Below are 57,671 nucleotides of genomic sequence, written 5' to 3'. Positions count from 1 at the left end.
CTCACGGTTAAACACCACCGAAAAGTAGTTACTGTCCTCAAAGCCGCAGCGCATCGCCACTTCACTCACCATCAGCTCCGTATGCTGTAACAGGTACTGGGCGTGGCAGATGCGCAGCTGGCGCAGATAGTGGTTGACCGTCATCCCCGTCTGGGTGCGGAACTGCTGGCGCAGCGCGCGCTCGCTGCACTGCTCCTGCTCGCAGAATTTTTCCAGCACGAAACTCTTGTTCAGACTGCCCGCAAGCCGGGTGATGAGCTTATCCAGCAGCGCTTCCTGCATGGTGGCAGAGGGATTATCCGTAGCGTAACGATGGCGCTTCAGGGTCATCACCAGCTGGGCGAAAAGCAGCTCCGACATCTGGTTAGCCGCCGGATCGCTCTTCTGGCTCTCCTGCTCCAGCTGGGAAATCGTCTGGCGCACCTGAGCCATGCCGTTGCTGCTTAAGCGCCAGTGCGGTTCGCCTCTGGCATTATGAAAACCGGGGATATTGCCCGCCCAGTCGACATTCAGTTTAAGTCTGTCGGGGCAATAGATGACGTTCTGCAACACCAGATCGTTAACCGAGGCGTAGGAGTGTTTGTCTTCAGCGCGGATGTAGAACAGGTCTCCGCGCGTGATGCGGTAGGGACGGTCGTTGAGGACGTGCAGGCCATTGCCCCGCCACACCAGCACCAGCTCGCAAAACTCGTGGGTGTGCTCGGCAAAGACGTTTTGCGGGTAGCGGTCGGCCACCGCGACGGCCTGACTCGCGGAGGCAAAAAAATCATCTTTGCGAAGAATGAGCTGAGCAGCCACACCACAACCTCTACGGCGAATAACCGGACATTATTAGCCTTTTTGCAGCAAAAAAACGGTGACTGCCCTCGCGTTACTGAAGCAACGCGTCTTTCCCCTGACGAATATCGCGCGGCGACCAGCTAAACTCCCGGCGAAACAGCGTCGAAAAGTGGTTACTGTCGCCGAAACCGCAGCGATAGGCGATATCGGTGACGCTTTCGTCGGTATGACGTAAAAGGTGACGCGCTTTGATCAGGCGCAGACGGTTAAGGTAACGCTGCGGCGTCAGGCCGGTATGCTGCTTGAGCTGACGATGCAGCGTGCGCAGCGAGAGCGAAAAGTCATCCGCCAGCGTTTCCCAGCAGACATCTTCGGCGAAATGATCTTCCAGCCATGCCATCAGCTGATTCAGGCGCGCGTCGTTATTTTCCAGCCCTTCCACCAGGCTGCTGCGCCGCAGCAGCACCAGCAGCTGCATAAACAGCAGCTCGCGGGTAGCAATGGCGTGCGTCTCCTGTCCATCCTCGCTCTGCTCCATCTGGCTCACCAGCTGACGCACCTGCTGCAACGTGGACTGATTCACCCGCCAGTGCGACGGATAATGGCCGTCCTTCTCCTGCGGCAACAGCTGATTCAGCCCGGAAAGAAACTGGAACGCATCCGGAGAACGATAAAGCACATTGGTCAGGCACAGGTTGTCGGTATGTTCATACAGGTGCCTGTCGTGATCGCGCACGAAGCACACCGTACCGCCGCTGATGGTATACGGCTGACCGTTAAACACGTGGATGCCCGTTCCGTGCTCAACAATCACAATTTCATGAAAATCATGATGATGCTCCGGGAACGCAGCCTGAGGCAGCCGTGGCTCAATCGCGACCGGCGAAGCCCCCGTAGGAAAAAAATCGACGCTGTGCAGTACGGTCATAACGGCCCCCACCAATGAGAAAAGTTCTCAAAATAGTAATTAAGGCCTTTCACGCTCACCTTAAATTTTTGACAGCAAACCGCGCAAAAGCTGTCGGTTTTTCAAGAAACAGGCGGAAAGATCGGGAAATGCGGTCAGCGTCACACTGCCTGCAAACCCCGCCATTACTGGAAACTGTGAACTCCCTCACGTTCATCTTTGCTTTCTTGCCAGCGCGAGATTTGGGCTGTCAGTGGCGAGAAGGTGGCTATTTCTTCCCTTTCTTACACTCCTCGCTAATGACTTAAGAAAGGACCCGACCATGACTTTTCGCCATTGTGTGGCTGTCGATTTAGGCGCATCCAGCGGCCGTGTAATGCTCGCCACCTGGGACTGCGACCTGCACACCCTTACGCTTCGCGAAATGCACCGTTTCGCCAATTGTCTGCAAAAACAGGACGGTTTTGTTACCTGGGATATCGACGCCCTGGAAGCAGAGATCCGCACCGGACTTCACAACGTCTGCGAAGACGGTATTCGCATCGACAGTATCGGCATTGATACCTGGGGTGTGGATTACGTACTGCTGGACCGTCACGGCGAACGCGTCGGCCTGCCCGTCTCCTACCGCGACAGCCGCACCGATGGGCTAATGGCGCACGCCATCGCCCAGCTTGGCAAGGAGAACATCTATGGTCGCAGCGGCATTCAGTTTCTGCCGTTTAACACGCTGTATCAGCTGCGCGCGCTGGTTGAGCAACAGCCAGAGCTGGTCGAAAAGGTGGCGCATGCGCTGCTGATCCCGGACTACTTAAGCTACCGTCTGACCGGCAACATGAACTGGGAATACACCAACGCCACCACCACGCAGCTGGTCAACATCAACACCGATAACTGGGATGAACATCTGCTGGCCTGGACGGGCGCCTCGCCGTCCTGGTTTGGCGCGCCAACCCATCCGGGCAATGTGATCGGCCACTGGCTTTGCCCGCAGGGGAATAAAATCCCCGTTGTCGCCGTCGCCAGCCACGACACCGCGAGCGCGGTCATTGCCTCGCCGCTCGCCGGCAAAGATGCGGCCTACCTCTCATCCGGCACCTGGTCGCTGATGGGCTTTGAGAGCAAAACGCCCTACACCAGCGATGCCGCGCTGGCCGCGAACATCACCAACGAAGGCGGTGCCGAAGGGCGCTACCGGGTGCTGAAGAACATCATGGGCCTGTGGCTGCTCCAGCGGGTGCTGAAAGAGCAGAACATCACCGACCTGCCCGAGCTTATCGCCGAAACCGAAACGCTGAAGGCCTGTACCTTCCTGATTAACCCGAACGATGACCGCTTTATCAACCCGGCGCACATGAGCGCCGAAATCCAGGCCGCCTGTTATGAAGCGGGGCAGCCGGTACCTTCCCGCCCCGCCGAGCTGGCGCGCTGCATTTTTGACAGTCTCGCCCTGCTCTATGCCGACATCCTGAGCGAGCTGGCTGACCTTCGCGGCAAACCGTTCACGCAGCTGCATATCGTGGGCGGCGGCTGCCAGAACCAGCTGCTGAACCAGCTCTGCGCGGATGCCTGCGGCATTACCGTGGTGGCAGGTCCGATTGAAGCCTCCACGCTCGGCAATATCGGCATTCAGCTGATGACCCTGGACGAACTGTCCAACGTCGACGATTTCCGTTCGGTGGTGACGGCGAATAACAGCCTGACCACCTTCACCCCCCATCCCTGCCATGAAATTGCCCGCTACCGGGCGCAGTTTCAGCAAAAACGACTGACTAAGGAGCTTTGCGCATGACCACTCAACTTGAACAAGCCTGGGATCTGGCTAAACAGCGTTTCGCCGCCGTCGGCGTGGATGTCGAAGAGGCGCTGCGCCAGCTCGATCGTCTGCCCGTCTCCATGCACTGCTGGCAGGGTGATGATGTCGCCGGTTTCGAGAACCCGGGCGGTTCCCTGACGGGGGGTATTCAGGCCACGGGTAACTATCCTGGCAAAGCGCGCAACGCCACCGAACTGCGTGCGGATCTGGAGCTGGCGCTGAGCCTGATCCCCGGGCCAAAGCGCCTGAACCTGCACGCCATTTATCTCGAATCCGATGAGCCGGTCGCGCGTAACGAAATCAAACCGGAACACTTTACGAACTGGGTGGCGTGGGCGAAAGCCAACCGGCTGGGTCTGGATTTTAACCCGTCCTGCTTCTCGCACCCGCTGAGCGCGGACGGGTTTACCCTTGCGCATGCCAACGATGAAATCCGCCAGTTCTGGATCGACCATGTCAAAGCCAGCCGCCGCGTCTCGGCTTATTTTGGCGAGCAGCTTGGCACGCCATCGGTAATGAATATCTGGATCCCGGACGGCATGAAGGACATCACCGTAGACCGACTGGCCCCGCGTCAGCGCCTGCTGGCCGCGCTGGATGAAGCCATCAGCGAGAAGCTGGACCCGGCGCACCACATCGACGCCGTCGAGAGCAAGCTGTTCGGCATTGGCGCAGAGAGCTACACCGTGGGCTCAAACGAGTTCTACATGGGTTATGCCACCAGCCGCCAGACCGCGCTGTGCCTGGATGCTGGCCACTTCCACCCAACGGAAGTCATCTCCGACAAGATCTCCGCCGCCATGCTCTACGTGCCGCGCCTGCTGCTGCACGTCAGCCGCCCGGTGCGCTGGGACAGCGACCATGTGGTGCTGCTGGATGACGAAACCCAGGCCATTGCCAGCGAAATCATCCGCCACAACCTCTTTGACCGCGTACATATCGGCCTCGACTTCTTCGACGCCTCCATCAACCGCATCGCGGCTTGGGTTATCGGCACCCGTAACATGAAGAAAGCCCTGCTGCGCGCGCTGCTGGAGCCTGTCGCCGCCCTGAAACAGCTGGAAGAAAACGGCGACTACACCGCGCGCCTGGCGCTGCTGGAAGAGCAGAAATCCCTGCCGTGGCAGGCGGTGTGGGAGATGTACTGCCAGCGTCACGATGCACCTGCGGGCAGCCAGTGGCTGGATAACGTGCGGGCGTATGAGAAAGAGGTTCTTGCCGCTCGTCAGTAAAAAACATCGCCCGGCGGCGCGTTGCTTGCCGGGCCTACAGGTAAAAGTAGGCCGGGTAAGCAACGCGCCACCCGGCATTTTCAAAGGAAACACAGTATGCAGACCATCACCACCTCCTGGTTCGTCCAGGGCATGATCAAAGCCACCTCCGACGCCTGGCTGAAGGGCTGGGACGAGCGCAACGGCGGCAACCTGACGCTACGCCTGGACGACGCGGATATCGAGCCATTTGCCTCCGATTTCCACCAGAAGCCGCGCTATATCGCCCTGAGCCAGCCGATGCCGCTGCTCGCCAACACGCCGTTTATCGTCACCGGTTCCGGGAAGTTTTTCCGCAACGTACAGCTGGACCCGGAAGCCAACCTCGGCGTGGTGAAGGTGGACAGCGACGGCGCGGGTTACCACATTCTCTGGGGACTGACGGACGACGCGGTACCCACATCCGAACTGCCGGCGCACTTCCTCTCCCACTGCGAGCGCATCAAGGCGACCAATGGCAAGGACCGCGTAATCATGCACTGCCACGCCACCAACCTGATCGCCCTGACCTACGTGCTGGAAAATAATTCTGATTTCTTCACCCGCAAACTGTGGGAAGGCAGCACCGAGTGTCTGGTGGTGTTCCCGGACGGCGTCGGCATTCTGCCGTGGATGGTGCCGGGTACCGACGAAATCGGCCAGGCGACCGCGACGGACATGCAGAAGCACTCACTGGTGCTGTGGCCGTTCCACGGCGTCTTCGGCAGCGGCCCGACACTGGATGAAACCTTCGGCCTGATCGACACCGCCGAGAAATCCGCGGAGGTGCTGGTGAAGGTCTATTCCATGGGCGGCATGAAGCAGACCATCACCCGGGAAGAGCTGATTGCCCTGGGCAAACGCTTTGGCGTCACCCCGATGCAGTCGGCGTTAGATTTGTACCAATAACAACATCGCGCCCCGCTCACCGAGACGGGGCGAAAACCACCTGCAATCCCTACAACTAACTCAAGTCAGTGGAGTAAAAGCAATGAAAATAAAAGCAAGCTTGATCCTCACCGTTGCCGCTCTGGCGTTGTCCGGTTCCGCTTTAGCAGAAGTGAAAATCGCCCTGGTGGCGAAGTCCTTAGGGAATGGATTCTTCGAGGCAGCGAACGTCGGCGCGCAGGAGGCGGCCAAAGAGTTAGGCGATGTAAAAGTGATTTATACCGGCCCGACCACCACCACGGCGGAAGCGCAGATCGAGGTGCTGAACGGGCTGATCGCCCAGGGCGTGGATGCGATCGCAATTTCCGCGAACGATCCGGACGCCGTCGTGCCGGTGCTGAAAAAAGCGATGCAGCGCGGCATTAAGGTTGTGTCGTGGGATTCCGGGGTGGCGAAAGCCGGGCGTCAGATCCATCTCAACCCGTCCAATAACGCCCTGATTGGCGAAACCAACGTCAAGCTCGCCGCCGATGCCCTGAAAGCGCTGAACGTGGAGAAGGGCCAAGTAGCGGTGCTGAGCGCCACGCCAACCTCCACCAACCAGAACACCTGGATTGCGGAGATGAAAAAGGTGCTGCCGAAGTACCCGTCCGTCAATCTGGTGACCGTGGCCTACGGAGACGATCTCTCTGACAAAAGCTACCGCGAAGCGGTCGGCCTGCTGAAAACCTACCCGGAGCTGAAAGTCATCGTCTCGCCGTCGTCCGTGGGCATTGTGGCTGCCGCGCAGGCGGTGAAGGACCAGGGCAAGATTGGCAAAGTGTACGTCACCGGTTTAGGCCTGCCGTCTGAGATGGCGGGCGCGGTGAAATCCGGCGCGAGCAAGAGCTTTGCCATCTGGAACCCGATTGACCTGGGCTATGCCGCGACTTACTTAGCGGACGATCTGGTGAAAGGCACGGCCACGAAAGGTGAGGCCAGCATGGGCAAACTGGGCAAAGTGAAGCTGGATGCGGACGGCAACGGCGCGATGGCCGAGCCGTTCGTCTACGATGCCAGCAATATTGATAAGTTCTCGAAAATCTTTTGATCCTTTCCCCCCTCACCCTAGCCCTTTCCCAAAGGGAGAGGGTCGGGGTGAGGGTGAACCAAACGGAGAACTATCATGACCCCATTGCTACAGCTTTCTGGCATCACCAAGGTGTTCCCCGGCGTACGTGCTCTTGAGAACGTGCAGCTTGCGCTGTGGCCCGGCAAAGTGACGGCGCTTATCGGCGAAAACGGCGCGGGCAAGTCGACGCTGGTCAAAGTGATGACCGGCATATACCAGCCCGACGAGGGCGAAATTCTCTACAAGGCGATCCCCGTTCACCTTCCGACGCCGGAGTCGGCGCATAAAATGGGTATCACCGCCATACACCAGGAAACCGTCCTGTTTGATGAACTCTCGGTCACCGAAAATATCTTTGTTGGTCAGTACCTTCACAAAGGCTTCCTGAAAAAGCTCGACTGGCCGGAAATGCACCGCCGGGCGCAGGCTATTCTCGCCCGCCTTGAGGTGCAAATCGACCCGCGCGCAACGCTGAAAACCCTGAGCATCGCCCAGCGTCACATGGTGGCGATTGCCCGCGCGCTGTCGTTTGAGGCGCAGGTGGTGATCCTCGACGAACCCACGGCGGCGCTGTCGCAGCATGAAATCCTCGAGTTTTACCAGATTGTGGAGCGCTTAAAGCAGGAGGGAAAAGCCATCCTGTTTATCTCCCACAAGTTCGACGAGATTTTTGAGCTGGCCGATCACTACACCATTTTGCGCGACGGCGTGTTCGTCGGTGCAGGGGCAATAAATGAGATCACCGAGGAGCGGATGGTGTCGATGATGGTCGGGCGCGCCATTACCCAAACCTTCCCGAAAATCGACTGCGAAAAAGGCGAGACGGTGCTGGAGGTGAAAAACCTCTGCCATCCGACCGAGTTTGCGCATATCTCGTTCTCCCTGCGTAAAGGGGAAATCCTCGGCTTTTACGGGCTGGTGGGTGCCGGGCGTACCGAATTGATGCAGGCGCTTTCCGGCGTCACGCGGCCATCGTCCGGGGAAATTATCCTCAACGGACAGCCCCGGCGCTTCCGCCAGCCTGCGGATGCGATCAAAGCCGGTATTGTCTGCGTGCCGGAAGAAAGGCAGAAACAGGGGGCGATTATCGCCCTGCCGATTGCCCAGAACATCAGCCTGCCTCAGCTTAGCACGCTCAATCCGAACGGCGTGCTGCATGACGACCGTGAATGGAAACTGGCGAACGAGTACGCCAAACGCCTGCAAGTGAAAGCCTTCAGCTGGAAGCAGGCGGTGGAGACCCTCTCTGGCGGCAACCAGCAAAAGGTGGTGATCGGCAAATGGCTGGCGACGCACCCTGACGTGATCATCCTCGATGAGCCAACAAAAGGCATCGATATCGGCTCAAAGGCAGCCGTTCATCAGTTTATGTCCGAGCTGGTCAGTCAGGGGCTGGCGGTGATTATGGTCTCGTCCGAACTACCGGAAGTGATGGGCATGGCGGATCGCATTATCGTCATGCACGAGGGGCTGATGGTGGCCGAATACCAGGCGGGAGACGCGACGGCGGAAACCATCGTCAGCGCCGCCAGCGGTGCAAAACAGGAGGCGGCATAAATGCTTAGCTCACTCTTAAAACACCGCGAAGCCCTGCTGGGCGCGGTGATTATCCTGATGATCGTCGCCATTGGCAGCCGCGTGCCATCGTTTATCGCGCCGGGCAACCTGGTGGAGATGTTTAACGACACCGCCATTCTGATCGTCCTCGCGCTCGGGCAGATGCTGGTGCTGCTCACTAAAGGCATCGACCTGTCGATGGCGGCCAATCTGGCCCTGACCGGGATGATTGTCGCCCTGATTAACTTCCATTACCCGGACGTGCCCGTCTGGGCGCTGCTGATCCTCGCCAGCGCGCTTGGGCTGCTGATGGGCGCGATAAACGGCCTGCTTGTGTGGAAGCTGGGCATTCCGGCGATTGTGGTAACACTCGGCACCATGAGCATCTACCGCGGAATGATCTTTTTGCTCTCCGGCGGCGGCTGGGTGAACTCCAACCAGATGGGTGCAGACTTCCTCGGCCTGCCGCGTGCGTCAGTGCTGGGCCTGCCGGTGCTGAGCTGGTGCGCCATCGCCGTACTGCTGCTGGTGGGCTACTTCCTGCGCTACAGCCGCACCGGACGGGCGCTCTACACCGCAGGCGGTAACGCCACGGCAGCGTACTACACCGGGATCAACGCCGGGAAAATGCAGTTCATCAGCTTCTGCCTTTCCGGTCTGCTGGCCGGGTTCTGCGGCTACCTGTGGATATCGCGCTTTGCCGTTGCGTATGTTGACGTCGCTAACGGTTTTGAATTGCAGGTGGTGGCAGCCTGCGTGATTGGCGGGATCAGCACCATGGGCGGCACCGGTCGCGTGCTCGGCTGTCTGTTCGGGGCGCTGTTCCTTGGCGTCATCAACAACGCCCTGCCGGTGATCGGCGTCTCCCCGTTCTGGCAGATGGCGATTTCCGGCTCGGTCATTGTCATCGCTGTGCTGCTGAACGAGCGCGGCAACAAGCGCAAAGGCAGGCTGATCCTGCGCGACGCGGCGCTGGCACGTCAGAAACTGGCGGTGAAACCATGAGCAAAATGATGACATCTGAAGAGTTCAAACCCACTTCTGCGCCGGGCATCTTCCAGCGTCTGCTGTGCTGGGAGGGCTTCCTGCTGGCGGTGACGCTGGCGGTGTTTGTGGTGAACGCGCTTGCCTCGCCCTACTTCCTCAATATCTGGAACCTCTCCGACGCGACGTTCAACTTCACGGAAAAAGCGATCATTGTGTTGCCGATGGCGATGCTGATTATCGCCCGGGAAATTGACCTGTCGGTGGCCTCCACCATCGCGCTCAGCTCCACGGTGATGGGCTTTTACGCGGCGGCGGGCGTCGATACGCCACTGCTGGTGTGCGTGGGATTAGGCGTCGGGCTACTGTGCGGGTTGTTCAACGGCATTCTGGTGACGCGCTTTAACCTGTCGTCCATCGTCATCACCATCGGCACAATGAGCCTGTACCGCGGGATCACCTACATCCTGCTCGGGGATCAGGCGCTGAACAGCTACCCGGAGAGCTTTGCCTGGTTCGGCCAGGGCTACGTCTGGGGCGCATTGTCGTTTGAGTTCGCGCTGTTTATCGTGCTGGCCGCTCTGTTTGCCTTTGTGCTGCACCGTACCAACTTTGGCCGCCGCACCTACGCCATCGGCAACAACCCGACCGGCGCGTGGTACTCCGGCATCAACGTGAAGCGCCACAACCTGATCCTCTTCGCGCTGGTGGGGCTGATGTCCGGCCTGGCGTCGGTGCTGCTCACCTCGCGTCTGGGCAGCACCCGTCCGACCATCGCGATGGGCTGGGAGCTGGCGGTGGTGACGATGGCGGTGCTCGGCGGCGTCAACATTCTCGGCGGGTCCGGCAGCATGGTGGGCGTGATTATCGCCGCCTTCCTGATGGGGCTGGTGACCTTCGGCCTGAGCCTGCTCAACGTGCCCGGCATTGTGATGTCGGTGATTATCGGCGCGATGCTGATCGTGGTGATTTCGCTGCCGATTATTACCCGCCGGATTATGCAGCGAAGACGGATCTCATAGCCGGGTGGCACTGCGTTTACCCGGCCTGCTTAACCGTAGGCCCGCGCAAGCGCAGCGCCGCCGGGCATAAAATTCACAGTAATTAAGGAGAATTATCATGAGCTTTATGTTGGCACTCCCCAAAATCAGCCTGCACGGCGCGGGCGCGATCGGCGATATGGTCAATCTGGTGGCAAACAAACAGTGGGGAAAAGCGCTGATTGTCACCGACGGTCAGCTGGTGAAGCTGGGCCTGCTCGACAGTTTGTTTTCCGCGCTCGACGCCCATCAGATGTCGTATCACCTGTTCGATGAGGTATTCCCGAATCCGACGGAAGCGCTGGTGCAAAAAGGCTATGCGGCATATCAGGATGCGGAGTGTGATTACCTGATTGCCTTTGGCGGCGGCAGCCCGATTGATACCGCCAAGGCAATCAAAATCCTCACCGCCAACCCCGGTCCGTCAACCGATTACTCTGGCGTCGGCAAGGTGAAAAACGCGGGCGTGCCGCTGGTGGCGATCAACACCACCGCAGGCACGGCAGCGGAGATGACCAGCAACGCGGTGATCATTGACGCCGCACGACAGGTGAAAGAGGTGATTATCGACCCGAACATCATCCCGGATATCGCCGTGGACGATGCCAGCGTGATGCTTGATATTCCGGCCTCCGTGACCGCCGCAACCGGCATGGATGCCTTGACTCACGCCATTGAAGCTTACGTGTCCGTCGGCGCGCACCCGCTGACCGATGCCAACGCGCTGGAGGCGATTCGCCTGATCAACCTCTGGCTGCCGAAAGCGGTCGACGACGGTCACAACCTGGAAGCGCGCGAGCAGATGGCTTTTGGTCAGTATCTGGCGGGCATGGCGTTTAACAGCGCCGGTCTGGGGCTGGTGCATGCCCTGGCGCACCAGCCGGGCGCGACGCACAACCTGCCGCACGGCGTGTGCAACGCCATTCTGCTGCCGATCATCGAAAACTTTAACCGCCCGAACGCGGTTGTCCGATTTGCCCGCGTGGCGCAGGCGATGGGCGTTGACACGCGCGGCATGAGCGATGAAGCGGCCAGCATGTCAGCCATTCAGGCGATTCGCGACCTGAGCGCCCGGGTCGGCATTCCGTCCGGATTTAGCCAGCTCGGCGTGACCAAAGCCGATATTGAAGGCTGGCTGGATAAAGCTCTCGCCGACCCGTGCGCGCCGTGTAACCCGCGCACCGCCAGCCGCGATGAGGTCCGCGAGCTGTACCTGGAGGCTTTATGATCCGCAAAGCGTTTGTGATGCAGGTAAACCCGGACGCGCACGAGGAGTACGCGCGTCGCCACAACCCGATCTGGCCTGAGCTGGAGGCGGTACTGAAAGCCCACGGCGCGCACCACTACGCCATTTACCTCGACAAAGCCCGCAACCTGCTGTTTGCGACGGTGGAGATTGAATCGGAGGAGCGCTGGAATGCGGTGGCAAACACCGATGTCTGCCAGCGCTGGTGGAAACATATGGCTGACGTTATGCCGTCTAACCCTGACAACAGCCCGGTGAGTGCGGCGCTGAACGAGGTGTTTTACCTGGACTGATGTGTTAACGCTGCTGCCCCAGCGGTAGCAGCAATCTCCCGCCTGCCACTCAGCGTAAACGCCGACACCACCGTGATCGCCAGCACGAAACAGCCCAGTATCAGATACGTCTCCTGGAAGCCGACCCGGTCATACATATTTCCGGCAAAGGCGGAGAGGAAGATCGCCGCCGACTGTTTGGCAAACTGGAAGCCAATCAGGTAGATGGTGGCCGACAGGCGCGTATCAAACACCCCGGTGATGTACTTGAATGCCCCCACCAGCAGGAACGGGACTTCCAGCGCGTGCAGCATCTTCAGGGCAATCACCTCCACGGCGGTGGTGGCAAACGACGATCCGATAATGCGCGTCGCCATGATCACCCCGGCAATCAGCAGCGTGTTTTTCGCACCGATGCGGTTAATGATCCACGGCGAGCAGAACATGATGATCGCGTTACAGATTTCCCCCGCTGTGGTGGCGAAACCAAAGGCGCGGGTCCCCTCCTGCGGCGTGGCGAAGAAGGTTTTGAAGAAGGTAGCAAACTGCTGGTCGAAGACGTCATATACGCAGGCCACGCCAATCACGTACAGGATGAACATCCACATTCTGCGCTGGCGGAACAGGTTGAACACGGTTTTAGCAGTGATCTGCCGCTGGTTCGCGCCCAGGGCGTTCATGACCTGCGCCGTCTGGTTGGGCTTCGGTTTCGCGACCACCAGCAGCAGCATCAGCAACAGCGCCGCCGCCGATCCCATCCAGAAAACATACGACGGATCGATGCCGAACAGGATGCCGCCCGTTGAGGCGCACAGCCCCCAGCCGAGACAGCCGAACATGCGCGCCTTGCCGTACTCAAAAAAGCTGTTGCGGCTCACGCGTTCAATGTAGGCCTCAATCGCCCCCGAACCCGCTGAGAAGACAAAGCCGATATACAACCCACCGCTCAGCGCCCCCAGCCAGATATTGGTTTTCAGCAGCGGGGCGAAGACGTACAGGAAGAACGGCGCGAACAGGAACAGCAGCACCGAAATGATCCAAAGCAAATGTTTTTTCAGCCCCAGCTTGTCCGAAATGACCCCCAGCACCGGCTGGAAGGCAATGGCCGACAGCGAGATGCAGGAGAAAACAATCCCCGTATGGGTTTTGTTCAGGCCGATGATGTCCGACAGCCAGATCGGCAGGAACGGAAAACAGGTGGCCATGATGAAGAAGTAGAGAAAGAAGAACAGCCCGAAGATCCAGAAGTTAGGGTTGTCTTTGTGGGTACAGGTTGTTGTGTTCATTATTTTTATCCTCAACGGAGGGCCGGTTGCCCGGCCCGTCACCCTTACACGCGTTCCACACCAATCAGAATGGTGGTTTCCGGATCCAGAATCGGCAGCGCAATACCCGCCTGCATCAGCCATTCACCGCTTACCGTTTGCGGCGCGTCCATCCACGCCGGCAGCTTGCGCATGGTGTGCCCGCCCTCGCCCGTAATCTGAATGTTCGGGTGATCGAGCAGGGTGATGCGGTACTGCGCGCTGGCGTCTAACCCCGGCATGCGCAGCGGCATCATCAGGGTGTAATCCGGCATCGCGAGCTGGCTGACCAAAAACAGCCCCTGCGTCTTGTCTTCGCTCACTATACCCTGCGCCAGGGTGGTGGCGTCCGGCATATCCACGCGCCACTGGGTGCCGTGATGAATGACCCCGCGCCACCGCTTATACAGCGCGGCGTAATGTCGATAGCCTTCACGCTCCTGCGCGTCGACGGTGAGCGGATCCAGCTCCAGCCCCATGTGACCAAACAGCGCCGTCAGCCCGCGGAACTGAATGCTGTGCTGGCGGAAGGTAGCGTGACATTTATGATGACCGATATGCGCCCCCATCACCTCCGGCGGGAAGAAGTAGCTCATGCCGCGCTGGATAGTGTTGCGCTCCAGCGCGTCGTTATTGTCGGACGCCCAGAAGCGGTGGCAGCGGGTCAGCACTTCATAATCGATTCGCCCGCCGCCGGAGGAGCAGGATTCAAACTCAATGTGCGGGAAACGCTCGCCCAGCACGTCCAGCAGGCGATAAAACTGGCGCGTCTGGGCGTCGGCGGCGGCTTTGCCCTTGTGCCCTGGCTGCACCAGCTCGCGGTTCATGTCCCATTTCACGTAGTCGACCGCGTGTTCGCCCAGCAGCCAACTCATGCGCTCGACCAGATAATCAAAGGCCTGAGGAATATTAAGATTGAGCACCAGCTGGTGTCGCCCGGTCGCCTGGGCGTAGCCCGGTAGCGCCAGCACCCAGTCAGGGTGCGCGCGGTACAGATCGGAATTCGGGTTAATCATCTCCGGCTCAACCCAGATACCAAACTCCATGCCGAGCTGTTTAACGTGATCGATCACCGGCTTAAGGCCGTTCGGGTATTTTTTCTCGTCCAGATACCAGTCGCCCAGCGCGGCGTGGTCGTCGTTGCGGCCTTTGAACCAGCCGTCGTCAATGATAAAGCGCTCCACGCCCAGCGCTGCGGCCTCGTCGGCCATGCGCATGATGTAGTCCGGATCGTGGTCGAAGTAGATCCCCTCCCAGGTGTTGAGATGCACCGGGCGCGGTTTATCTTCCGGGAAGCGGATAACGTTATCGCGCAGGTAGCGGTGGAACTGCTGGCTCATGCCGTTCAGCCCGTGCGGGGAGTGGCTGGCATACAGGCGCGGCGTCCAGAGCGTTTCCCCCTCTTCAATCGCCATTTCACCCGGCAGGTAGAGCGCTTCGGCCTGCATATAACGGCGGCCATCGGTTTTCGCCTCTGCGCGCAGGCGATGGTTGCCGCTCCAGCCCAGATGCACACCCCAGACGTGGCCGTGCATTTCACTGAATGACGGCGTACCTGAAATCAGTGCCGGGAAATGTTCGTGGGAGGTTTTACCCCGGCGGTTTTCAATCACGAAGCTGTCGTGCTCAAGCGTAACGCGGTGCGGCTGAAACTCCCTGATCCAGCGTCCGTGGAAGGCCATCACCTCCTGCGCGCGTTCGGCCACCGGCAGCGTCACGGCAAAGCGATCCACCTGCCACGCCAGCGTTTTCAGGTTGGTTAACCCATGGCGCACCACCAGTACGCCGCTGGCATCCAGCGTTATTTCACTGGTCAGGCGCAAGCCTGCATGCTCGTCTTCAGCAGTGATTGTCAGGGCGTTTAACGCCTGCTGCACCTGCGTGGTTTTAAATACCGGCGATCCGTCCAGCCCCTGGCGATGCCCCTCGATGCCCGGCGAGCCAAACAGCCCATGCCCCAGCTCTGCCATCAGCGTGACGGGGGAGTCGACGTCCAGCCTGCCGTTAGCAACCGGGCGCGCAATACTCAGGACATCCTGCGGCGAGAAGTGCTGAAGGTGCGGCCCCCAGTAGAGAATTTCGGCGAACGGGTGAGTTTTTAGCACCACGTCAACCGTATTGCTTTCAAGTCGAAAAATGGCATCTTGCATCGGACATCTCCTGTCATCGGGATGTCCTGAGTTTTGATCCGAAACGTTTCGGATACAAACCAAAACGTTTCGGATCTGTGATCGGGTTTGGAATTTTTCGTGTGATTAGGCCGTCTGGCCTAGGGAGAATTCTGGCTGCCAGAGCACCTGAAGGGTGTCAATGTCGTCGCCGTTAATCAACTGGCGCACCATATCGGCAATCTGTTTCCCGACGCCCTGACGGGTAGACTGGATCACCGCCGCGACGTCGATATCGACAATGCTGTCCTGCGGTAAGCCGTCATAGACCACCAGCGAGACGGCATTTTCACCGGTTAAGCGTCCCATCTGCGCCAGGGCCATCGCTGCGCCGTCGCCGTGGGTGTTGCAGTCGGTAATGATGGCCGTGGGCGGCTGCGGCAGGGAGAGAAGTTCTTGCGTGGTGGCATAACCCACGCGGCGCGAAGGAGGCATGGCGCGCAGCCATTCGCTGGAAAGTCCGGCTTCCCGCAGCGCGTCCAGGTAGCCCTGGCGGCGCTGGGTGATGAATGCCTGGTTGTTGCTTTCGCCCAGCAGCGCAATGCGCTGATGGCCTTTCTCGATCAGCCAGCGGGTGGCCTGATACGTACCGGCATAGTTGTCGAAATCGAACCACGCGTACGGCTGCGGGAGCTGGCTGCGGCCGAGCGCCAGGAACGGAAACCCGGCGGCCTGAAGCTGCTCAAGACGCGGATCGTGATCCAGCGTATGCGCCACTATCAGCGCATCCACGCGTCGGCTCTGCACCATGCGCATATAGCTGTGTTTGTCCGCCAGATCGTCGTCAGCGATGAGCAGCAGGTCAATCTCATGTCGCGCCAGTTCGTGGCTAATTTCGCCGACCATGTCCATAAAAACGCTGTTATTGAGCGGAACAGGATGCACCGGAAATACCAGCCCGACGGCGTCGATTTTGCCCATCTTCAGGCGACGGGCAAAGGTATTTGGTCGGTAGCCACGGCGCTGGGCCTCCGCTTCCACGCGGGCGCGCGTCTCAGCAGAAACGTCGTCATATCCGTTGAGGGCGCGGCTGACGGTGGTAACAGACAGCCCCAGTTCTTTGGCAATGGCTTTAAGCGACATGATTTTCCGTATCTTCTTTAGTTTTGTTCCGCCACCAGCAGCGCGTGCGTATCGGGCTCCAGCGCCTTAAAGATATGCGGCTGGTCAGCAGGGTAGCAAATGTAATCTCCCGGGCCGAGTTCTTCCGCCGCGTCGATCAGACCGACCATCGCCCGCCCCTGGGTCACGATAATATGCTCAACCGAACCAGGCGGATGGGGCTGGGAAATACGGTCTGCCCCCGGCTGAGTCAGCAGCAGATAGATATCACGACGCGCGCCCGGCGGACACGCCGCGAGCAAAATCGCCTCGTAGTTCGCCTGCCCGGCGACGACTTTTGTGCCCTCGCCGCGGCGGATCACCTGCGTGACGGGTTGCTGCGGCTCCAGTAACCGGGCAAACGGAATATCCAGCGCCACGCAAAGCGACCACAGCGTTTCCAGGCTAGGATTGCCGTTGCCAGACTCCAGTTGTGAAAGCGTGGATTTGGCGATCCCGGCACGGCGGGCAATTTCCGCCAGTGAGAGCCCGGTTCGCAGGCGTTCTCGTACCAGGCTTTTGGCGATCACGCTGATTGGCTGCGTCATAATAACGGCCTCTTTCTCTCTATAACGAACGAATCGTTCGTCTTGTAAAACGTTTCTGATGCGTTCATTATAATGGAAATACGTTCGATATGGCTAAAATGGTATGAAGAATCACCTCTCTTGCCTGAAAGGCGACACGATAAAAGCGATCGTCCTGGTCTGCCTCGCGGTGGGCGTGGTCGGCATGTCTTATGGCTCACTGGCGATGGCCTACGGTTTCCCGCTGTGGGTGCCGTTTGTCCTCTCCCTCACGGTGCTGGCAGGCGCATCCGAGTTTATGTTTATTGGCATCGTGGCAAGCGGCGGCAATCCGCTGGCAGCGGCCGCGGCCGGTTTACTGGTAAACGCACGCCATGTGCCGTTCGGCGTAACGGTGCGTGACCTGGTGGGCAAGCGCGGCCTGAGCTTTCTGGGCTGTCATATTATGAACGATGAAAGCGTGGTGTTCGGCCTTTCGCAAAAAACCGCCGAGCAGCGTAAAGCGGCCTACTGGCTGTGCGGCCTGGGCGTGGCAATTATCTGGCCGCTGGGGGCGGTACTGGGGGCGATGGTCGGCAAGCTGCTGCCAGACCCGGAAACCATCGGGCTGGACGCGGTGTTCCCGGCGATCCTGCTGGCGTTAGTGGTGCCGGCATTTAAAAACCGTACCACGCTGATCCGCGCCTGTAGCGGCGCAGTGTTGTCGCTGGCCGCCGTACCGTTTGCGCCGGTGGGTCTGCCGGTACTGCTCTCTTTGCTCGGCCTTGCCGCGAGGAAAAAATAATGGAAAACATGACGGTCTTTATTCTCGGCATCGCCATTCTTTCTGCCGGAACCTATCTGATGCGTCTTGGCGGAGCGAAGCTTGGCAACCGGCTGGCGCTTTCAGAACGGTCGCAGGCGCTGCTTTCAGACGCGGCTACCGTTTTGCTGTTCTCCGTCGCGCTGGCGACAACGTTTTATGAAGGGGACCATTTTGCCGGGATGGCACGTGTGCTGGGCGTGGGGTTCGCGGTGTTTCTGGCCTGGCGCAAAATGCCGTTAATTGTGGTGATCGTCGCGGCGGCGGTGGTGACCGCACTGCTGCGTCTGGCAGGCATAAACTAAAAAGCGCCCCAGGGGCGCTCTTTCGACGGTATAGCGGAATTATTTGTTCAGTTCAGCGGTCATGTGTACGCGGTTACCGGTGAATGCCTGGGTAATTTTGTACGATGACGCGCCCGCTTCCTGAGCCTGTGCAGCGATTTTAGCTTCTGCACCATCCAGGGTAGAGGCGGATGCGGTCACTGTCTGCGCAGCGAAAGAACCAAAAGAGGTAGCCAGAGCGATTACTGCGACAAAAGTTTTGATGCTTTTCATGAGATAAACCCTTTCGTTAAGTTGTTTAGATAAGGCGCCGTGCCTTGATGAGATAAATATTAGACCTCATCATGAACAACTAAAAGCGGAAGGATTTGCTATACTCATTCAAAATTACTGATCAACTATCAATCGCTGCGGATGGGTGTAAATAGTTGCTCTACCCGGCTTGCAGAACCCCACCAGCGTCAGGTTGCAGCGCTCCGCCACTTCCACCGCCAGCGTGGTTGCCGCTGACACCGCAAACAGAATTTCCACGCCGCACATGGCGGACTTTTGCACCATCTCATAGCTGGCGCGGCTGGAGACTAACGCCGCGCCCTGCTGCCAGACGTTGCTTTCCCGAGCGCGGCGACCTAACAGCTTATCCAGCGCGACGTGGCGGCCCACATCTTCATGACCGCCGGCAATGTTGCCTGACGGCAATATCCATGCCGCCGCGTGGGTACAGCCGCTGAGCTGACCGATGGGTTGCACGTCGTTCAGGTGCTCAAGCGCCCGATCAAGGTGCGCCAGATTGAACGTCTGGGTGAACGGCAGCGGGATAATGGGTTTGCCGATATCGTTAAGCTGTTCAACGCCGCACACGCCGCAGCCGGTACGTCCGGCCAGCGCCCGGCGGCGCTCTTTCAGCCCCATAAAGCGGCGGCTGGAGAGTTCGATTTGCACTTCAAGACCATTACAGGCATGAACCACATCCATGCCGTAGATCTCCTGCGGATGCGCAATGATGCCTTCCGAGAGGGAAAAACCTATGGCGAACAGCTCCAGATCTTTCGGCGAGGCCATCATCACCACATGCGAAATACCGTTGTAAACCAGGGCAACGGGGACCTCTTCCGCCAGAAAATCCGGCGTGGCATGTGAAATGTGAGGCGGTCTGTGTACCGACAGTTCCACAATACCCGCAGGCAGTGGCGACGCGTGGGCAACACGGTTTTGTTTAGACACAACGGTATTCCTGAACAACCACGGAAGTGAGCCTGCTATTGCAACACAAACGGCAGGCCTTACGCATAGTATGGATCAACTTTTCAGCAACCATTCTCCTACTCAATACGGAGGGGTGCAACCGATCACCTGCTACACCTCTTTAACATGCACAGGTTAAAATGTGATTGATATCACATTTTATAATCAATGCCGTGATAATACGTTCACTTTGTTTTAACCCCGTTGGAACAGGCGTACCGACATTGTGGTATTCTGGGCTTATCCCTCGGAGAAATGAGGGATTAACGCAAATTTTTCTCCTTTGCGGTTAATTCTCAACCGCAAAGTAAAACTACATAGCAATGTCGTAATGAACCAAGGAGTGACCCATGCAGGTCAGCAGAAGGCAGTTCTTTAAGATCTGCGCTGGCGGTATGGCAGGCACCACGGCGGCGGCACTGGGCTTTGCGCCCGGTGTAGCGCTGGCGGAAACACGGCAGTATAAACTGCTGCGCACCCGCGAAACCCGTAACACCTGTACGTACTGCTCCGTCGGCTGTGGGCTGTTAATGTATAGCCTCGGCGACGGTGCGAAAAACGCCAAAGCATCTATTTTCCACATCGAAGGCGATCCGGATCACCCGGTAAACCGTGGTGCACTCTGTCCGAAAGGGGCCGGTCTGGTAGATTTTATCCACTCCGAAAGCCGCCTGAAGTTTCCTGAGTATCGCGCTCCCGGCTCTGACAAATGGCAGCAAATCAGCTGGGAAGAAGCGTTCGATCGCATCGCTAAGCTGATGAAAGAAGACCGCGATGCCAACTTTATCGCGAAGAATGCCGAAGGCACCACCGTTAACCGTTGGCTCTCCACCGGCATGCTGTGTGCTTCAGCGTCCAGTAACGAAACCGGCTATTTAACCCAGAAATTTACGCGCGCACTCGGTATGCTCGCGGTCGACAACCAGGCGCGTGTCTGACACGGACCAACGGTAGCAAGTCTTGCTCCAACATTTGGTCGCGGTGCGATGACCAACCACTGGGTCGACATCAAGAACGCCAACCTTATTGTGGTGATGGGCGGTAACGCCGCTGAAGCGCACCCTGTCGGGTTCCGCTGGGCGATGGAAGCCAAAATCCACAACGGCGCGAAGCTGATTGTGATCGATCCCCGCTTTACGCGTACAGCGTCAGTGGCGGATTTCTACACCCCTATTCGTTCAGGTACTGACATCACTTTCCTGTCAGGCGTATTGCTGTACCTGATGACCAACGAAAAATATAACCGCGAGTACACCGAAGCCTATACCAACGCCAGCCTGATCGTGCGTGAGGATTACCACTTCGAAGATGGCCTGTTCAGCGGTTACGACGCCGAAAAACGCAAGTACGACAAAACCAGCTGGAACTACGAGCTGGACGAAAACGGCTTTGCGAAGCGCGACACCACCCTGCAACACCCCCGCTGCGTGTGGAACCTGCTGAAAGAGCACGTTTCCCGCTACACGCCGGAGGTTGTCGAAAACATCTGTGGGACGCCGAAAGCGGATTTCCTGAAGGTGTGCGAGTTGATTGCGGAAACCAGCGCGAAAGATAAAACCGCGTCGTTCCTGTATGCGCTCGGCTGGACGCAGCACTCCATCGGCGCGCAGAACATCCGCACCATGGCGATGGTTCAGCTGCTCCTCGGCAACATGGGGATGGCAGGCGGCGGCGTGAACGCCCTGCGCGGTCACTCCAACATTCAGGGTCTGACCGACCTCGGCCTGCTGTCTCAGAGCCTGACGGGTTACATGAACCTGCCGAGCGAGAAACAGACTGACCTGCAAACCTACCTGACGGCCAGCACGCCAAAACCGCTGCTCGAAGGCCAGGTGAACTACTGGGGCAACTATCCGAAGTTCTTCGTCTCGCTGATGAAAGCCTTCTACGGCGACAAGGCGACGGCGGAAAACAGCTGGGGCTTTGACTGGCTGCCGAAGTGGGACAAAGGTTACGACGTACTTCAGTACTTCGAAATGATGCACCAGGGCCAGGTCAACGGCTATATCTGCCAGGGCTTTAACCCGGTGGCGTCGTTCCCGAACAAGAACAAGGTTGTCGAGTCTCTGTCGAAGCTGAAGTTCCTGGTGACGATTGACCCGCTCAATACCGAAACGTCGACGTTCTGGCAGAACCACGGTGAGTCGAACGACGTCGATCCGTCGAAGATTCAGACCGAAGTGTTCCGTCTGCCGTCCACCTGCTTCGCGGAAGAGAACGGGTCTATCGTCAACTCCGGCCGCTGGTTGCAGTGGCACTGGAAAGGCGCAGACGCCCCGGGCATCGCCCTGAATGACGGCGAGATCCTGGCCGGCATCTTCTTACGCCTGCGTAAGATGTACGCCTCTGAGGGCGGCGCAACGCCTGAGCCGGTACTGAACATGACCTGGAACTACTCGACGCCGGAAAACCCAGCGCCGGAAGAAGTGGCCATGGAGAGCAACGGTAAAGCGCTGGCGGACGTTATCGACCCGGCGACCGGTGCGGTGCTGGCGAAGAAAGGCGATCAGCTCAGCACCTTCGCGCACCTGCGCGATGACGGTACGACGTCAAGCGGCTGCTGGATCTTTGCCGGGAGCTGGACGCCGAAAGGCAACCAGATGGCCAACCGCGATAACGCCGACCCGTCGGGCCTCGGTAATACGCTGGGCTGGGCATGGGCGTGGCCGCTTAACCGCCGCATCCTCTATAACCGTGCCTCCGCTGATCCGCAGGGCAACCCGTGGGATCCGAAGCGTCAGCTTCTGAAGTGGGACGGCGCGAAATGGGGCGGCGTGGATATTCCGGACTACAGCACTGCCGCACCAGGCAGCGATGTCGGGCCGTTTATCATGCAGCCTGAAGGGATGGGCCGTCTGTTTGCTATCGATAAGATGGCGGAAGGGCCATTCCCGGAACACTACGAGCCGTTTGAGACGCCGCTGGGTACTAACCCGCTGCACCCGAACGTGGTCTCTAACCCGGCAGCCCGTATCTTCAAGAGCGATTTTGAAGCGCTGGGTAAAAAGGACAAGTTCCCGTATGTCGGCACCACTTACCGTCTGACCGAGCACTTCCACTACTGGACCAAGCACGCGCTGCTGAATGCCATCGCGCAGCCGGAACAGTTTGTGGAGATCGGCGAGAAGCTGGCGAACAAACTCGGCATTGCCCATGGCGATACCGTGAAGGTCTCCTCTAACCGCGGCTACATCAAAGCCAAGGCGGTGGTGACCAAGCGTATTCGCACGCTGAACGTTCACGGTCAGCAGGTGGATACCATCGGCATCCCGATTCACTGGGGTTATGAGGGCGTGGCGAAGAAAGGGTTCATTGCGAACACCCTGACGCCGTTCGTCGGTGATGCGAACACGCAGACGCCGGAGTTTAAGGCCTTCCTCGTGAACGTGGAAAAGGTGTAACGGAGACGACTTATGGCTTATCAATCTCAAGACATTATCCGTCGTTCCGCGACTAACGGTTTCACGCCCGCGCCTCAGGCGCGGGACCACCAGCAGGAAGTGGCGAAGCTTATCGACGTGACCACCTGTATCGGCTGTAAAGCCTGTCAGGTGGCCTGCTCTGAGTGGAACGACATCCGTGACGAAGTGGGTCACAACGTCGGGGTGTACGACAACCCGGCAGACCTGACCGCCAAGTCCTGGACGGTAATGCGTTTCTCGGAAGTGGAGCAGAACGACAAGCTGGAATGGCTTATTCGCAAAGACGGCTGTATGCACTGTGCGGATCCGGGCTGCCTGAAGGCGTGTCCGTCAGAAGGGGCTATCATTCAGTATGCCAACGGCATCGTCGACTTCCAGTCCGAGCAGTGCATTGGCTGCGGCTACTGCATCGCGGGCTGTCCGTTCGACGTGCCGCGCATGAACCCGGAAGACAACCGCGTCTACAAATGTACGCTGTGCGTTGACCGCGTAAATGTCGGCCAGGAGCCAGCGTGCGTGAAGACCTGTCCAACCGGCGCTATCCACTTTGGCTCCAAAGAGGATATGAAAACGCTGGCGGCAGAGCGCGTGGGCGAGCTGAAAACCCGTGGTTACGATAACGCGGGCCTGTACGATCCGGCCGGGGTTGGCGGTACGCACGTCATGTACGTGCTGCACCACGCCGACAAGCCGAACCTGTATCACGGCCTGCCGGAGAACCCGGAAATCAGCGCCACCGTGAAGTTCTGGAAAGGCATCTGGAAACCGCTGGCAGCGGTCGGTTTTGCTGCCACCTTCGCAGCGAGCATCTTCCACTACGTCGGTGTTGGTCCGAACCGCGCGGAAGAGGAAGACGATAACCTGCATGAAGAGAAAGACGAGGTGCGCAAATGAGAAAACGTGACACCATCGTGCGCTACACCGCGCCGGAACGCATCAACCACTGGGTCACCGCCTTCTGCTTCATGCTGGCGGCGATAAGCGGGCTGGGGTTCTTCTTCCCGTCCTTCAACTGGCTGATGCAGATCATGGGGACACCACAGCTGGCGCGTATACTGCACCCGTTTGTGGGCGTCATCATGTTCGCGTCGTTCATCATCATGTTTTTCCGTTACTGGCACCATAACCTAATCAATCGGGATGATATCTTTTGGGCGAAGAATATTCGTAAGATCGTCGTCAACGAGGAAGTAGGTGATACCGGGCGTTATAACTTCGGCCAGAAATGCGTATTCTGGGCGGCGATTATCTTCCTGGTCCTGTTGCTGGTGAGCGGCGTGATCATCTGGCGTCCGTACTTTGCGCCTGCTTTCTCAATCCCGGTGATCCGATTTGCGCTGATGCTGCATTCATTTGCCGCAGTAGCGTTAATTGTGGTTATCATGGTGCATATTTACGCCGCCCTTTGGGTGAAAGGCACCATTACCGCGATGGTGGAAGGCTGGGTCACCAAAACGTGGGCGAAGAAACATCACCCGCGCTGGTACCGTGAAGTCCGCCAGAAACAGGAAAAGTCATCTGAATGAGTATTCGCATAATCCCGCAAGATGAGCTGGGGTCGAGCGAGAAACGTACGGCGGAGTATATTCCGCCGTTGTTATTCCCCAGACTCAAGAACCTCTACAACCGCCGCGCAGAGCGTCTGCGCGAGCTGGCAGAGAACAACCCGCTGGGCGATTTTCTGCGTTTTGCCGCGCTGGTCGCCCATGCGCAGGAAGTGGTGCTGTACGACCATCCGCTGCAAATGGACCTGACCGCACGCATCAAAGAAGCCAACGAACAGGGCAAGCCGCCGCTGGACATTCACGTTCTGCCGCGCGACAAGCACTGGCATAAGCTGCTGCATTCGCTGATTGCCGAGCTGAAGCCCGAGATGAGCGGCACGGCGCTGGCGGTCATTGAGAACCTGGAAAAAGCCTCAGAGCAAGAGCTGGAAGAGATGGCGAGCGCGCTGTTTGCCTCCGACTTCTCGCTGGTGAGCAGCGATAAAGCGCCGTTCATCTGGGCTGCGCTGTCGCTCTACTGGGCGCAAATGGCGAGCCTGATCCCAGGCAAAGCCCGCGCCGAATACGGCGAAGCGCGCCAGTTCTGTCCGGTGTGTGGTTCAATGCCGGTCTCCAGCATGGTACAGATTGGTACGACACAGGGGCTGCGCTACCTGCACTGCAACCTGTGTGAAACCGAGTGGCACGTGGTGCGCATTAAGTGCAGCAACTGCGAGCAGACCCGCGATCTGAACTACTGGTCGCTGGAGAATGAAGACGCGGCAGTGAAAGCCGAAAGCTGCGGCGACTGCGGCACCTACCTGAAGATTCTCTATCAGGAAAAGGACCCGAAAGTCGAAGCGGTGGCCGACGATCTCGCCTCGCTGATTCTGGACGCGAAGATGGAGCAGGAGGGCTTTGCCCGCAGCTCGATCAACCCGTTCCTGTTCCCGGGGGAAGGGGAGTAATCTCCTGTGAGAATGCCGGGCGGCGCGAGTTTGCCCGGCCTACACCTCGACAGCAATACCTGCCGTCTTATATGCCAGATGCTCTTCAGCCCGTAGTCCAGGATCCGTCTAAAGACGCGTTATCGCTTTAGCATCGCTTCCACGGCAAATCTCAGGCAACATCCGCACTTTATGTCTGTGACGAAAGCAGATAATAAAAAAGCTCTCGCCTTTGCGAGCAGCTTTCAAGACTTTTCCCCTCAATAATATTCTTGTTTTCTTTTGAATCAAACCAGGCTATAAAGCTGTACATTCATACAGTTAAAAGGTGTTTTCATGGCACTGGAAAAGGGTATTGAACGGCTGGTTCAAGGATTTATCGCTGCAGGTCGCCCCTCATCGCGTCGCCAGACAATTGAGGTACGACGAGCAGGCTATATTGCCAGCACGGAGCTTGCCGGGAAGACCGAAACGCGCGTTCAGCTGGAGACGCTTGTTCTTGAGGGTCTTACCATTCGGGTATTTTCACCTCTCAATGCGCCTGAAATATTGCCTGCTGCCATCTACTACCACGGCGGATGTTTTATCAGCGGCGGCTTTGATACCCATGACAACCAGCTCCGTCAGTTAGCCTACTACGGCAATTGCCGGGTGATTGCGATTCAGTACAGACTGGCGCCGGAGCATACCTTCCCCGCCGCACATGACGATGCTGAAAGAGGTGCGAATCTGGTCTGGCAGTATGCAGACGAATTAGGCGTGGATAAGAACCGACTCACCCTCTGTGGAGACAGCGCAGGAGGGCATTTGGCGCTGGTAACGTCATTGCGGCTTAAGGCAAAAGGGCTCTGGGATCCCGCGCAGCTCATTCTTATCTATCCCATGCTCGACGCTACGGCCAGTCTTGAAAGCTATACCCTCAATGGCATGGATTACGTGATTACTCGCGATACCCTTTTGAGCGGCTATGAAATGTATCTGGCTGGAGCCGACCGTCAGCATCCTGAAGTCAGTCCACTGTGGCGCAACGACTTTAGCGGTCTGCCGAAGGTCCATATTGTTACCGCTGAGTATGATCCGTTACGCGACGAAGGCGAGGCGCTTTATCAGCGCCTCACGGCGCAAGGCGTGAAGTGTACCGCTCAACAATGGCGGGGTGTAATTCACGGCTTCTTCCAGTTGGGTGGAATTAGCCAGTCAGCGCGAGACATTATGCGAGATATTGCCTGGCGCATTAACCATGCCGGGCGAGAGTGAGAAGGAGACTACTCCTCCTCGTTCCCACCCTCTTCATACGCGCCATACGGCTTCGCAGGAAGAACGATATAGGTGCCTTCAAACACCGCGCCTGGCGTTTCATCGCCAAACAGCTCAACCTGCATCTGCACGCGTGCTTTACGTCCACGCGCCAGGCGGTCGAGATCGCCGCCCAGTGCGCCCAGGTCAGCTACCGCGCTCGGCTTGCCGCTGATCGGCGCGCTGTAGCGGATATGGGCATCGGCCAGAATAATGGTGCCGCCGAGATGACGTTCGCGCAGCATCAGCCAGATCAGTCCCCATCCGGTGAGCGTGGCGAGTGAAAACAGGCTGCCGGCAAACAGGGTATGGTGCGGGTTCTGGTTGCCGGTTTCCGGCATGGTGGTGATAAATTTTTGTCCGGTATACTGCTGAATACGCACGCCCATTTTTTCACTGAGCGGTATGTGCTGATACCACGCCTGCTGGAGCTGCCCGCACCAGTCGGCGCGATGGAGAATATCGTCCAGCGTGGCGATGGGTTTGATCATCAAAAAGTGACGAATCGGCGTAGTTTGCGGGGCGGTGATTTCCCCCTGATTCACGAAACCAAGCTTGGCAAAGAACTCAACGGCATCTTCGCGGGCGCTACAGGTGACGCGCTTGACCCCTTCCTGACGGGCAACGGATTCCAGCGTCATTGCCATCAGCGTTCCAAGGCCTTTGTCCTGCACGGAGGGATGAACGGCCATAAAGCGGATTGAAGCTTCGTTGTCGGCATTGATGTACAGACGTCCCACGGCAACGAGGTTGCCCTCTTCATCAACCACCATCTGGTGGTGCGCCATCGCGTCCCAGGCGTCGCGTTCAGAGCCTTTCGGTTGATGCAGTGGTTTGCGCAGCATTTCCCAGCGGAAATGGTAATAAGCGTCTAATTCTTCTTCCGTTTGCGGTACTCGAAGGTGATACATAGCTGTACTCTCTCTTGTTACCCGCGGCCATACCGCCAGTTGGCTCATACCTGGAGCCAGAATGTGACGGGGCCATCGTTCACCAGCGAAACCTGCATATCCGCAGCGAATCGTCCGGTTTGTGTATTCATGTCCTGTTGGCGACAGCGCTCAATAAAGTACTCGTATAGAGCTTCTGCGCGATCCGGTGCCGCGCCCTTCGAAAAACTCGGCCGCATGCCGCGTTCGGTATCCGCAGCCAACGTAAACTGGGAAACCACCAGCACGCTGCCGCCCGCCTGCTGAACGTTCAGGTTCATCTTGCCTTCCGCATCGCTGAAAATGCGGTAGCCCAGCACGCGCTCACATAAGCGGTTAGCTTTTTGTTCGTCGTCATCTTTTTCAACACCCAGGAGCACCAAAAGTCCTGGGCCAATTTCACCCGTCACCTCATCCGCCACGGTGACGCTGGCACGGGTTACGCGCTGAATCAATGCAATCATGGTTGGTCTGCTTCTTGTTGTTTTTCAGCTTCTGCTGCTTTTTTGAGTTCGCGGTAGACTCCGAGAGTGACAGTTATTTCGGCGCCAAGCAAGACGATACACCACGTCCAGTAGACCCAGACAAACAAAATGGGGATCACCGCCAGCACACCGTAAATCAGCTGATAAGAGGGGAACATGGTGATATAAAGCGCGAATCCTTTCTTGCCCAGCTCAAAGAGCAACGCCGCGACCAGCGCACCCACCACGGCATCCCGGTTGGGTACGCGCGTGGTTGGTACCACGCTGTAGAGCAGCCAGAACGAAAGCCACGATAAAATCAGCGGTAAGATACGCAGCACGTTATCGATCACGCTGTTTAAGTCGGTCGCCCAGCGCAGCGAAAGAAGGTAGGAGCTGATCGCCAGGCTTGCCCCCGCCAGCAATGGGCCAAGGGTTAAAATCATCCAGTAGACGGCAAAGGAGTAAACCTTCGGGCGGACTTTTTTGCTCCGCCAGATGGTGTTGAGCGCACTGTCGATGGAGTACATCAGCAGCAGCGCGGTAACAATAAGCCCACACGCCCCCACCGCCGTCATCTTGCTGGAGTTTGCGACAAACTGCTCAATGTAGTTCTGGATCACATCGCCGGTGGCAGGAATAAAGTTTGCGAAAACAAAATGGCGAAGCTGCATGCTCACATCGGCAAACATTGGAAATGCCGAAAAAAGCGCAAAAATCACCGCCACCAGCGGCACCAGCGAGAGCAACGACACGTAAGCGAGATTGCCCGCCAGCGTGGTCATGTTGTCCTCATCAATGCGATGCCAGAGGAGTTTCAGCCACGCCCTCAGCGGGCGCGTGTGGTGATTGGCTTTTTGATGAACGGTTTTTAGCATAACTGCTTCGCAAAGTAGTTCGGTATCGTCTCTTTTCCGGTCACCAGAATGGAGGTGATACCTAACTGATTAGCCCCTTCTATATTATCGGCGTTGTCGTCAAAAAAGACCGCATCCGCTGCCGTGAATCCTTCTTCCTGCAATACTGCCTGATAGATGCGCGCCTCAGGTTTACGCATCCCCATCTCCTGGGAGAGATACACTTTATCTGCCGCCGCGTGAATTTCCGGGTATTCATCCGGCCAGAAGGTGGTATGCAGGCGGTTAGTATTAGACAGCACGACAACACGATGCCCCTGCTCGCGCAGCTTGTGCATGATGTCGATCACTTCCGGGCGGATCGCGACAAATATGGCCTGCCAGCCGTGGGAAAACTGCTCGTAGCTTAACGAAAGACCCATTTCCTGGCAGAAACGCTCTGCGAACGCTTCGTCGCTGAGCTCACCTCGCTCGTGCAGATGGAAAGTCTCACCCATCGCGAAATTCTGCTTTAACGTCGCCAGCGGAACACGGCTAAAATCGCTCCATGCGCCCAACACCCGGTTAAAATCGATATCGACGATTACATTTCCTAAGTCAAAGATATAAAGCATGTTTATCTCCTTTCGCCGTGGAGAAGTAACTGTAGCGGGAAAGAGAAACTTTAGCTATGCGCCAGATTCAGCTTAGAGAAAGGAAAGGCCCGAATCGCAATATCGGGCCATAGGATGATCAGCCAGCCTGCTGCTCTTCTCCGGAATTGACTTCGACAACCTCAACCTTGCTGGATTTGAGGTGATTTTGCAGCGCCGGGCCGGGCAGCTCATCGGTGAACAGCGCCGTCGCCTGCGCCACGTTGCCGATTTCAACCGCCGCGGAGGCGTGGTATTTCGTATGATCGGCCGCCAGTAAAATGTGGCGGGAGTGGGCAATCATGGTTTTCACCACGCTGGCTTCGTTAACGTCAAATTCCATCATCGCGCCGTCGTGCTCTATCGCCCCGACGCTGGTGACCAGGTAATCTGCGCGAAATCCTGACACGAACGCCGTTGCCGCAGGACCGATAATGCCGCCGTTATGCGGGCGCAGTGTACCGCCGGGCACCATCACCTCAAAGCGCGGGTTCTTATAAAGAATGTGCGCCACCCGCAGGCTGTTAGTGATGATGCGCAGATGATTATGGTTGAGCAGCGCCCGGGCAACGTGCTCCACGGTCGTCCCGATAGTGATAAAAATGGTCGAACCATCGGGAATATAGTCCGCAATGGCCTCGGCAATCGCCCGCTTCTCTTCGGTAAGCGAGACTTCACGCTGCTCGAACGCCGTGTTCACCACGCTGGATGCCCTGCCCGCCCCGCCATGATGACGCGTGATCAGCCCCTGCTCGCTGAGCTTACGGATATCCCGGCGCACGGTTTGCGTGGAGACATCCAGCAGCTGCGCCAGTTCATCAATGTTCATATAGCCGCGATCGGCAATCAGCGTCAGCAGCTGATCGTGACGCGGGTTGCCGGTCAGTTCGGTAAGGCTCATGGGCTGTCCTCTGAAAACCATCACGCCCCGCATTTTATACAAAAAGTGACAAAAAAGAGCGGGTTTGATCACAGTCAGGTATACCCGCGCGCCCGCCGGGCTTTGTACATTTCAGTGCTGCGACGGCGCTGGCAAAACGCACGGCGTCTGAAGTGGACGATTGTTGCCCCAGACTGACCGCCAGCGCACCGTGGAACACGTCGCCCGCCCCCGTGGTATCCACCACGTTCACCTCAAAGCCGGGCTGATGACACAGTGCACCGTTTTCCAGCCAGAAGCAGCCGTCTCGCCCCTGCGTAACATACACATGTCCATTTGTGAGCGTTTGTGCTTTCTTCAGCGCGTTTTCGGTTTCATCCCGCTGCGTTAAACGCCGCAATCCCGGCGCGGAGAAGGCCGCGTGGTCGCTTAAGGCAATCAGATCCGCGATGTCCTGCGGGGTGACATCCGCATCAAGCAACGTCGGTACGCCCTGCTGGCGGGCCAGGGTAAATGCCTGTTTTGCCCCGTCATGCCAGCGCACGTCGGCTAAGACAATGTCCCACTGCGAGAAGTCGATTTCATGCAGCCAGTCTGCCGCCGCAGGGAGATCGGGGCTGGGGTAGTTGGCAATCACTCTTTCCCCACCTGCGTCCACCAGCACCGCCGATTGCGACGATCGGGCTCCCTTAACTATGCGCGTATAGCGGGTGTTCACCCCCAGGGATTCCAGCTCCGCAAGCAGTCGTCTGCCGGTATCGTCGTCCCCCACCCGGCCAATAAAATCCACTTCCGCGCCCAGTTTCGCGGCTGCCACTGCCGCCGTTGCCGCCGGGCCACCGCCCACTTCCGTATAGTCTTTTGCGACATATTTCCCACCTTCTTTCGGTAAATCATCGAGATACCAGATGCGATCCAGCACGGTAATGCCGACACAAACGATGCGAGTCATGGTGATTCCTTCTGCGATTTCTGATGCCTTCATTTTAATTTCACCAAATGTTTAAAAAGTGACCCGTGTCAATTTTTTGACTATAAATTACAAATACGATCAAAAACAGACACTACAAACGCGCAAAAATTGACACGATGTGACAGGAGAGAGGCATGTCAGCAATCGCATTTATCGGCTTAGGACAGATGGGCGCGCCCATGGCGAAGAATCTGTTGAAACAGGGCCACCAGCTTAACGTTTTTGATGTGAACCCGCAGGCGGTTCAGGCGCTGGTAGAGAGCGGCGCTCGGGCGGCGGCTACGCCAGCACAGGCAGCAACGGACGCGGAATTCGTAATTACCATGCTGCCAAACGGCGACCTGGTACGCAGCGTCCTGTTCGGCGAGCACGGCGTGTGCGAAGGATTATCCCGCGACGCGCTGGTCATTGATATGTCCACCATTCACCCGCTGCAAACCGACGCGCTGATACGCGACATGGCTGAGCAAGGCTTCAGCCTGATGGACGTGCCCGTCGGACGCACCTCTGACCATGCCATCGCCGGCACGCTGCTCCTGCTGGCAGGCGGCACGGCCCAGCAGGTTGAGCGCGCCACCCCGGTCTTAATGGCGATGGGCAATGAGCTGATTAACGCCGGCGGGCCAGGCATGGGCATCCGCGTGAAGCTTATCAATAACTACATGAGCATTGCCCTGAACGCCCTTTCCGCCGAGGCCGCCGTGCTGTGCGAAGCGCTTGGCCTCTCCTTTGACGTGGCGCTCAAGGTCATGAGCGGTACGCCTGCGGGTAAAGGCCACTTCACGACATCCTGGCCGAACAAGGTGCTGAAAGGGGATCTTTCTCCCGCCTTCATGATCGACCTTGCGCATAAAGACCTGGGGATCGCCCTCGACGTGGCCAACCAGCTCCACGTTCCGATGCCGCTGGGCGCGGCCTCCCGCGAAGTTTACAACCAGGCTCGCGCCGCCGGGCGCGGGCGCGAGGACTGGACGGCCATTCTTGAACAGGTTCGCGCATCTGCCGGGCTGAAAAAAACACACTGATACGAAAGGACTGAGGAATGACGATGTACACCCTGAAAGATATCACCCGACCTTCCGGCGGTTTTGCGATGCTGGCCGTGGATCAGCGCGAAGCGATGCGCCTGATGTTTGCGGCGGCAGGCGCGCCGGTACCGGTAACCGACCAGCACCTGACCGATTTTAAAGTCAACGCGGCAAAAATTCTGTCGCCGTACGCCTCTGCCATTCTCGTCGACCAGCAGTTCTGCTATCGCCAGATTGTCGAGCAGCAGGCCGTGGCCAAAAGCTGCGCGATGATTGTGGCCGCCGACGAGTTTATTCCGGGGAACGGTATTCCGGTCGACAGCGTGGCGATCGACAAGAACGTCGACGCGCAGGCGGTCAAACGCGATGGCGGCAAAGCACTGAAGCTGCTGGTGCTGTGGCGCAGCGATGAAGATCCGCAGCAGCGCCTGGAGATGGTGAAAGCGTTCAATACGCTGTGCCACGATAACGGTCTGCTGAGCATTATCGAGCCGGTGGTGCGTCCACCGCGTCGCGGTGCCGCGTTTAACCGCGAACAGGCGATTATCGACGCGGCCAAAGAGCTGGGCGACAGCGGTGCCGACCTCTACAAAGTGGAGATGCCACTGTTTGGCAAGGGCACGCAGCAAGAGCTGCTGGCGGCCTCGCAAAAGCTTAACGAGAACATCGCCATGCCGTGGGTGATCCTCTCGTCCGGCGTTGACGATAAGTTATTCCCGCGCGCGGTGAGCGTGGCGATGCAGGCGGGGGCATCGGGCTTTTTAGCCGGTCGCGCCGTCTGGTCCTCTGTGATTGGCCTGCCGGACACCGAGCTGATGCTGCGTGATATTTCCGTACCAAAACTTCAGCGTCTGGGTGAGATCGTCGACGAAATGATGGCTCGCCGTTAAGAAAGGATCCGAACATGAAATGGTTTAACACCCTGAGCCATAACCGCTGGCTCGAACAAGAGACCGACCGCATTCTCGATTTCGGTAAAAACGCCGCCGTACCGACCGGCTTTGGCTGGCTGGGCAATAACGGGCAGGTGCGTAGCGATATGGGCACACATCTGTGGATCACCGCCCGCATGCTGCATGTGTACGCGGTGGCGGCGAACATGGGGCGCCCCGGCGCGTACGCCCTGGTTGAGCACAGCATTAATGCCCTGAACGGTCCGCTGCGCGACAAGCAGCACGGCGGCTGGTACGCCTGCGTAAACGATGAAGGCGTGATTGATGCGTCCAAGCAGGGCTATCAGCATTTCTTCGTTCTGCTGGGCGCGGCGAGCGCCGTCACCACCGGCCATCCGCAGGCACGCAAGTTGCTGGACGACGCCATCGAGGTGATTGAGCGCTACTTCTGGAGCGAACAGGAGCAGATGTGCCTGGAGTCCTGGGACGAAGCCTTCAGCAAAACGGAAGACTATCGCGGCGGTAACGCCAACATGCACGCCGTGGAAGCTTTCCTCATCGTTTATGACGTGACCCACGACCGCAAATGGCTCGACCGCGCCCTGCGCATCGCCTCGGTGATTATTCACGACGTGGCGCGCAAAGGGGAGTACCGCGTTAACGAGCATTTTGACACCAACTGGAACCCGATCCGCGACTATAACATCGATAACCCCGCCCACCGCTTCCGCGCCTATGGCGGCACGCCTGGGCACTGGATTGAGTGGGGCCGCCTGATGCTGCACCTGCGCGCCGCCCTGGAAGCGCGCTTTGAAACCCCGCCGGAGTGGCTGCTGGAAGATGCGAAAGGACTGTTCCACGCCACCATCCGCGACGCCTGGGCACCCGACGGGGCGGACGGCTTTGTCTACTCCGTGGGCTGGGACGGCAAGCCAATCGTGCGCGAACGCGTGCGCTGGCCAATCGTCGAGGCGATGGGCACGGCCTATGCCCTCTATACCGTGACCGGCGAGGCGCAGTACGAAGCCTGGTATCAGAAATGGTGGGATTACTGCATCAAGTATCTGATGGATTACGAAAACGGATCCTGGTGGCAGGAGCTGGACACCAATAACGAAGTGACCACCAAAGTCTGGGACGGCAAGCAGGATATTTACCATCTGCTGCACTGCCTGGTGATCCCCCGCCTGCCGCTGGCGCCGGGCTTAGCGCCTGCCGTCGCCGCCGGATTACTGGATAGCCAGGCCAAATAATTAAGACGGAGTTTTTATGCGTACCCTACACAATATTGACCTGAAAAATAACGAAAGTGGCTTCACCCTGCGCTGGCAGGACCGTCTGATTTTATCCCACACCGCGGATGCCCCTTGCCTGTGGATTGGCGCAGGTGAGGCGGATATCGAGATGTTTCGCGGCAACTTCAGCATCAAAGACAAGCTCAACGAAAAGATTGCCCTGACGAACGTGACCGTTACGCAGCAAAGCGCGGGCTGGGCAATCCGCTTTACCCGCGGCGATGCGGTAAGCGCCACGCTGCTGGTGGGCGTGGATGCGGAAGGCCGTCTGGAGCTGAAACTGAAAAATGATGCTCCCGGCCATAACCGCATCTGGCTGCGGCTGGCGGCGCAGCCAGAAGATCATATTTACGGCTGCGGCGAGCAGTTCTCGTACTTCGATCTGCGCGGCAAGCCGTTCCCGCTGTGGACCAGCGAGCAGGGCGTGGGCCGCAACAAGCAGACCTATGTCACCTGGCAGGCCGACTGCAAAGAGAACGCAGGCGGTGACTACTACTGGACCTTCTTCCCGCAGCCCACCTTCGTGAGCACCCAGAAGTACTACTGCCACGTGGATAACAGCTGCTACATGAGCTTTGACTTCAGCGCCCCTGACTTCCACGAGCTGGCGTTCTGGGAAGATAACGCCACGCTGCGCTTCGAATGTGCGGAAACGTACGTCGATCTGCTGGAAAAACTGACCGGCCTGCTGGGACGCCAGCCGGAGCTGCCGGACTGGGTGTACGACGGCGTGACGCTGGGCATCCAGGGCGGCACCGAGGTGTGCCAGCAGAAGCTCGACACCATGCGTAACGGCGGCGTAAAGGTGAACGGCATCTGGGCGCAGGACTGGTCCGGCATCCGCATGACCTCCTTCGGCAAACGCGTAATGTGGAACTGGAAGTGGAACAGCGCGCTCTATCCGCAGCTTGATACGCGGATTGCGCAGTGGAAAGAAGAAGGCGTGCAGTTCCTCTCCTATATCAACCCGTACGTCGCCAGCGATAAAGATCTCTGCGAAGAGGCCGCGAAACGCGGCTATCTGACCAAAAACGCCGACGGCAAGGACTACCACGTCGAGTTCGGCGAGTTCTACGCGGGCGTTATCGACCTGACCAACCCGGCAGCCTACGACTGGTACAAAGAGGTCATTAAAAAGAACCTGATCGAACTGGGCTGCGGCGGCTGGATGGCCGATTTCGGGGAGTACCTGCCGACCGATACCTTCCTGCACAACGGCGTGAGCGCGGAGATCATGCATAACGCCTGGCCTGCCCTGTGGGCGAAATGTAACTACGAAGCGCTGGAGGAGACCGGCAAGCTCGGGGAGATCCTGTTCTTCATGCGCGCAGGCTACACCGGTAGCCAGAAGCACTCGGTGATGATGTGGGCGGGGGATCAGAACGTCGACTGGAGCCTGGACGACGGTCTGGCGTCCGTCATCCCTGCGGCGCTGTCGCTGGCGATGACCGGGCACGGCCTGCACCACAGCGACATTGGCGGCTATACGACGCTCTTCGAGATGAAGCGCAGCAAAGAGCTGCTGCTGCGCTGGTGTGATTTCAGCGCCTTTACGCCGATGATGCGTACCCACGAGGGCAACCGCCCTGGCGATAACTGGCAGTTCGACGGCGACGCGGAAACCATCGCCCACTTCGCGCGCATGACCACCGTCTTCACCACCCTGAAGCCGTATATCAAAGCTGCGGTTGCGCAGAACGCGAAAAGCGGCCTGCCGGTGATGCGTCCGCTTTTCCTGCACTACGAGGACGACGCGCGCGCCTACACGCTGAAATACCAGTATCTGTTTGGCCGCGATCTGCTGGTGGCGCCGGTTCATGAAAAGGGACGCCGCGACTGGTCGCTCTATCTGCCGCAGGACACCTGGGTCAATGCGTGGACCGGAGAAACCTGCCAGGGCGGTGACATCACCGTTGATGCCCCGCTCGGCAAACCGCCGGTCTTCTATCGCCAGCAAAGCGAATGGGCCGATCTGTTTAGCACCTTACGTCATATCTGATAAGGCTCGCCCGCGGGGAAACCTGCGGGCAGACGGAGAACAATAATGAGTCAACATACTTCTGATCCGGCAACCCTGCGCCTGCCGTTTAAAGAAAAACTCGCCTACGGGATGGGCGATCTCGGCTCTAACATCCTGCTTGATATCGGCACGCTGTATCTGCTGAAGTTCTACACCGACGTGCTGGGGCTGCCGGGCACCTACGGCGGGATTATCTTCCTGATTGCGAAGTTTTTTACCGCCTTCACCGATATGGGCACCGGGATCATGCTCGATTCCCGGCGCAAGATCGGCCCGAAAGGGAAATTCCGCCCGTTCGTGCTGTATGCAGCCTTCCCGGTAACGTTGCTGGCGATTGCCAACTTCGTCGGCACACCGTTTGAAATCACCGGTAAAACGGTGATGGCGACGGTGCTGTTCATGCTGTACGGCCTGTTCTTCAGCATGATGAACTGCTCTTACGGCGCGATGGTGCCCGCCATCACCAAAAACCCGGACGAGCGCGCCTCGCTGGCGGCCTGGCGTCAGGGCGGCGCCACGCTCGGCCTGCTGCTCTGTACGGTGGGCTTTGTCCCGGTGATGAACCTGATTGAGGGTAACGACCAGCTTGGCTACATCTTTGCCGCCACCCTCTTCTCGCTGTTCGGGCTGTTCTTTATGTGGTGGTGCTATAAGGGCGTTACCGAGCGTTACGTCGAGACGCAGCCTGCTAACCCGGCGCAGAAACCGGGGCTGTTGCAGTCGTTTCGCGCCATCGCCGGGAACCGTCCGCTGTTTATCCTGTGCATCGCTAACCTGTGCACGCTGGGCGCCTTTAACGTTAAGCTCGCCATTCAGGTCTACTACACGCAGTACGTGCTGAACGACCCGATCCTGCTGTCGTATATGGGCTTCTTCAGCATGGGCTGTATTTTTATCGGCGTCTTTATGATGCCCGGCGCGGTGCGGCGCTTCGGCAAGAAAAAGGTCTACATCAGCGGGCTGATGATTTGGGTGGCGGGCGATCTGCTTAACTACTTCTTCGGCGGCGGCTCGGTGAGCTTTGTGGCGTTCTCCTGCCTGGCGTTCTTCGGTTCCGCGTTCGTGAACAGCCTGAACTGGGCGCTGGTGTCCGATATCGTGGAATACGGCGAGTGGCGCACCGGCGTGCGCTCCGAGGGAACGGTCTACACCGGCTTTACCTTCTTCAGGAAGGTCTCGCAGGCGCTGGCGGGCTTCTTCCCGGGGATCATGCTCACCCAGATCGGCTATGTGCCGAACGTGGTGCAGTCCGCCGGGACGGTTGAAGGGCTGCGGCAGCTGATATTTATCTACCCGAGCCTGCTGGCGGTCATCACCATCGTGGCGATGGGCTGCTTCTACAACCTCAACGAGAAGATGTATGTGCGCATAGTGGAAGAGATCGAACTGCGCAAACGTACGGCATAAATGACGTGATTGAGCGCCCTGCGGGGCGCTTTGAGGATCGACCATGACACATAATACTGATCCGTTAACCCTGAAATTGAGCCTGCGAGAGAAGTGCGCCTACGGGATGGGTGATTTTGGCTCGAACCTGATGCTGTGTATTGGCACGCTGTATCTGCTTAAGTTTTACACGGACGAGCTGGGCATGCCCGCGTTCTACGGCGGCATCATTTTTCTGGTCGCCAAGTTCTTTACCGCGTTCACCGACATGCTGACCGGGGTGCTGCTGGATTCCCGGCGTAACATTGGCCCGAGGGGGAAGTTCAGGCCATTCATACTTTACGCCTCCGTTCCGGTGGCGCTGGTCGCGACGGCGCAGTTTATGGCCAACGACTTTAGCCTGACGGTGAAAACGGCCCTCGCCACCGTGCTCTTCATGATGTTTGGCCTCTGCTACAGCCTGATGAACTGCGCCTACGGTGCAATGGTTCCGGCCATCACCAAAAACCCGAACGAGCGCGCGCAGCTTGCGGCGTGGCGTCAAGGCGGCGCAACGGTAGGACTGTTGCTCTGCACCGTCGGCTTTATGCCGATTCAGGCGCTGTTCATCAGCCAGCCCTCACTCGGCTATCTGGTGGCCGCGCTGGTGTTCGTCACCGGGGGGCTGTTCTGCATGTGGTGGTGCTACAGCGGGGTGAAAGAACGCTACGTCGAGCTTACGCCCGATCACCATAAGCCCGGCATTCTGAAATCATTCTGCGCGATTTTCCGCAATCCGCCGCTGCTGGTGCTGTGCATCGCCAACCTCTGTACCCTCGCCGCGTTTAACATCAAGCTGGCGATTCAGGTCTATTACACCCAGTACGTGCTGAACGATCTGCATCTCCTGTCGTGGATGGGCTTTTTCAGCATGGGCTGCATTCTGATTGGCGTGTTTCTGGTGCCCGGCGCGGTGAAGCGCTTTGGCAAGAAGCCGGTCTATCTGGGCGGGCTGACGCTGTGGGCGGTGGGCGACGTGCTGAATTTTTTCTGGGGGACCAGCTCCCTGCTGTTCGTGCTGTTTTCCTGCATGGCCTTCTTCGGCACGGCGTTTGTTAATAGCCTGAACTGGGCGCTGGTGCCGGATACCGTTGATTACGGCGAGTGGAAAACCGGCATTCGCGCCGAAGGGTCGGTGTATACCGGCTATACCTTCTCGCGCAAAATCTCCGCCGCGCTCGCCGGTTTCCTGCCCGGCATCATGCTGACCCAGATTGGCTACGTTCCTCACGCCGTGCAGAGCGCGGGCACGCTGCTTGGGTTGCGTCAGCTTATTTTCCTCTGGCCGTGCGGCCTGGCAATCGTCGCCGCCGTGACCATGGGGCTATTTTATAAACTCAACGAAGCGCGCTTCGCCTTTATTATCGAGGAGATTGGAAAACGGAAGAAACAGACAGCAAATACCCCTGAGATAACCACCAACAATAAAGCGTCAGCAGTCACTTTATAACAATAAATCCGGCCACTATGTCCTTCCTGTTTATCAGGAGGGAGGCCTTTCTGTACCTGATACATGGACAAATTATGAAAAGAATCATCACCGTACTGATCGTGTCGTCTGTGTCCTGCCCGGTATTTGCCGGGGCCTACGTCGAAACGCGCGAAGCCTACAACACCGCCTCAGAGCTGCACGAAGTGATCCTGCGTGCGGGCTATAACTTCGATATGGGCGCGGGGCTGATGTTCACCAACGCTTATAACGTGGGGAAATGGGACGAACTGAAACACAGCTATAACGAAATCGAGGGGTGGTATCCGCTCTTCAAACCGACCGACAAACTGACCTTCCAGCCCGGCGGCTTAATTAATGACAGCAGCGCAGGATCAGGTGGCGCGGTTTATTTAGATACCAATTACAAATTTACGGACTGGTTTAATCTGACGTTCCGCTATCGCTATAACCATAACAATTACGATACGCCGGACTATAACGGGCAGATGGATAAGAACGACACACATGAATTTGCCAACTACTGGAATTTCAAAGTGACGGATGCGTTTTTCTACACCTTTGAGCCGCACTTTTTCCAGCGGGTGAATGATTACCACAGCAAAAATGGCAAAGATCATCACTGGGAAATTACCAATAAATTCAGCTATAAGATCGACAGAAACTGGCTGCCGTATCTTGAGCTACAGTGGCTGGACCGATGGAATGATTACAACCGCGAGCAGTACCGGATCCGTTTAGGGTTGCGGTATTCGTTCTAATAAAAAAAGCCGCTGATCGCTCAGCGGCTTTTTCGTTGCCGGGTGGCGCATGCGCTTACCCGGCCTACGGCATAACCGAATTACTCTTCTTTCGCACCGCGCATTGCACGTTTACGATCGTTCTCAGTCAGGTGACGTTTACGGATACGAATTGACTGAGGCGTCACTTCGACCAGTTCGTCATCATCGATGAATTCCAGAGCCTGCTCCAGCGTCATCTTGATCGGTGGAACCAGAACCGTTGCTTCGTCAGTACCGGACGCACGCATGTTGGTCAGTTTCTTACCGGTCAGGCAGTTTACCGTCAGGTCGTTAGAACGGCTGTGAATACCGATGATCTGGCCTTCGTAAACTTCAGCACCGTGACCCAGGAACAGCTTACCGCGATCCTGCAAACCGAACAGCGCAAACGCAACCGCTTTACCCTGACCGTTGGAGATCAGCACGCCGTTGTTACGCTGGCCCACTTCGCCCGGACGAACGTCGTCGTAGTGGCTGAAGGTGGAGTACAGCAGACCGGTACCGGAAGTCATGGTCATGAACTCAGAACGGAAGCCGATCAGGCCACGGCTTGGGATCACGTAGTCGAGACGTACGCGGCCTTTGCCATCTGGATTCATGTTTTTCAGGTCGCCTTTACGCTCACCCAGTGCCTGCATCACAGAACCCTGGTGCTGCTCTTCAACGTCCAGCGTTACGTTTTCGAACGGCTCTTGTTTACGGCCATCGATTTCGCGGAAGATAACTTTCGGACGGGAAACCGCCATCTCGAAACCTTCACGACGCATGTTCTCAATCAGAACAGACAGGTGCAGCTCACCACGACCCGAAACGCGGAATGCATCAGCGTCTTCGGTTTCTTCAACGCGCAGCGCAACGTTGTGCACCAGCTCTTTGTTCAGGCGGTCAAGGATCTGACGAGAGGTAACGAACTTACCTTCTTTACCACAGAACGGAGAGGTGTTGACGTTGAAGAACATGGATACGGTTGGTTCATCAACGGACAGGGCTGGCAGCGCTTCGACGTTCTGCGGATCGCAGATGGTGTCGGAGATGTTCAGTTCACCCAGACCGGTGATAGCGATGATGTCGCCCGCTTCAGCGATGTCGCTCTCGATACGCTCAAGACCCAGGTGAGTCAGCACTTTACCGACTTTACCGTTACGGGTTTTCCCTTCGCTATCGATGATAGTGACCTGCTGGTTAGGCTTCACTTTACCGCGCTTGATACGACCAATGCCGATTACGCCAACATAGTTGTTGTAGTCGAGCTGAGAGATCTGCATTTGCAGGGTGCCTTCCAGGTCAACGTTTGGCGCAGGAACGCGGTCAACAATCGTCTGGTACAGCGGAGTCATGTCTTCCGCCATGTCTTCGTGATCCAGACCGGCGATACCGTTCAGCGCAGACGCATAAACGATAGGGAAGTCCAGCTGTTCGTCGGTCGCGTCGAGGTTAACGAACAGGTCGAAGACCTGGTCAACAACCCAGTCAGGACGCGCGCCAGGACGGTCAACCTTGTTGATCACAACGATAGGTTTCAGGCCGTGGGCAAATGCTTTTTTGGTCACGAAGCGCGTTTGCGGCATAGGGCCATCAAATGCGTCAACCACCAGCAGCACGGAATCCACCATGGACATCACGCGCTCAACTTCACCACCGAAGTCGGCGTGCCCTGGGGTATCAACGATGTTGATACGGTAGTCATTCCATTTGATAGCGGTGTTTTTGGCGAGGATGGTAATCCCACGCTCTTTCTCCAAATCGTTGGAGTCCATCACACGCTCTTGAGTTTCGGCACGAGCATCAAACGTACCGGACTGCTGTAGCAGCTTATCAACCAGGGTAGTTTTACCATGGTCGACGTGCGCGATGATGGCGATATTACGCAATTTTTCGATCACAACTTTGCCTCAGGCATTTAGAAATAGCGCGTTATTGTACACGGATTAATCGCACTACAAAACAGGATCACAAACATCCCCCGCAAACAAGTATTGCAGAGATGCTTTGTGATCGCTTTCACGGAGCGGTAAAAGGGCACTTTAACGTAAATTGCACCAATATGGTGCTCGATGTTCACACAGAAGCACTATAATGGTGCAACAAATCCAATGTGGTGCAGCCCTTCTGCACTATGGTGCGCATGATAACGCCTTTTTGGGGTGTTTTAAAAGTTGGCACAGATTTCGCTTTACAGAAATACAGTAAAAATATGGCAGCCCAGCCGATTTGAAGACCTCGTTACCACGACGACAATGACCAATCTGGAGAGTTAAGTATGTCCGCTGAACACGTTTTGACGATGCTGAACGAACATGAAGTGAAGTTTGTTGATCTGCGCTTCACCGATACCAAAGGTAAAGAACAGCACGTCACGATCCCTGCTCATCAGGTGAACGCCGAATTCTTTGAAGAAGGCAAAATGTTTGACGGCTCCTCCATTGGCGGCTGGAAAGGCATTAACGAATCCGACATGGTTCTGATGCCAGATGCAACCACTGCGCTCATTGACCCGTTCTACGAAGAACCTACGCTGATCATCCGCTGCGATATTCTGGAACCTGGCACGCTGCAAGGCTATGACCGTGACCCACGCTCCATCGCAAAACGCGCTGAAGAGTACCTGCGCTCTACCGGCATCGCAGACACCGTTCTGTTCGGGCCAGAGCCAGAGTTCTTCCTGTTCGACGACATCCGTTTTGGCGCTTCCATTTCTGGCTCCCACGTCGCTATCGATGACATCGAAGGCGCATGGAACTCTTCCACCAAGTACGAAGGTGGTAACAAAGGTCACCGTCCGGGCGTGAAAGGCGGTTACTTCCCGGTTCCTCCGGTCGATTCTTCACAGGACATCCGTTCTACCATGTGTCTGATCATGGAAGAGATGGGCCTGGTTGTTGAAGCGCACCACCACGAAGTGGCAACGGCTGGCCAGAACGAGATCGCTACCCGCTTCAACACCATGACCAAAAAAGCGGATGAGATTCAGATCTACAAATACGTTGTACACAACGTTGCGCACCGTTTCGGTAAAACCGCGACCTTCATGCCAAAACCAATGTTTGGCGACAACGGTTCCGGCATGCACTGCCACATGTCCCTGTCCAAGAACGGCACCAACCTGTTCTCTGGTGACAAGTATGCGGGTCTGTCTGAGCAGGCGCTGCACTACATCGGCGGTGTTATCAAACACGCTAAAGCGATCAACGCCCTGGCGAACCCGACCACGAACTCCTACAAGCGTCTGGTTCCAGGCTACGAAGCACCCGTGATGCTGGCGTACTCTGCCCGTAACCGTTCTGCTTCTATCCGTATCCCGGTGGTTGCGTCTCCGAAAGCGCGTCGTATCGAAGTGCGCTTCCCGGACCCGGCGGCTAACCCATACCTGTGCTTCGCAGCACTGCTGATGGCCGGTCTGGACGGTATCAAGAACAAGATCCACCCGGGCGAAGCCATGGACAAAAACCTGTACGACCTGCCGCCAGAAGAAGCGAAAGAGATCCCACAGGTTGCCGGCTCTCTGGAAGAAGCCCTGCAAGCGCTGGACGCAGACCGCGAGTTCCTGACCGCTGGCGGCGTGTTCACCGATGAAGCTATCGACGCTTACATCGCGCTGCGTACCGAAGAAAACGACCGCGTTCGCATGACGCCGCACCCGGTTGAGTTTGAACTGTACTACAGCGTTTAATTGTTTTGTTTTACTCGGCGCATACGCGTCGGGAGTAGTTGCCGTGGAAACTTTAGCCCATCTTCGGATGGGCTTTTTTCTCCACCAACAACCTGATCTCACGCGCTTTTTACCTCTAAAACGCTATACTGCACTAAAATAGTGCAACGACTCCAGGAGACTGCTGAATGGCAACTGGCACGCTGCCCGATGCTGGGCAGATCCTCAATTCTTTGATTAACAGTATTTTGCTGGTCGACGACGAGCTGGCGGTGCATTACGCCAACCCGGCGGCGCAACAGCTGCTCGCCCAAAGCGCCAGAAAACTGTTTGGCACGCCGCTGCCGGAACTGCTGAGCTATTTCTCGCTGAATATTGGTCTGATGCAGGAGAGTTTGCAGGCGGGTCAGGGCTTCACCGATAACGAAGTGACGCTGGTGATTGACGGACGCTCGCATATTTTGTCCCTCACCGCACAGCGCCTGCCAGATGGCATGATTCTGCTGGAAATGGCGCCGATGGATAACCAACGTCGTCTCAGCCAGGAGCAGCTTCAGCATGCGCAGCAGATTGCGGCACGCGACCTGGTGCGCGGGCTGGCCCATGAGATCAAAAACCCGCTGGGCGGCTTACGCGGTGCGGCACAGCTTTTGACCAAAGCGCTGCCTGACCCTGCCCTGGCGGAGTATACCAACGTCATTATTGAGCAGGCGGACCGTCTGCGTAATCTGGTCGATCGCCTGCTCGGGCCACAGCAGCCGGGGATGCATGTTTCAGAAAGCATTCACAAGGTCGCGGAGCGGGTGGTGAAACTCGTCTCTATGGAGCTGCCGGATAACGTCACGCTGGTGCGTGATTACGACCCAAGCCTGCCGGAGCTGGCGCACGATCCGGACCAGATTGAACAGGTGCTGTTGAACATTGTGCGTAACGCGTTGCAGGCGCTGGGCCCGGAGGGTGGCGAAATTATTCTGCGTACCCGCACCGCGTTCCAGCTGACGCTGCACGGCGTGCGTTATCGTCTGGCGGCACGTATTGATGTGGAAGATAACGGGCCGGGGATCCCGCCACATCTCCAGGACACTCTGTTCTACCCGATGGTCAGCGGTCGCGAAGGCGGCACCGGGCTGGGGTTATCCATAGCCCGTAATTTGATTGACCAACACTCCGGCAAAATTGAATTTACCAGTTGGCCGGGACATACCGAGTTTTCGGTTTTCCTGCCGATTAAAAAATAAAGGTGACGTTTATGCAACGAGGGATAGTCTGGGTAGTCGATGACGATAGCTCCATCCGTTGGGTGCTTGAACGCGCACTCACAGGAGCGGGATTAAGCTGCACGACGTTTGAGAGCGGCAGCGAGGTGCTCGACGCACTCACCACCAAAACGCCGGACGTTCTGCTCTCGGATATTCGCATGCCGGGCATGGACGGACTGGCGCTCTTAAAGCAGATCAAACAGCGCCACCCCATGCTTCCGGTCATCATAATGACCGCCCACTCCGACCTGGATGCCGCCGTTAGCGCCTACCAGCAGGGGGCGTTTGATTATCTGCCAAAACCGTTTGATATCGACGAAGCCGTTGCCCTGGTCGAACGCGCCATCAGCCACTATCAGGAGCAACAGCAGCCCCGCCACGCGCCGGATTTCGGGCCTACGACGGACATCATCGGTGAAGCGCCGGCCATGCAGGACGTGTTTCGCATCATCGGGCGTCTGTCGCGCTCGTCTATCAGCGTCTTGATTAACGGTGAATCAGGGACCGGTAAAGAGCTGGTTGCACACGCCCTGCATCGCCACAGCCCGCGGGCGAAAGCCCCCTTTATCGCCCTGAACATGGCAGCGATCCCTAAGGATTTAATTGAATCTGAGCTGTTCGGCCACGAAAAAGGGGCGTTTACCGGAGCCAATACCATTCGTCAGGGACGCTTTGAACAGGCTGACGGCGGCACGCTTTTCCTGGATGAAATCGGCGATATGCCGCTGGATGTTCAGACCCGACTGCTGCGCGTGCTGGCAGATGGCCAGTTTTACCGCGTGGGCGGGTATGCGCCGGTGAAGGTGGACGTGCGTATTATTGCCGCGACGCACCAGAACCTGGAGCTGCGCGTGCAGGAGGGGAAATTCCGTGAGGATTTATTCCATCGTCTGAACGTGATCCGTGTCCACCTGCCGCCGCTGCGCGAGCGTCGGGAAGATATCCCGCGTCTGGCGCGCCATTTCCTGCAAGTGGCGGCCCGCGAGCTGGGCGTGGAAGCCAAGCAGCTTCATCCGGAAACGGATGCCGCCCTCACCCGTCTGGCGTGGCCTGGCAACGTGCGTCAGCTGGAAAACACCTGTCGCTGGCTGACCGTGATGGCCGCCGGACAGGAAGTGTTGATTCAGGATCTCCCCGCCGAGCTGTTTGAAGCCACCGTGCCCGAAAGCACCGCCGGACATGCGCTGCCGGACAGCTGGGCGACGCTGCTGGCGCAGTGGGCAGATCGCGCGCTGCGTTCCGGTCATCAAAATCTGCTCTCCGAAGCGCAGCCTGAGATGGAGCGCACGCTGTTAACTACCGCGCTTCGTCATACCCAGGGCCACAAACAGGAAGCGGCTCGCCTGTTGGGATGGGGTCGAAACACCCTGACGCGCAAGCTGAAAGAGCTGGGAATGGAGTGATCTTACTCCGCTGTGTAAAGGTTACTAATTGAGCGCAAAGTGCCGTTATTTTGCGCTTTACTGTTCCGATGAGTTTTGTATGATCGTGCCCGGAAACAGGGGGGAGCATCATGCTGGAATCATTAGTGACTTTGCTTTCGAGCGGAGCAGCAGAAAGCCACACGCCACAAACTGCCGTTGCGGCGGTGCTGTGTGCGGCGCTGGTTGGGCTGTTTAGCTAACGAGCTGTTGATGAAAAGCCGGGTGGCGCTTCGCTTACCCGGCTTTTCAACTTAAATCACCCGCGAGAACTGCTGTAAACGCGCCTTCTGACGCAGATAGGCATCGAAGCACATGCAGATATTACGAATCAACAGACGTCCTTTCGGCGTAACGACCACCGCGCTTTCCGACACATCCACCAGCCCGTCCTTCGCCAGCGGCGCAAGGAGTTTCAGGTCTTCGGCAAAGTAATCGCTGAATTGCAGATCCCATTGCGACTCCACCTCGCGGAATTCGAGACGGAAGTTGCAGATAAGCGCCTTAATCACATCACGACGGATGCAGTCGTCACGCGTTAACGCAATGCCGCGCCACAATGCGTTACCCGTTTCATCAACCTGCTGGTAGTACAGCTTCAGCTCTTTCTGGTTCTGAGCGTAGCAGTCGCCAATCATGCTAATGGCGGAGACGCCCATTCCGAGCAGATCGGTATCGCCCTGGGTGGTGTAACCCTGGAAGTTACGGTGGAGAACACCTTCGCGCTGGGCAATTGCCAGTTCGTCGTCAGGGCGGGCAAAGTGATCCATCCCGATAAACTGATAGCCGGTTTCGGTCAGCGAGGCGATGGTCTCCTGCAAAATGTCTAGCTTCTGCTGGGCGGAAGGCAGATCCGCATCTTTGATTTTGCGCTGAGCGGCGAACAGCGTCGGCAGGTGCGCGTAATTAAAGACGCTCAGACGGTCCGGGTTAAGCTCAGCCACGCGTTTAAGCGTGTAGGCGAAGCTCTCCGGCGTCTGCTTCGGCAGGCCGTAAATCAGGTCTATATTCGTTGAGGTAAAGCCGATTTCACGCGCATGGTTGAGTAAGGCAAAGATAAACGCTTCGTCCTGCTCGCGGTTTACCAGGCGCTGTACTTCTTTATTGAAGTCCTGTACGCCCATACTCAGGCGGTTGAAGCCTTCAGCGCGTAAATGATCCAGCACATCCAGCTCGATTTCACGTGGATCGACCTCGATCGAAATTTCGGCGTCGTCGTTAAAACTGAAATTGTCGCGCAGCAGCGCCATCAGGCGGCTGATCTGCGCTTTATTCAGATAGGTTGGCGTACCACCGCCCCAGTGAAGCTGGCTAACGTGACGCCCTTTAAACAGCGGTGCGCGGTGCAGAATTTCCTGTTCGAGCGCATCGAGGTATTGATCGGCTTTGTGCTGCTGGCGGGTAACGATTTTATTGCAGCCGCAGAAGTAGCAGAGCTTATGGCAGAATGGAATATGGACGTAGAGCGACAGCGGGCGCTCGGGATAGCGCACCACAGCATGCTGAAAATCCGCCTCGCCGAAAGCGTCAGAAAACTCCAGCGCGGTGGGGTATGAGGTATAACGCGGCCCGGAATAGTTATATTTCTGGATCAGGGCCAAATCCCAGTCGATAGATGGTACAGACATGCTCACTCCTTCCGTTGGTGTCGCGTTCGTATACGGCGGCCCGTTCTGGTCCCGTTGCGGGCCATCATTCGGGTGCGCAGCCACTTCTGTCGCCGCGACAACCGCCGTAGTTTAACGAATAACCACACCAGATAACATATAACCGGAAGGGTTATAAGCAGGACGAGTGTACCTGCCGGGTGCAAATGTTAGTTTCCACCCTTCAGAAGACGCATCATATCTTCCTGCTTTTCGTCTTCTTCTTCGTCGTCTTCGTCATCGTAAGACAGACCCAGCTTCTGCATCAGCTCGTCGATGCGATCCAGTTTGGCATCCACCCATGACTGCTCTTCGGCGGTCAAGGTTTCACCCTCTTCAAGACGTTCCAGCAGCGCGTCCAGGCGCTCATCGTTCTCCAGCAAATCCAGCTCAGCCTGCGGTGAAAGCATAGGTTTCTCGCTCTTTGGTTTGTGCTGCTTAGTGACCGGGGTGTCTGTCACGCCCAGTGGAATGGGAGTTTTACTGCCGATACGAGGATCTTTCTGCTGTTTGCCTTTTGCAGAAGCGCCTGCGGCACCGCCACCGTTAGCACGGCTACCCGCAGCATGGCCACGATGTTTTTTATCGCGTTTGCGATCGCGCGCTTCCTGATTCAGTTCTTCGCGCGTTTTGCGGCGTGCTTTTGCAGGGCGTTTCGCGCCCGCAGCGGAGGTCGGTTTTTTCATGATGTTTTATCTTTAAGTCGTTTTCTTCAGTATAGAATTGCGGCGAAATCTAGCAGAAAGCAAGCAAAGAAAAAAGGCGACAGAGCAATCTGTCGCCTTTTTTCCTGACTCACAACCCTTAACGGGTCAGACATTCCCTGTTTGCCTGCAACAAACCCTGTTTATCCCTTGGCTACTACCGTCCGTGATACGGTTCCGTTTCCTGTTAAAAACGCCTCCAGGCGCCGGTCATCCTGACAATCCTGAGTCTTCGCCTCCTGGCGCTCCTGACCCTTATCCTTAAGTCGTTATCCTGTTGGCATCCTCGCCGTAGCACACACTTTACCTTGTTCCTTTAAACTAACAAGCAACGAAAAGGTACAAAACCGGATTTTCAGATAATTACTCATTAATAACTCTTTGAATTTTAATATCTTGAGTTTTTTAGCCCCTGCGATTTCTCTTAAATTTCTCATACGCTTAAGGGCAAATCTCTTACATTTCGCAGGGCTTTCACTTACATGTCAATGACGAAGGGAAAAGCCTTTTGCCCGCATTCAGGTATAATCCCCGCAGATTACGATTTTTGGAGACGACCACGTGACTACCTGGAACTACCAACAGACGCATTTTGTCACCAGTGCGCCCGATATTCGCCACCTGCCCTCAGACACAGGGATTGAAGTGGCATTTGCTGGCCGCTCCAATGCGGGAAAATCCAGTGCCCTGAATACGCTGACCAATCAGAAAAACCTGGCGCGTACCTCAAAAACACCTGGCCGTACACAACTGATTAACCTGTTTGAAGTGGCTGAAGGCAAACGCCTGGTCGATTTACCGGGCTACGGTTACGCGCAGGTACCGGAAGAGATGAAGATCAAATGGCAGCGTGCGCTGGGTGAATACCTGGAAAAACGCATGTGTCTGAAAGGCCTGGTGGTGCTGATGGATATTCGTCATCCGCTGAAAGATCTCGACCAGCAGATGATTGACTGGGCGGTGGCAAGCGATATTGCGGTGCTGGTACTGCTGACAAAAGCGGATAAGCTGGCGAGCGGCGCGCGCAAGGCACAGGTGAATAAGGTTCGTGAAGCGGTGCTGGCATTCAACGGTGATGTACAGGTTGAACCGTTCTCCTCGCTGAAAAAGCAGGGCGTGGATAAACTGCGTCAGAAGCTCGACAGCTGGTTTAACGATCTGGAACCGGCGACAGAAGCGGAAGCAGAGTAATAACAGGCGCGGCGATGACCGCGCTTTTTTCGCCTGAAACTTTCTTTGCCGCAATAAAAAACGCCCCAGTCATTACTGACTGGGGCGGCTAAAATATTCAGCCAAATCCGATTACGTGAAGTAAAAGGTCTGAAAGATAGAACATCTTACCTCTGTACCCTACGTCGTTAACTCTACTCTTTTTTTATCGCTGGACAAAGCACTTTTTGTAGTTTTTTTTCATTCTTTACATAGGGAATTCTAATGATCGTCACAAAACGCGCGTACTTATGTTGCTTACTTACATAAAACGCGCGTTATTCCGTTAGCCCTTAGTGAGCCTGATCCCAGTTTTCGCCGCTACCCACTTCCACCAGCAACGGAACGTCCAGCTTCATGCTGTTTTCCATCAGTTCATGGATCTTCTGAGAGACCGTCTCCAGATCGTCTTTATGAACTTCAAAGACCAGTTCATCGTGTACCTGCATGATCATTTTCACGCGCGGCTTCTCTTTTTCCAACCAGGCATCGACGGCGATCATTGCGCGTTTAATGATGTCCGCCGCAGTGCCCTGCATAGGGGCGTTAATCGCAGCACGTTCAGCACCCGCGCGGCGCGCGGCGTTGCTGGATTTGATGTCCGGAAGGTAGAGACGACGGCCATCCAGCGTTTCAACGTAGCCTTTCTCTTTCGCCTGCGCGCGGGTACGTTCCATATATTCCAGCACGCCCGGATACCGCTCGAAGTAGAGATCCATATACTTCTGCGACTCTTTACGCGGAATATTGAGCTGGCGTGAAAGACCAAAGGCACTCATGCCGTAAATCAGACCGAAGTTGATCGCTTTTGCGCTACGACGCTGCTCATTTGTCACGCTCTCCAGCGGCAGCCCAAACACTTCGGCAGCGGTTGCCCGGTGAATGTCCTTCCCTTCGGCAAAGGCCGTCAGCAGGCCTTTGTCGCGTGACAGGTGCGCCATAATACGCAGTTCGATTTGCGAGTAGTCCGCGGAGACAATCAGATAATCCTCTGGCGCAATGAAAGCCTGGCGAATACGGCGGCCCTCTTCATTACGCACCGGAATGTTCTGAAGGTTAGGATCGGTTGACGAAAGTCGCCCGGTCGCCGCCACAGCCTGGTGATAGGAGGTGTGCACGCGGCCCGTTTTCGGGTTGATCATCAACGGCAGTTTGTCGGTATAGGTCGATTTCAGCTTAGCCAGACCGCGGTATTGCAGAATAACTTTTGGCAGCGGATAGTCCAGAGCCAGCTCTTCCAGCACCTCTTCAGACGTTGAAGGAGCGCCGCCCGGGGTTTTCTTCAGCGGCTTGATACCCTGTTTTTCAAACAGGATGGTTTGCAGCTGTTTCGGTGAAGACAGGTTAAATGCCTCGCCAGCAAGCTCATGCGCTTTCTGTTCAAGCTCGGTCAGGCGCTGCGCCAGCTCACCAGAGTGGTTATGCAGCACCGTTGGGTCGATTTTAACGCCATTGCGCTCAATGCGGGACAGCACAGGCACCAGCGGCATCTCAATGTTCCGGAACACATTCAGCGGCCCTTCGTGCTTCTGCAATTTCGGCCACATTTTGAGATGCAGCTGTAGCGTGACGTCAGCGTCTTCCGCGGCGTAGCGGCCTGCCTCTTCCAGCGCGATCTGGTTAAAGGTCAGCTGATTTTTACCCTTACCGGCAATTTCTTCAAAGGTGATGGTTTTGTGTTTCAGCCAACGATCGGATAAGGAATCCATATCATGGCGGCCCGCCACGCTGTCCAGAATGTAAGATTCAAGCATGGTGTCAAAAGCGATACCACGCAGCTCAATGCCGTAGTTTTGCAGAATACCGCGGTCATACTTCAGGTTTTGCCCGACCTTCAGCGCTTTCTCGTCTTCCAGAATCGGCTTCAGTAGTTCTAAGGCGCGCTCGCGGGAGATTTGCTCCGGCGCATCCAGATAGTCGTGAGCAACCGGAACATAGGCGGCAACACCCGGCTCCGTCGCGAATGACAGACCCACCATATTAGCCGTAATGTTATCAAGGCTGTCCGTTTCGGTATCGAAAGCAAATACTGGCGCTTTTTTTAGCTTTTCAATCCAGGCGACGAGCCGTGACTCTTCCAGGATGGTTTCATAGTTGTCGAAGGAGAGCGCTATCGCCTCTTCTTCTGCCTGCTCTACGGCATCGACAACGATGGTCTCTTTCGGCTTCGCCGCAGATTTAGCCCCTTTCGCCTGAAGCCATTTACCGGCTTCAACATCCGCGGTCCAGCGTTTAAATTCGTATTTTCTGAACAGACCAAGCAGTTCGTCGGCGGCGAGTTCCTGCACTTCCAGCTGCTCGCAGGTAAGCTCCAGCTCTACGTCAGTTTTGATGGTGGCCAACTGATAGGAGAGATAAGCCACCTCTTTGTTATCGGCGAGCTTTCCGGCCATGGTTTTTGCGCCACGGAAGGTAAGACCGGCAATTTTGTCGGACTCTGCATACAGCGTATCCAGCCCGCCCAGCCCTTGCAGCAGCGCCTGAGCTGTTTTTTCACCCACGCCCGGCACGCCAGGAATGTTATCCGAGGAATCGCCCATCAGGGCGAGGAAATCAATAATTAGCTCTGGCGGCACACCATATTTGGCGACCACTTCTTCCGGGCCAAGAATGGTGTTTGTCATGGTGTTGATCAGCGTAATCCCTGGCGTTACCAGCTGCGCCATGTCTTTATCACCGGTACTGATCAGAACCGGGCGGCCTGCTTTTTCCGCTTCGCGCGCCAGGGTACCAATAACGTCGTCAGCTTCAACGCCAGAGACCGCCAGCAGTGGCAGCCCCATCGCTTTCACCATAGCGTGCAGCGGTTCAATCTGCGCACGCAGATCGTCAGGCATAGGGGGACGGTGTGATTTGTAATGCTCAAATAATTCATCGCGGAAGGTTTTACCCTTCGCATCAAACACCACGGCCGCATGGGTTGGGTGGTATTGCAGAATCAGGCTGCGCAGCATATTCAGCACGCCGTACATTGCGCCGGTAGGTTCCCCTGCGCTGTTGGTCAGAGGAGGAAACGCATGATACGCCCGATACAGGTAAGAAGAGCCATCGACGAGTATAAGTGGGTTTTCTGGGATCTGAACCATAATGTCCGTGCCTGTTATGAATTTATGGGTAAAGGATGCCACAGAAGGATGAAAACATCAGGTTTTAGCGCTTTATACAGAAAAAGATTTTGCGATCGGGAAGATCGCTCGCAAAACAAAACTGTGGATAAGTTTGTGCATATTTTTAATACAGGTGAATAACAGCTTGATAAAAGTGATATTGAAAACTTATTTATCTATTTAAATCAAACAATTAATACAAGATCAATTAAGATCACACCTCACTGATGGTTATTTAGTCTATGTGGATATAAGGCTTAAGCACCTTGTCTATAGGGAAAAATTCGAGGCCTGCCAGGAAAAGCCGCGACCTCCTGGTGTGAAAGCGCCCTGGTCTGAGCGAATTTCTGATAAGATCGGCGCCCAGCACCGGATAGCCGGCTGCTCAATTACAGCTAACTATCTGAAAAAATTCATCATGTCGAGAATACTCGCTGCGATAACATTATTATTAAGCGTCATTTTAACTATTCTGGTTACTATCGCCTGTTCTGTGCCAATCATCGTTGCCGGAATAATTAAGCTCCTGTTGCCTGTCCCTCCGGTATGGCGCGCGGTGTCTGCTTTTTGTAATTTTATGATGTACTGCTGGTGTGAAGGCCTGGCGATCCTGCTGCATCTGAACCCCTGGCTGAAGTGGGACGTTCAGGGTCTGGAGAAGCTGAACAAAAAGAACTGGTATCTGCTGATCTGCAATCACCACAGCTGGGCCGACATTGTTGTATTGTGCGTACTGTTTCGCAAACACATTCCGATGAATAAATACTTTCTGAAACAGCAGCTGGCCTGGGTGCCTTTCATTGGTCTGGCCTGCTGGGCGCTGGATATGCCGTTTATGAAACGCTATTCACGCAGCTATTTGATTCGTCATCCGGAACGCCGCGGTAAGGACGTGGAAACCACGCGCCGTTCTTGCGAGAAGTTTCGCGCGCATCCCACCACCATTGTTAACTTCGTCGAAGGATCGCGTTTTACCGAAGAGAAGCGCCAGCAAACTCGCTCTCCTTATCAGAACCTGTTGCCGCCAAAGGCTGCGGGCATCGCAATGGCGCTCAACGTGCTGGGTGAGCAGTTCGATAAATTGTTGAACGTAACGCTCTGCTATCCGGAAAACGACAGGACGCCATTCTACGACATGCTCAGCGGCAGGCTGACGCGTATCGTTGTCCGCGTTGAGCTGGTGCCCGTCAATACTGAACTGCACGGGGATTACGTCAACGATAAAAACTTCAAACGTCGTTTCCAGCTTTGGCTTAATACACTCTGGAAAGAGAAAGACGAGCAGATAGCGAAGATTAAATCTTCATACAAAAACGCCGGTCAGTGACCGGCGTTTTTCTTTATGGTTGTTACTTTTTCTCAACCAGGTATTTCACGGTATCAGCGTACTGTTGTACGAAGATATCCATGCTGGTCGTGTCCATACCACGCATATTCACCTGGTATTTGCCGTTAACATACATCGCCGGCACGCCCTGCAACTGGAAGTCAGCGGCAGCTTTTTCCTGCTGTGCCACGAGAGATTTCACCACAAAACTGTTCCAGGCAGCGTCGTAGTCTTCACCTTTCACACCGGCATCTACGAACACTTTACGGATATCTGCCGTAGTTTGTACGGTCTGGGTTTTCTGTACGGCTTCAAACATAGGCGCGGTGATCTTATCTTCCACACCCAGCGCAATCGCGACCGCCCATGCCTGAGTCAGATCTTTGCCCAGTGGGCCAAGGAACTCAACGTGGTATTTCGTCATTTTGGTGCCTTCCGGCAGCTTTTTCTTCACGTTGTCAGAAACATGAAGTACCTGCTCAAACTCGTAGCAGTGCGGGCAGTAGAAGGAGAAGAACTCCAGCACCTGAGGCTCGCCAGCAACAGGCTTGTCTAGCGTAATGTACTGCTTGCCGTCGGTAAACTGCGCAGCAGTTGCGCTAAATGCCAGAATCATACCAGCCAGCGCCAGCCAAATTTTTTTCATGATCAACTCTCTCCTGGGTGTGTCCAATTAATACATCGGCGTTAATTGCAAAGGGGGTTCCTGTAGAACCTTAACCTGCTCGGTAAATGTGGATATCTGGTTGCGCCAGTAATCCTCCCCGGTAAGCCAGGGGAAATTTCGGGGAAAAGCCGGGTCTTCCCAACGCCTGATTAACCACGCGAGATAATAAACAAATCGCATCGCACGTAAAGGCTCTATCAAGGCAATTTCGTCTGAATTAAAGGGGATAAATTCTTCATAAGCTTCAATTATGGTCTCAAGCTGCATGCGCTGCTCGGCTTTATCACCGTTGAGTAGCATCCATAGATCCTGCACCGCGGGTCCCATACGTGCGTCATCAAGATCGACAAATAGCGGCCCATCGCGCCAGAGAATATTCCCGGCGTGGCAGTCACCGTGCAGGCGCAGAGTAGTAATATCATCCCGCCAGCAGGCTTTTACAGCATCAATAAGCTTATCGGTCGCCGTGAGGAAATTATCCTTTAGTGCATTCGGGATCAGCGCCGATGTTTCGAATACCTGTCGCGGCTCAATAAGATATTCCTGAACACCAATCGTCGGACGGGCAACAAACGGTTTTTTACGTCCCGTCTGATGAATGCGCCCCAGATAGCGGGCAACCCATTCCATCTGATCGATATTATCTGCCTCAAACTGTCTTCCGCCCAGGCTCGGAAATACCGCGTAGTAAAAGCCCTGATGGGTCAGCAGCGTTTGGTTATTGAATTTAATCGGTGCCGCAACGGGAACATCATCATCCAGTAGATCGTGGGCAAACTGATGTTCTTCCTGAATTTGTTCTGCGGACCAGCGCTGTGGACGGTAAAACTTTACGACAAAGCGCTGGCGCTCTTCGTCCTGAAATTGGTAGACACGGTTTTCGTAGCTGTTTAAAGCGGTTAACCCGGAATCCACCCGAATACCCTGCTCGAACAGCGCATCCATAATGGTATCCGGGTGTAGTGTCTGGAAAGTAAAAGCCTGGTCGTTCATCCGATCATCCGGAAATTATACGAATGATTCAGGATATCATCTTGTGGCGATTTCGGTGGCTCCGCTTACAAGCTTTTACTCTTTAATTACGCCTCGGGCGCGCAGTAATGCGGTTTTAAAATCCTCTTCATAATCTTTCTGAATGCCAGGAATAACAGCATCTTTAGCCGAGTCACGCATTTTCAGGTGGTAGATCAGGATGTCGTCAGAAAGGTCCGCCAGTTCGCCATCAAAACCTGACTCTTTCGCCAGTTTCTGTAAAAATTGCATCAGATTCAGCTCTGGCTCTTTTTGCCAGGCCGGCTGGAGAAGCTCAATGACTTCATTAAGACGTTTACATTTCATGGTAGTGCTCCTTTCATTTAGAGAGACACGTTAGCAGGGTCAATCCCACAATAAAAGAGGCGATATTCGTGAATCAATGCCAGGAAATCATCGGGGTTGTTCTGGCCGGGGGCAGGGCAACGCGAATGGGTGGAAAGGATAAGGGACTTCAGCTCCTGAACAACACACCATTATGGCAGCATGTTGCTGATACGCTTGCAGATCAGGTGTCATCGATGGCGATCAGCGCTAACCGACATGTTGATATTTATCAGCGCAGCGGGTATCCGGTTTATCAGGATAACCTGATGGACTACCCCGGTCCGCTGGCGGGAATGCTTTCTGTTATGCAGCAGTCGTACGGAGAGTGGTTTCTCTTTTGTTCATGTGATACGCCCTTCATCCCGTCCTGTCTGGTTGAACGTCTGGTGCAGCGGCGCGGTGGTGCTCCCGTCGTCTGGGTACACGACGGTGAACGCGACCATCCAACGATCGCATTGATTAATCGCTCGTTAATATCCGCGCTGGAAGATTACCTGGCCGCAGGAGAGCGACGCGTCATGGTATTTATGCGCCAGTCCGGAGGGCATTCCGTTGATTTCAGCGACATGAAATCGGCGTTTGTGAATGTAAACACGACGGAAGATTTGCAGATGATGCAGGAGAGAAAATGATACCCGTATTAGCGATCTCAGCCTGGAGTGGCACCGGGAAAACTTCGCTGCTAAAAAAACTGATACCTGCACTTTGCGCCAAAGGCATTCGTCCCGGATTGATTAAGCATACGCACCATAACATGGATGTCGATAAACCGGGGAAAGATAGCTATGAGCTGCGTAAGGCTGGCGCTGCACAAACGATGGTGGCGAGTAACCAGCGCTGGGCGTTAATGACAGAAACACCGGATGAAGCACCGCTGGATCTCGCTTATCTTGTCAGCCGGATGGATCACTCCACGCTGGATCTGGTGCTGGTTGAGGGGTTTAAGCATGAGGCTGTTGCGAAGATCCTGCTATTCAGAAGCGATGCCGGACATGACGTAAGTGAGTTAACGCTGGATGAACATGTGATTGCCGTGGCCAGTGACGTTGCGTTGACGCTGAAAGTACCGGTTCTGGATTTAAATAATGTGGAGGGGATTGCAGCGTTTATTTCGGCGTGGTGTGCAGTCTGAAATCTGCCGGGTGACGGCTTCTTAAGGCCTGCCGTTTTTCAGCAAACAAACGCAAAAAGGCCATCCTTGCGGATGGCCTCTTCACTTGTTTGATGCCTGGCAGTTCCCTACTCTCACATGGGGAGACCCCAC

The 57,671-nt window shown here is 56.5% G+C and carries 52 protein-coding genes (1 of these 52 running past the window's edge); 31 read left to right on the top strand and 21 right to left on the bottom strand.

Annotated features, from left to right (window positions below; translation table 11 throughout):
* Together rhaR and rhaS (ACOTX1_RS19175) are read right to left on the bottom strand one after the other, a co-directional pair.
* Window positions 1–798: the 5' portion of an HTH-type transcriptional activator RhaR gene (gene rhaR, locus ACOTX1_RS19180; protein WP_022652067.1), read on the bottom strand. It extends 51 nt beyond the left edge of the window; 798 of the gene's 849 nt are visible here — the first part of the coding sequence; the start codon lies at window positions 796–798; its stop codon lies beyond the left edge, outside the window.
* Window positions 799–871: 73 nt separating this feature from the next.
* Window positions 872–1,708 carry an HTH-type transcriptional activator RhaS gene (rhaS, locus tag ACOTX1_RS19175; protein ID WP_022652068.1) on the bottom strand — a complete coding sequence of 279 codons (837 nt, stop codon included), beginning with the start codon at window positions 1,706–1,708 and terminating at the stop codon, window positions 872–874.
* Between the two features lie 301 nt (window positions 1,709–2,009).
* On the opposite strand from rhaS (ACOTX1_RS19175), the gene rhaB reads away from it, so the two are divergent.
* From rhaB to rhaM, 9 genes are all read left to right on the top strand, one after another.
* Window positions 2,010–3,479, top strand: a complete 1,470-nt coding sequence (rhaB, locus tag ACOTX1_RS19170; protein WP_023315044.1) for a rhamnulokinase — start codon at window positions 2,010–2,012, stop codon at window positions 3,477–3,479.
* Entirely contained in the window at window positions 3,476–4,735 is a 1,260-nt protein-coding gene (gene rhaA, locus ACOTX1_RS19165) for an L-rhamnose isomerase (RefSeq protein ID WP_003861990.1), read from the top strand. Before rhaB ends, rhaA begins: the two co-directional genes overlap by 4 nt.
* A gap of 96 nt (window positions 4,736–4,831) precedes the next feature.
* Window positions 4,832–5,662, top strand: a complete 831-nt coding sequence (rhaD, locus tag ACOTX1_RS19160; protein WP_003861989.1) for a rhamnulose-1-phosphate aldolase — start codon at window positions 4,832–4,834, stop codon at window positions 5,660–5,662.
* A gap of 82 nt (window positions 5,663–5,744) precedes the next feature.
* Complete coding sequence (rhaS, locus tag ACOTX1_RS19155; RefSeq protein WP_023315045.1) at window positions 5,745–6,731, top strand: rhamnose ABC transporter substrate-binding protein; 987 nt, start codon at window positions 5,745–5,747, stop codon at window positions 6,729–6,731.
* 75 nt (window positions 6,732–6,806) lie between these two features.
* Complete coding sequence (locus tag ACOTX1_RS19150) at window positions 6,807–8,309, top strand: sugar ABC transporter ATP-binding protein (RefSeq protein ID WP_023315046.1); 1,503 nt, start codon at window positions 6,807–6,809, stop codon at window positions 8,307–8,309.
* A complete protein-coding gene (locus ACOTX1_RS19145) occupies window positions 8,310–9,314 on the top strand; it encodes an ABC transporter permease (RefSeq protein WP_023315047.1) in 1,005 nt (334 codons plus the stop codon).
* Window positions 9,311–10,315 (top strand): ABC transporter permease, encoded by a 1,005-nt coding sequence (locus tag ACOTX1_RS19140; RefSeq protein ID WP_032627978.1) that lies wholly within the window; start codon window positions 9,311–9,313, stop codon window positions 10,313–10,315. Before ACOTX1_RS19145 ends, ACOTX1_RS19140 begins: the two co-directional genes overlap by 4 nt.
* Window positions 10,316–10,412: 97 nt before the next feature.
* Window positions 10,413–11,561, top strand: a complete 1,149-nt coding sequence (fucO, locus tag ACOTX1_RS19135; RefSeq protein WP_023315049.1) for a lactaldehyde reductase — start codon at window positions 10,413–10,415, stop codon at window positions 11,559–11,561.
* Window positions 11,558–11,872 carry an L-rhamnose mutarotase gene (rhaM, locus tag ACOTX1_RS19130; protein ID WP_022652074.1) on the top strand — a complete coding sequence of 105 codons (315 nt, stop codon included), beginning with the start codon at window positions 11,558–11,560 and terminating at the stop codon, window positions 11,870–11,872. The genes fucO and rhaM overlap by 4 nt, the downstream gene beginning before the upstream one ends.
* On the opposite strand, the gene ACOTX1_RS19125 is transcribed toward rhaM, so the two are convergent.
* The 4 genes from ACOTX1_RS19125 to ACOTX1_RS19110 all read right to left on the bottom strand — a co-directional run bounded on the left by ACOTX1_RS19125 (window position 11,860) and on the right by ACOTX1_RS19110 (window position 16,972).
* On the bottom strand, window positions 11,860–13,137 hold the full coding sequence (locus ACOTX1_RS19125) for an MFS transporter (protein ID WP_003861977.1): 1,278 nt from the start codon (window positions 13,135–13,137) through the stop codon (window positions 11,860–11,862). The genes rhaM and ACOTX1_RS19125 overlap by 13 nt on opposite strands.
* Window positions 13,138–13,181: 44 nt before the next feature.
* A complete protein-coding gene (locus ACOTX1_RS19120) occupies window positions 13,182–15,305 on the bottom strand; it encodes an alpha-galactosidase (protein WP_023315051.1) in 2,124 nt (707 codons plus the stop codon).
* A 105-nt stretch (window positions 15,306–15,410) separates the two neighbouring features.
* Window positions 15,411–16,406: a LacI family DNA-binding transcriptional regulator gene (locus ACOTX1_RS19115; protein WP_023315052.1), complete on the bottom strand. Its 996-nt coding sequence runs from the start codon at window positions 16,404–16,406 to the stop codon at window positions 15,411–15,413.
* 17 nt (window positions 16,407–16,423) lie between these two features.
* Entirely contained in the window at window positions 16,424–16,972 is a 549-nt protein-coding gene (locus ACOTX1_RS19110; protein ID WP_003861973.1) for a helix-turn-helix domain-containing protein, read from the bottom strand.
* A 103-nt stretch (window positions 16,973–17,075) separates the two neighbouring features.
* On the opposite strand from ACOTX1_RS19110, the gene ACOTX1_RS19105 reads away from it, so the two are divergent.
* Window positions 17,076–17,735, top strand: coding sequence for an AzlC family ABC transporter permease (locus ACOTX1_RS19105; RefSeq protein WP_003861971.1), 660 nt, complete (start codon window positions 17,076–17,078; stop codon window positions 17,733–17,735).
* Complete coding sequence (locus ACOTX1_RS19100; protein WP_003861969.1) at window positions 17,735–18,058, top strand: AzlD domain-containing protein; 324 nt, start codon at window positions 17,735–17,737, stop codon at window positions 18,056–18,058. The genes ACOTX1_RS19105 and ACOTX1_RS19100 overlap by 1 nt, the downstream gene beginning before the upstream one ends.
* A gap of 39 nt (window positions 18,059–18,097) precedes the next feature.
* Here ACOTX1_RS19100 and ACOTX1_RS19095 read toward each other — a convergent pair whose 3' ends face one another.
* Window positions 18,098–18,310: a DUF1471 domain-containing protein gene (locus ACOTX1_RS19095; RefSeq protein WP_003861966.1), complete on the bottom strand. Its 213-nt coding sequence runs from the start codon at window positions 18,308–18,310 to the stop codon at window positions 18,098–18,100.
* Between the two features lie 114 nt (window positions 18,311–18,424).
* Window positions 18,425–19,261, bottom strand: a complete 837-nt coding sequence (fdhD, locus tag ACOTX1_RS19090; RefSeq protein WP_003861964.1) for a formate dehydrogenase accessory sulfurtransferase FdhD — start codon at window positions 19,259–19,261, stop codon at window positions 18,425–18,427.
* A 371-nt stretch (window positions 19,262–19,632) separates the two neighbouring features.
* Between fdhD and fdnG the strand changes: the two genes are divergently transcribed.
* The 5 genes from fdnG to ACOTX1_RS19065 all read left to right on the top strand — a co-directional run bounded on the left by fdnG (window position 19,633) and on the right by ACOTX1_RS19065 (window position 26,392).
* The gene (fdnG, locus tag ACOTX1_RS19085; protein ID WP_086527948.1) at window positions 19,633–22,683 is read left to right on the top strand and encodes a formate dehydrogenase-N subunit alpha; all 3,051 of its coding nucleotides are present in this window, start codon (window positions 19,633–19,635) and stop codon (window positions 22,681–22,683) included.
* Window positions 22,684–22,695: 12 nt separating this feature from the next.
* Window positions 22,696–23,598 (top strand): formate dehydrogenase subunit beta, encoded by a 903-nt coding sequence (gene fdxH / locus ACOTX1_RS19080; RefSeq protein ID WP_003861960.1) that lies wholly within the window; start codon window positions 22,696–22,698, stop codon window positions 23,596–23,598.
* Window positions 23,595–24,230: a formate dehydrogenase cytochrome b556 subunit gene (gene fdoI / locus ACOTX1_RS19075; RefSeq protein ID WP_003861958.1), complete on the top strand. Its 636-nt coding sequence runs from the start codon at window positions 23,595–23,597 to the stop codon at window positions 24,228–24,230. Before fdxH ends, fdoI begins: the two co-directional genes overlap by 4 nt.
* The gene (fdhE, locus tag ACOTX1_RS19070) at window positions 24,227–25,156 is read left to right on the top strand and encodes a formate dehydrogenase accessory protein FdhE (RefSeq protein WP_023315053.1); all 930 of its coding nucleotides are present in this window, start codon (window positions 24,227–24,229) and stop codon (window positions 25,154–25,156) included. The genes fdoI and fdhE overlap by 4 nt, the downstream gene beginning before the upstream one ends.
* A gap of 315 nt (window positions 25,157–25,471) precedes the next feature.
* On the top strand, window positions 25,472–26,392 hold the full coding sequence (locus tag ACOTX1_RS19065) for an alpha/beta hydrolase (protein WP_003861954.1): 921 nt from the start codon (window positions 25,472–25,474) through the stop codon (window positions 26,390–26,392).
* Window positions 26,393–26,400: 8 nt separating this feature from the next.
* Here ACOTX1_RS19065 and fabY read toward each other — a convergent pair whose 3' ends face one another.
* The 6 genes from fabY to ACOTX1_RS19035 form a co-directional block, all read right to left on the bottom strand.
* Window positions 26,401–27,342 (bottom strand): fatty acid biosynthesis protein FabY, encoded by a 942-nt coding sequence (gene fabY, locus ACOTX1_RS19060; protein ID WP_015569910.1) that lies wholly within the window; start codon window positions 27,340–27,342, stop codon window positions 26,401–26,403.
* A gap of 44 nt (window positions 27,343–27,386) precedes the next feature.
* Window positions 27,387–27,824: a D-aminoacyl-tRNA deacylase gene (gene dtd, locus ACOTX1_RS19055; RefSeq protein WP_023315054.1), complete on the bottom strand. Its 438-nt coding sequence runs from the start codon at window positions 27,822–27,824 to the stop codon at window positions 27,387–27,389.
* A complete protein-coding gene (locus ACOTX1_RS19050; RefSeq protein WP_023315055.1) occupies window positions 27,821–28,702 on the bottom strand; it encodes a virulence factor BrkB family protein in 882 nt (293 codons plus the stop codon). Before ACOTX1_RS19050 ends, dtd begins: the two co-directional genes overlap by 4 nt.
* Entirely contained in the window at window positions 28,696–29,295 is a 600-nt protein-coding gene (yihX, locus tag ACOTX1_RS19045) for a glucose-1-phosphatase (RefSeq protein ID WP_023315056.1), read from the bottom strand. The genes ACOTX1_RS19050 and yihX overlap by 7 nt, the downstream gene beginning before the upstream one ends.
* Window positions 29,296–29,413: 118 nt before the next feature.
* Window positions 29,414–30,214, bottom strand: a complete 801-nt coding sequence (locus tag ACOTX1_RS19040) for a DeoR/GlpR family DNA-binding transcription regulator (RefSeq protein WP_003861944.1) — start codon at window positions 30,212–30,214, stop codon at window positions 29,414–29,416.
* A gap of 34 nt (window positions 30,215–30,248) precedes the next feature.
* The gene (locus tag ACOTX1_RS19035; protein WP_003861942.1) at window positions 30,249–31,145 is read right to left on the bottom strand and encodes a sugar kinase; all 897 of its coding nucleotides are present in this window, start codon (window positions 31,143–31,145) and stop codon (window positions 30,249–30,251) included.
* Between the two features lie 155 nt (window positions 31,146–31,300).
* Between ACOTX1_RS19035 and yihU the strand changes: the two genes are divergently transcribed.
* From yihU to ompL, 7 genes are all read left to right on the top strand, one after another.
* On the top strand, window positions 31,301–32,191 hold the full coding sequence (gene yihU, locus ACOTX1_RS19030) for a sulfolactaldehyde 3-reductase (protein WP_003861941.1): 891 nt from the start codon (window positions 31,301–31,303) through the stop codon (window positions 32,189–32,191).
* A 17-nt stretch (window positions 32,192–32,208) separates the two neighbouring features.
* Window positions 32,209–33,084, top strand: coding sequence for a sulfofructosephosphate aldolase (gene yihT / locus ACOTX1_RS19025; RefSeq protein WP_003861939.1), 876 nt, complete (start codon window positions 32,209–32,211; stop codon window positions 33,082–33,084).
* A gap of 14 nt (window positions 33,085–33,098) precedes the next feature.
* Window positions 33,099–34,340: a sulfoquinovose isomerase gene (gene yihS, locus ACOTX1_RS19020; RefSeq protein WP_059288139.1), complete on the top strand. Its 1,242-nt coding sequence runs from the start codon at window positions 33,099–33,101 to the stop codon at window positions 34,338–34,340.
* A 16-nt stretch (window positions 34,341–34,356) separates the two neighbouring features.
* On the top strand, window positions 34,357–36,381 hold the full coding sequence (locus ACOTX1_RS19015) for an alpha-glucosidase (RefSeq protein ID WP_023315058.1): 2,025 nt from the start codon (window positions 34,357–34,359) through the stop codon (window positions 36,379–36,381).
* Window positions 36,382–36,426: 45 nt separating this feature from the next.
* A complete protein-coding gene (locus ACOTX1_RS19010; RefSeq protein ID WP_023315059.1) occupies window positions 36,427–37,809 on the top strand; it encodes an MFS transporter in 1,383 nt (460 codons plus the stop codon).
* A gap of 43 nt (window positions 37,810–37,852) precedes the next feature.
* Entirely contained in the window at window positions 37,853–39,277 is a 1,425-nt protein-coding gene (locus tag ACOTX1_RS19005) for an MFS transporter (RefSeq protein ID WP_023315060.1), read from the top strand.
* Window positions 39,278–39,351: 74 nt separating this feature from the next.
* Window positions 39,352–40,038 (top strand): porin OmpL, encoded by a 687-nt coding sequence (ompL, locus tag ACOTX1_RS19000; RefSeq protein WP_003861929.1) that lies wholly within the window; start codon window positions 39,352–39,354, stop codon window positions 40,036–40,038.
* A gap of 80 nt (window positions 40,039–40,118) precedes the next feature.
* Here the strand turns inward: ompL and typA are convergent, their stop codons facing one another.
* Window positions 40,119–41,942, bottom strand: a complete 1,824-nt coding sequence (gene typA / locus ACOTX1_RS18995; RefSeq protein ID WP_006808726.1) for a ribosome-dependent GTPase TypA — start codon at window positions 41,940–41,942, stop codon at window positions 40,119–40,121.
* Between the two features lie 377 nt (window positions 41,943–42,319).
* Between typA and glnA the strand changes: the two genes are divergently transcribed.
* The 4 genes from glnA to ACOTX1_RS18975 all read left to right on the top strand — a co-directional run bounded on the left by glnA (window position 42,320) and on the right by ACOTX1_RS18975 (window position 46,591).
* Window positions 42,320–43,729 carry a glutamate--ammonia ligase gene (gene glnA / locus ACOTX1_RS18990; RefSeq protein ID WP_003861925.1) on the top strand — a complete coding sequence of 470 codons (1,410 nt, stop codon included), beginning with the start codon at window positions 42,320–42,322 and terminating at the stop codon, window positions 43,727–43,729.
* Window positions 43,730–43,896: 167 nt separating this feature from the next.
* Window positions 43,897–44,946, top strand: a complete 1,050-nt coding sequence (gene glnL / locus ACOTX1_RS18985) for a nitrogen regulation protein NR(II) (protein WP_003861923.1) — start codon at window positions 43,897–43,899, stop codon at window positions 44,944–44,946.
* A gap of 11 nt (window positions 44,947–44,957) precedes the next feature.
* Complete coding sequence (glnG, locus tag ACOTX1_RS18980; protein ID WP_003861919.1) at window positions 44,958–46,370, top strand: nitrogen regulation protein NR(I); 1,413 nt, start codon at window positions 44,958–44,960, stop codon at window positions 46,368–46,370.
* A 110-nt stretch (window positions 46,371–46,480) separates the two neighbouring features.
* A complete protein-coding gene (locus ACOTX1_RS18975; protein ID WP_017382667.1) occupies window positions 46,481–46,591 on the top strand; it encodes a YshB family small membrane protein in 111 nt (36 codons plus the stop codon).
* Between the two features lie 51 nt (window positions 46,592–46,642).
* Here ACOTX1_RS18975 and hemN read toward each other — a convergent pair whose 3' ends face one another.
* Entirely contained in the window at window positions 46,643–48,016 is a 1,374-nt protein-coding gene (gene hemN, locus ACOTX1_RS18970; RefSeq protein WP_023315061.1) for an oxygen-independent coproporphyrinogen III oxidase, read from the bottom strand.
* Between the two features lie 188 nt (window positions 48,017–48,204).
* A complete protein-coding gene (gene yihI, locus ACOTX1_RS18965) occupies window positions 48,205–48,720 on the bottom strand; it encodes a Der GTPase-activating protein YihI (protein WP_014885763.1) in 516 nt (171 codons plus the stop codon).
* Window positions 48,721–49,299: 579 nt separating this feature from the next.
* On the opposite strand from yihI, the gene yihA reads away from it, so the two are divergent.
* On the top strand, window positions 49,300–49,929 hold the full coding sequence (gene yihA, locus ACOTX1_RS18960; protein WP_003861913.1) for a ribosome biogenesis GTP-binding protein YihA/YsxC: 630 nt from the start codon (window positions 49,300–49,302) through the stop codon (window positions 49,927–49,929).
* A 311-nt stretch (window positions 49,930–50,240) separates the two neighbouring features.
* Here the strand turns inward: yihA and polA are convergent, their stop codons facing one another.
* Window positions 50,241–53,033 (bottom strand): DNA polymerase I, encoded by a 2,793-nt coding sequence (gene polA, locus ACOTX1_RS18955; protein ID WP_023315062.1) that lies wholly within the window; start codon window positions 53,031–53,033, stop codon window positions 50,241–50,243.
* Between the two features lie 439 nt (window positions 53,034–53,472).
* Here polA and ACOTX1_RS18950 point away from each other — a divergent pair, with 439 nt between their 5' ends.
* Entirely contained in the window at window positions 53,473–54,381 is a 909-nt protein-coding gene (locus ACOTX1_RS18950; protein ID WP_023315063.1) for an acyltransferase, read from the top strand.
* 22 nt (window positions 54,382–54,403) lie between these two features.
* Here ACOTX1_RS18950 and dsbA read toward each other — a convergent pair whose 3' ends face one another.
* From dsbA to ACOTX1_RS18935, 3 genes are all read right to left on the bottom strand, one after another.
* On the bottom strand, window positions 54,404–55,027 hold the full coding sequence (gene dsbA, locus ACOTX1_RS18945) for a thiol:disulfide interchange protein DsbA (RefSeq protein WP_003861908.1): 624 nt from the start codon (window positions 55,025–55,027) through the stop codon (window positions 54,404–54,406).
* 27 nt (window positions 55,028–55,054) lie between these two features.
* Window positions 55,055–56,041: a serine/threonine protein kinase gene (locus ACOTX1_RS18940; protein WP_003861905.1), complete on the bottom strand. Its 987-nt coding sequence runs from the start codon at window positions 56,039–56,041 to the stop codon at window positions 55,055–55,057.
* 75 nt (window positions 56,042–56,116) lie between these two features.
* Complete coding sequence (locus tag ACOTX1_RS18935) at window positions 56,117–56,386, bottom strand: YihD family protein (RefSeq protein ID WP_003861904.1); 270 nt, start codon at window positions 56,384–56,386, stop codon at window positions 56,117–56,119.
* A 68-nt stretch (window positions 56,387–56,454) separates the two neighbouring features.
* Between ACOTX1_RS18935 and mobA the strand changes: the two genes are divergently transcribed.
* Both mobA and mobB read left to right on the top strand, forming a co-directional pair.
* Window positions 56,455–57,039 carry a molybdenum cofactor guanylyltransferase MobA gene (gene mobA, locus ACOTX1_RS18930; protein ID WP_003861901.1) on the top strand — a complete coding sequence of 195 codons (585 nt, stop codon included), beginning with the start codon at window positions 56,455–56,457 and terminating at the stop codon, window positions 57,037–57,039.
* On the top strand, window positions 57,036–57,539 hold the full coding sequence (gene mobB / locus ACOTX1_RS18925) for a molybdopterin-guanine dinucleotide biosynthesis protein MobB (RefSeq protein ID WP_003861899.1): 504 nt from the start codon (window positions 57,036–57,038) through the stop codon (window positions 57,537–57,539). The genes mobA and mobB overlap by 4 nt, the downstream gene beginning before the upstream one ends.
* Window positions 57,540–57,671: the final 132 nt, after the last annotated feature.

Source organism: Enterobacter cloacae complex sp. IR5401 (genome assembly GCF_049238425.1).
GTDB classification, from domain to species: Bacteria; Pseudomonadota; Gammaproteobacteria; order Enterobacterales; family Enterobacteriaceae; genus Enterobacter; species Enterobacter hormaechei_C.
This window is presented reverse-complemented; position numbering and strand designations above follow the sequence as displayed.

Coding starts and splice junctions, on each gene's coding strand:
- rhaS (WP_022652068.1), bottom strand. CDS start 1,708: ATGACCGTACTGCACAGCGTCGATTTTTTTCCTACGGGGGCTTCGCCG.
- rhaB (WP_023315044.1), top strand. CDS start 2,010: ATGACTTTTCGCCATTGTGTGGCTGTCGATTTAGGCGCATCCAGCGGC.
- rhaA (WP_003861990.1), top strand. CDS start 3,476: ATGACCACTCAACTTGAACAAGCCTGGGATCTGGCTAAACAGCGTTTC.
- rhaD (WP_003861989.1), top strand. CDS start 4,832: ATGCAGACCATCACCACCTCCTGGTTCGTCCAGGGCATGATCAAAGCC.
- rhaS (WP_023315045.1), top strand. CDS start 5,745: ATGAAAATAAAAGCAAGCTTGATCCTCACCGTTGCCGCTCTGGCGTTG.
- ACOTX1_RS19150 (WP_023315046.1), top strand. CDS start 6,807: ATGACCCCATTGCTACAGCTTTCTGGCATCACCAAGGTGTTCCCCGGC.
- ACOTX1_RS19145 (WP_023315047.1), top strand. CDS start 8,310: ATGCTTAGCTCACTCTTAAAACACCGCGAAGCCCTGCTGGGCGCGGTG.
- ACOTX1_RS19140 (WP_032627978.1), top strand. CDS start 9,311: ATGAGCAAAATGATGACATCTGAAGAGTTCAAACCCACTTCTGCGCCG.
- fucO (WP_023315049.1), top strand. CDS start 10,413: ATGAGCTTTATGTTGGCACTCCCCAAAATCAGCCTGCACGGCGCGGGC.
- rhaM (WP_022652074.1), top strand. CDS start 11,558: ATGATCCGCAAAGCGTTTGTGATGCAGGTAAACCCGGACGCGCACGAG.
- ACOTX1_RS19125 (WP_003861977.1), bottom strand. CDS start 13,137: ATGAACACAACAACCTGTACCCACAAAGACAACCCTAACTTCTGGATC.
- ACOTX1_RS19120 (WP_023315051.1), bottom strand. CDS start 15,305: ATGCAAGATGCCATTTTTCGACTTGAAAGCAATACGGTTGACGTGGTG.
- ACOTX1_RS19115 (WP_023315052.1), bottom strand. CDS start 16,406: ATGTCGCTTAAAGCCATTGCCAAAGAACTGGGGCTGTCTGTTACCACC.
- ACOTX1_RS19110 (WP_003861973.1), bottom strand. CDS start 16,972: ATGACGCAGCCAATCAGCGTGATCGCCAAAAGCCTGGTACGAGAACGC.
- ACOTX1_RS19105 (WP_003861971.1), top strand. CDS start 17,076: ATGAAGAATCACCTCTCTTGCCTGAAAGGCGACACGATAAAAGCGATC.
- ACOTX1_RS19100 (WP_003861969.1), top strand. CDS start 17,735: ATGGAAAACATGACGGTCTTTATTCTCGGCATCGCCATTCTTTCTGCC.
- ACOTX1_RS19095 (WP_003861966.1), bottom strand. CDS start 18,310: ATGAAAAGCATCAAAACTTTTGTCGCAGTAATCGCTCTGGCTACCTCT.
- fdxH (WP_003861960.1), top strand. CDS start 22,696: ATGGCTTATCAATCTCAAGACATTATCCGTCGTTCCGCGACTAACGGT.
- fdoI (WP_003861958.1), top strand. CDS start 23,595: ATGAGAAAACGTGACACCATCGTGCGCTACACCGCGCCGGAACGCATC.
- fdhE (WP_023315053.1), top strand. CDS start 24,227: ATGAGTATTCGCATAATCCCGCAAGATGAGCTGGGGTCGAGCGAGAAA.
- ACOTX1_RS19065 (WP_003861954.1), top strand. CDS start 25,472: ATGGCACTGGAAAAGGGTATTGAACGGCTGGTTCAAGGATTTATCGCT.
- fabY (WP_015569910.1), bottom strand. CDS start 27,342: ATGTATCACCTTCGAGTACCGCAAACGGAAGAAGAATTAGACGCTTAT.
- dtd (WP_023315054.1), bottom strand. CDS start 27,824: ATGATTGCATTGATTCAGCGCGTAACCCGTGCCAGCGTCACCGTGGCG.
- ACOTX1_RS19050 (WP_023315055.1), bottom strand. CDS start 28,702: ATGCTAAAAACCGTTCATCAAAAAGCCAATCACCACACGCGCCCGCTG.
- yihX (WP_023315056.1), bottom strand. CDS start 29,295: ATGCTTTATATCTTTGACTTAGGAAATGTAATCGTCGATATCGATTTT.
- ACOTX1_RS19040 (WP_003861944.1), bottom strand. CDS start 30,214: ATGAGCCTTACCGAACTGACCGGCAACCCGCGTCACGATCAGCTGCTG.
- ACOTX1_RS19035 (WP_003861942.1), bottom strand. CDS start 31,145: ATGACTCGCATCGTTTGTGTCGGCATTACCGTGCTGGATCGCATCTGG.
- yihU (WP_003861941.1), top strand. CDS start 31,301: ATGTCAGCAATCGCATTTATCGGCTTAGGACAGATGGGCGCGCCCATG.
- yihT (WP_003861939.1), top strand. CDS start 32,209: ATGACGATGTACACCCTGAAAGATATCACCCGACCTTCCGGCGGTTTT.
- yihS (WP_059288139.1), top strand. CDS start 33,099: ATGAAATGGTTTAACACCCTGAGCCATAACCGCTGGCTCGAACAAGAG.
- ACOTX1_RS19015 (WP_023315058.1), top strand. CDS start 34,357: ATGCGTACCCTACACAATATTGACCTGAAAAATAACGAAAGTGGCTTC.
- ACOTX1_RS19010 (WP_023315059.1), top strand. CDS start 36,427: ATGAGTCAACATACTTCTGATCCGGCAACCCTGCGCCTGCCGTTTAAA.
- ACOTX1_RS19005 (WP_023315060.1), top strand. CDS start 37,853: ATGACACATAATACTGATCCGTTAACCCTGAAATTGAGCCTGCGAGAG.
- ompL (WP_003861929.1), top strand. CDS start 39,352: ATGAAAAGAATCATCACCGTACTGATCGTGTCGTCTGTGTCCTGCCCG.
- glnA (WP_003861925.1), top strand. CDS start 42,320: ATGTCCGCTGAACACGTTTTGACGATGCTGAACGAACATGAAGTGAAG.
- glnL (WP_003861923.1), top strand. CDS start 43,897: ATGGCAACTGGCACGCTGCCCGATGCTGGGCAGATCCTCAATTCTTTG.
- glnG (WP_003861919.1), top strand. CDS start 44,958: ATGCAACGAGGGATAGTCTGGGTAGTCGATGACGATAGCTCCATCCGT.
- ACOTX1_RS18975 (WP_017382667.1), top strand. CDS start 46,481: ATGCTGGAATCATTAGTGACTTTGCTTTCGAGCGGAGCAGCAGAAAGC.
- hemN (WP_023315061.1), bottom strand. CDS start 48,016: ATGTCTGTACCATCTATCGACTGGGATTTGGCCCTGATCCAGAAATAT.
- yihI (WP_014885763.1), bottom strand. CDS start 48,720: ATGAAAAAACCGACCTCCGCTGCGGGCGCGAAACGCCCTGCAAAAGCA.
- polA (WP_023315062.1), bottom strand. CDS start 53,033: ATGGTTCAGATCCCAGAAAACCCACTTATACTCGTCGATGGCTCTTCT.
- ACOTX1_RS18950 (WP_023315063.1), top strand. CDS start 53,473: ATGTCGAGAATACTCGCTGCGATAACATTATTATTAAGCGTCATTTTA.
- dsbA (WP_003861908.1), bottom strand. CDS start 55,027: ATGAAAAAAATTTGGCTGGCGCTGGCTGGTATGATTCTGGCATTTAGC.
- ACOTX1_RS18940 (WP_003861905.1), bottom strand. CDS start 56,041: ATGAACGACCAGGCTTTTACTTTCCAGACACTACACCCGGATACCATT.
- ACOTX1_RS18935 (WP_003861904.1), bottom strand. CDS start 56,386: ATGAAATGTAAACGTCTTAATGAAGTCATTGAGCTTCTCCAGCCGGCC.
- mobB (WP_003861899.1), top strand. CDS start 57,036: ATGATACCCGTATTAGCGATCTCAGCCTGGAGTGGCACCGGGAAAACT.